Genomic DNA, 54959 nt, shown 5'->3' on the forward strand with positions numbered 1-54959 from the left:
CTAGTGGGGGCGGGGGTTGTTTTCGTTGTGGGTCGGGCCGGGGGTGTGGGACAAGCACCTCTCCGGGAGCGGGTACCGCCGGCACGCACCGCTGCGTGGCGCCGCCCACGTGGGGGGGGCCGGCGCCTCGTGGCTTGTCAGAACCGGCTGCGCCGCACGACGGGCCGGGCGGGCGGGGCCTGATCGGCGCCCCGCAGGGCGAGGGCCGCGATCCGGGTGCGCTCCAGCCAGTTCATGACCTGGCGCAGTGTGGCGGGGTCGAGATGGCGGGTGAGGTCGCGGACGGCCTGGTGGTCGTCGTCGGTCAGGGAGTGGAGGCCGGCGCGCTCCAGGGCGGTGTAGAGGGGCTGGGCGGCGGTGCCCGCGAGGCCGCGGTGGGCGGCATCAGTGTTCTGGCGGGCCTGGTAGGCGGCCTCGCGGGCGCAGGCGGCGATGTCCTGGCGGTGGCGTTCGGCGCGCAGCGCCTGCTGGAGAACGATGTCGTGGTCGGGGTCGTAGCGCTCGGCGCCGGCCTGGGCGGTGTGGTCGTGGACGCGCTGCCACTCGGCCAGGGCGTTGGCCGCGGTGGCGAAGGCGGTCTCGTCCTCGGCGTCGGCGTGCCGGTCGGCGGCGCGCTCGTCGTCCCGGGCCCTGTGCAGGGCCTGCTCGATGTTCTCCAGGGTCATCCCGGCCGCCCGGCGGCGGACCCGGCCGCGGACGTCGCCGAGCAGGCCGTGCTCCTGGTCGTCGTGCTCGTCCTCGTCCTCGCCCTCGTCGTGGGCGTGGGCGTGGTCGGGAGGGATGGGGTGCTGGGCGAGGGCGGCGTGCAGGGTCGCTCCGGCCTCCCATGCCTCGGCGTGTACGACGGGCTGCGGTTGGCCGTCCGGGCCGGCGCTAAGGACGATCCGGCCCTCGACCAGGGCCACCCAGCCGTCCAGGCCGTCGACATCGCGCTCGGTCCAGCCGCGGGCGAGGCCCGCGCCGTGGTGCAGGGTGCGGATGCCCTCGTCGCCGGACCACCGCAGCCAGATCGCGCCGCGCACCAGCGGCGAGTCCAGAACCGGGCGGCCCAGGTCCCGGTCCGCGGGCGCGGGCCGGCTCCGGGAGGCGGACAGCTCCAACCGCCCGGGTGCGGCGGGGTCGGGGCCGGTGGTGTTCGGGACCGGCTTCACGGAGTCCGGCATGGTGGTGGTGCCTCCCCTTCTCGGCTGTTCGTGCGGTTCAACGGCGGCCGCCACCGGGCGGTGACGGCCGGACGGGCGGTCAGGTTCTACGGCTCCCGGGGCGGGGCCGGAGGCGAGGTAACGGATGAGCCGGGTCGTGAGTCCTCGGCGCCGGCGCCGTTGGCGCCGAACAGGTCTTCCACCGTGTCCAGGTCGAGGCCGGTGGCGAGGTTGGTCAGATACTCGCGCTGCTCGATGGTGAGGCCGAGTTCGGGATCGTCGGCCAGCCGAACGAGCGCTGCGGCCACCAACCCGGGCGCAGCGGCGGCGAGAGCGTTGTGGAGTGCCTCCTGGCGGGCCTCGCGGGTGCAGGCGCCCTGGTAGTGAAGGGCGATCTCGAAGGCGTCGCCGGCCCGTTGGGCCAGGGCGTCGTAGGCGAGATGGTCGAGCGGGTCGGCGCGGCGGTCGCCGAGCATCGGCAGGAAGCGGGTCATCGGGGCTGTTCCCTTCCGGCGGGGCGGCCGTTGAGCCGGCCGCCTTGCACGATGTGTGTGCTACTGGTCGGTGGTGCAGTCGTGGTCGGCCTCGACGTAGTCGCCGTCCGCGAAGTCGGTGTCGAGCACCCAGCCGCACTCCCCGCACTCGGCACGGCCCTCCCAGCCGATCTCGCCCCCCTCGCCTTCATCACAGTCGTGGTCGGCTTCCACGATGGTGGCGTCCTCGAACCAGGCCTCGCCCGTGCTGCCGCAGTCGCCGCAGTACCAGTCCGCGCACCAGTTCACGGTCAGCGGTTTGTACGTGTGCTGGGCGGTCACTGTCCCTCCTTCGAACTGGATGGTTGATGCCGCTACCGGGTGGCCATCGGCGGCTGGCCGCCGGCGATGCGGCAGGCGTCGCGGTCGATGTGGAAGCGCGGCCCGGCATCACGGTCCTGACCCGGCTCCGGGATCGGGCCGACCCAGGTGATGCCCTCCCCGGTGATCCGGTCGCCGCAGTGGGCGCAGCGCCACCGCGCCGGCGTCAGCGCCCACGCCGCCTCGAGGTCCGCCAGCTCCTGGTCGGCGTCACCGTGGCCGTGGCCGTCCTGGTGGTCATCGTTCGTCATCAGGCCTTGTCCCGTCCTTGGAATTCTGGTGGCTTTCGCGGTCGAATGCTTCCGGGAAATTTGGGTGTAAACCCGTGCCCGGGTCTCCGGGAATGCGGTTCGGAATTTCGTCCTGCTCTGCCGCCGAGGCCGGATTCCCCAGATTCTCGCCCGTCATGGCCGTCTCTGGCCGGTCGCGTCCGGGCCGGTGGCCGCGCTGCTCCCGGTGCGGGGCGCGGCCACCGGCCCGTGATCGCCTTCCGTTAACTCACCTCACATGTAGGCGAGTTGGGCGGATCGGAGGCCGGCGGTCAGTTGAGGTCGAAGTCGTCGGGGTCGTACTCGAAGTCGTCTGCGGTGAAGCCGATGTAGGCGCCACCGTTGAAGTAGTCGGCGAGGGCTTCGCCGATCACCTCGCGCACCTCGTCCTCGTCCTCGGCGCGAGCCAGGGCGGCGGCCTGCTCACCGGTGAGGCTGAGGTGGACGTCGCGGGCCCGGATCGCGTCCGAGCCGCGGATCTCGAAGGTGCGGGTGCGCCCGACCCGGGCGGTGATGCCGGAGTACGTGCCGAGCGTCTGGAGCTGCTTGGCCTTGCGCTCGCGGCCGCGTTCGGTGGTCTGTACATCGAGCGCTTCGCGCTGCAGCCGCTCGGCGTCCGCCCCTTTGGGATGCCGGGTTCCGTCGATCCAGCGCAGCACGGTGCGCGGGGCGACACCGTAGGAGGCGGCCATCGCCTTGGTGCTGCCGCCGTACTTGCGCTCGCGCACGTGCCCGGCCTGGGTGGTGGACTGCACGGGAGCCTGGCGCGAGGGGAACAGCGCCGCCCGCACCTGCTCGAACACGCCCCGGAGCCTGCCGGCCATCAGTTGCCGCCTTCCTCGTCGGTCTCGGCGCCGTCGCCTTCGGCGGCGGCCTGGTCCTGGTCGATGGCGGTGCCGTCGGTGGTGTAGTCGTGGACCAGCCGGGAGGGGTGCTCACGGCGGCCCATCACCTCGAGGGCCGCTTCCAGCGGGATCGAGGCCTCGTGCTTGTGGCTGCCCGGCGCGATGCCCAGGCGCAGCGCGCCGGGGACCGGGGTGCCGTCGTCCTTGACCGGCAGGAACTCCAGCGGGGACGGCTGGTCGGCGGCGTACAGGTAGCTGTCCACGTTGACCGCGAACGGGGCCCGGCCGGTGAGCTGGAGGGTCTTGCGCAGGCGGCGGTGGGCGGCGATGCGGGCGGCGGCGATGATGTGGAAGCGGATCTCGGGGCGGTAGGACCAGGAGGTGGCGACCTTCTCCAGCCATGCCTGGTCGTCGAGGTGGCGCGCGGAGGCAGACCACTTGCCGATGCCGCCCTTGTAGATGTTCTTGTACAGGCCGGCCAGGACCAGGGCGTCGTTGCGGGCCGGGTCGGTGCCGGTGTCCTTGTGGACGGCGTAGGCGGCGAGGAACTCGGTCGGGCTCTGGCCGTCGGTCAGGCCGAGGTCGGCGTAGGCGCGCTTGTAGCCGGCCCGCACGTGCCCGGTCCACTCCTTGAGCAGCGGGACGGTGTGGGTGGACAGGTACGCCTGCGTGATGGTCGCAGGGTCGAAGCCGTAGGCGGTGGCCATGTAGGCGACGGTCGGGGTGGCGTACCAGCCGGGCCCGGTCGGCTGGCGGCCGTGGAAGGTGGCCGGGTGCGGCAGCAGCTCGTCGACCGCCGTGGTGGTGAAGTCGCACCACCACAGGCCGGCGGTTTTGCCGCCGTTCCAGTCCGGGTTGGTCACCAGCTCCAGCGGGCCGGCGGGCAGGCGCAGGGAGTCGGTGACCGAGAGGTAGGAGGCGCAGACGTCGACCGCGACCGCCCACGGGCGAACAGACTCCTCGGCGGTGAGCTCGCGGGCCCACCACTTGTAGTCCTCCTCCTCGCACACCGCCTCTCCGGCGGCGAGCAGCCGGCGGGTGAGCGGGTGGCGGGCACCGGCGGCCGGCGGCACACACAGGTCCCCCGAGGGCAGGGCCCCCTCGCGCAGGTGCGAGGACCACTCCCCCGTCGCCGGGTCCTTCACCCACTCCACGCGCGGACGCACCGCCTCCAGCAGGGCCATCCCGGTGGTGGCGGTGGTCGCGCCGGGGGCGACGCCGAGGTCGGTGGTGAAGGCCCGGAAGCGGCGGGCGAACGTCGCCCCGTCGACGGCGCCTTCGGACGCGGTGGCCAGCGGCAGGGCGAGGGCGCTGGTGGCCTGCTGCCGGGCGTCGCCCTGCCCGAGCCACGGAGCGACGACGACCCGCACCGACGTCTTCTGCCCGCCGGCCGAACCCGCGCGCCGGAAGGCGTGGAAGGTCGGCCCGACGTGCTCGGAGACCTCCATCCCGACCGTGGCGGCGGCCTTCGCCAGCTTCGCCTGGAGCGAGGCCAACGCCTTCTCCGTGCCGGGCAGGACGGCGGGCAGGCCGAGCTGCTTGAGCGCGCCGGTGGTCAGGCACACCGTGCCGTCGCCACCGCGACCCGAGGGGTGGGCCCGCTCGATGCGCAGCGGCAGGCCGGTGCCCAGCCACGCGAACCAGTCGCCCAGCTTCATCCCGGCCGGAGCCGGGAAGCCCGGGATGTCCAGCGCCCAGGTGCCGTCCTCGGCGACGTCCAGCGCGACCATCGGCCACCACTTCGCCGCCGCCGGAGCAGCGGAAGCGGCTGCACGCGCCGCAGCGGTGCGGGCCGGGGTACGGGAGCCGCCCGGACGCTGCTCTCCCCCGGCCCCCGGAGCCGGGGACACCGGCCGGGGCGGGGCGGCGGCCGGGACGGGAGCAGCAGCGGGCGCCGGAGCGGGGGCCGACTGCTCGGCCTGGACGGTCGGGGCAGCGGGCGCGGCGGCCTCCGGGACCGGCGCAGCGGCGGGGCGGCAGAAGCCGCCGAGATGCATTGGGCGGCCCTGGGCCCGGTAGACGGAGGGCTGGCCGCACTGCACGCACAGCTGCGCCTCGAACATCGCCAGCGAGCCGTCCGGGTTCTGGTCGAGCACCGGCGCCGGAGCGACGGAGGCCTGCGGCGCGGCCTGGGGGGCCGGGGCCGCGGCGGGCTGCTCTGGGGCTGGGAAGCGCGCGGCGAGGCCGTCCAGGAGGCGGGCGTAGGCCGGGGTGATGTCCGGGCCCGGGACGGCGGTGCCGTCCTCCCAGCCCCGCACCAGAGCCGAGTCCACCCGCAGCGCGACCGCGATCTGCGTGACCGTCAGCCCGGCCGCCAGGCGCAGCCGCTGCCGCTCCGCCGGGACCGGCAGGCCAGTGCGCACGCCCGAGAGGAGGGCGTCGACCGAGTCGAAGAGCTCGTCGGACATCAGTTGCTTCTCCTCAGCGTCCGTTGGGTCGGGTCGGGTCGAGCCGCGGATCGCCGAACAGGGCGTCGAAGACCGGCTCGGTGACGCAGGCGATCGGGCCCTGCTCGGGGCGCAGGGTGTAGCCGGCGGTACGCCCGAGGCCGGCGACCGCGATCGGGACCTGCGGGCGGTAGTAGAAGGTGAGCTCCCGGCCGGCAAACTCGACGGACTCTGCCTTCTCCGACGCAGGGTCGGCGGGCAGGGTGAACGAGGGCAGGGTGAACGAGGGCAGGCCGGCCACGTCCGGCTCGGCGGCCAGGTGCAGCTCGCCGTCGTCGGTGGTGCGGAACGCCACGGCCAGGTCCACGCCGCCGGCGCGGCGGTCGCGCGGCAGCCCGTGACCCTCCAGCACCCGGCCCAGCTGCGAGGGCGCCATGCCGGCGGCCATGCCGAGGGCGCGGCGGTTGGAGTAGCTGCCGGTGGCGTCCGCGCGGGACATCGCCAGCTCCTTGACCACGGTCAGGCGCTGGGTGACCCGGCTGATGCAGTCCACCAGAGCGGTCAGGTCATCGAAGGTGGAGGCCTGCGGCGGCTTCACCGGCTGCTCGTCGCGCAGGGCCGCGAGCAGCGCCCGGGCGAGGTCGTCGTGCACCTCGACCCGCTCGCCACCGATGCTGATCCTCACGAGACAACCCCCAAACAGTAGGACATAACCAAATGCTACACCCGTCCACTCTTGGAGTCAAAGAGGAAAAGGGCGCGCGGCATCTGCCGCGCGCCCCTTGTTGGTGCTGTCACTGGCCTCGCCGGTCGCGCCAGCGCGCGAACAGCTCCAGCCAGTGGTGTCGGGCCCGACTCGGCACCGCCCACCGCGCGTCCGGCAGATTACCGGCGAGGTCCTCCAGCGCGATCTGCACCGCCAGGTCAAGCCAGCCGGCCATGTAGCCGTGGCGCAGCAGAAGCTCCCTCAGCTCTTGGTCCGTTGCCGGCAACTGCTCTCGGTCACTCCAGTGCGCAGCGCGGAACTGCTCCGTCGTCAGGGGCCGGCTCAGCAGTACCGGCACCGCCAGGTCGGCGAAGTCGCGGTCCCTGGCCTCGTGGCGGCTCATGTCGATGGGGCCGCGCAGCTGCTGGTGGAGCTCCCGGGCCCCCTCGGTGGAGTCGGCCGCCACGACCAGGGTGCGGGGGGCGGGGCTGTTGACCCCGTCGTCGGGCTCGCGCGTCACCCAGACCCAGCGCGGCGAGGGCCCGGCCACCAGCCTGGCCCGGTGCCGCTCGGCCTCCAGGTCGTCGCACAGCGGCCCGATCTTCGTCCACGCCCTCGTCCGGATCGTCGGCTCCTCCGTTACCGGCGCCCAGTACACGTACGGCAGCACCAGTTGTTCCTGCACCGCGCGCAGCCGACTGGCGTACTCCTCGACCGTCAGCCCGAGGTAGGCGAAGTCCCCGGCGTACGGCTCCAGCTCCACGGTCCCGCTGCGCCACAGTGCCCGGTGCAGATCCCCCGCCAGGCTCTGGAACAGTCCCGCAGGCAGGCGCAGCGCCGCCTCCAGCGATCCGAGCCGGGAGTTGCACCGCCGGCACAGCGCGCCGCGCACCTCGTAGGAGACGTGATCGTGATCGACCTGCACCGACGGCCTGGTGCACAACTCACAGCGCGGCCGCTCCGCCAGGAACGCCGCCTTCGCCTCTGCCGACATCCGCCGGTAGTCCATGCCCACCTCCAGCAACGGGGACTTGCCCATCCGTCGCCACGGTCGCAGGCACGGCCGACAACCCGCCCACCGTTCGGCCGCCCGGTCAGCAGCGGGGGCTCACACCCTGACCATCCCCGGCTGCCGACGGCACTCGGAGTCCCACTGCTTCAGCGCGGCGCCCAGTTGCTCGGCTACCCCTGGGTCCACGCCCTTGCGCTGAGCTGTGTGCCGCAGGTACTCCTCCGCCCCTTGGAGCAGCCCGGAGCGTGGGTTCCTGATGACCATGGTCTTGTGCGTGCCGTTGCGGACGTGACTCCAGGAGTCGATGTCCTGACCGCTGATCCGGGCCGGAATGTGCCCCTCTAGGTAGCCGCCGCCGCGCTGCACGCAAACCCATGTGTTCGTGCGCAGCGCGCAGTTGTCGTCGGCGAGGTTGCCCCGCATCTTCGGGTACCGGCGCTGCCATTCCGCGTCCAGTTCGTAAATGTCCTGGCTCAGAGGGATGGGCTTGCCGCACAGGCAGCAGGCGATGCGGAAGGCGGGTGCACGCACCAAGGCTCCAGCTTGTCGACGGGGATGTCATCTGCCAGGAAGCCACGCCGGCCGCTGGCCAGCGCCAGCAACGCGCCGCCCCGCAAACAAGTCAGACAAGCAGGCATCAGAGCCGGTGGCTGCAGAGTCGGGCGGCCGGGCTGTGTACGGGCCCGGCCGCCCGAGGGCTTCACCGCGCGGCGCCCGGACCGTGGGGGTGTTCGTGCCGGGCGGTGTGGAGCAGGCGCAGCCGCGCGCCCTGGTGGGGGCGCTCGGCGGGTTCAACGAGCGCGGCGGGCTGTGGGCACGAGAGGGATGCGGCGGGGGGCGGTGCCCATGGATGCGGCCCGCATGTAGTCGCTGCGGGCGGTGGCCTGGCGGGCCTGCGCGGCGATGGCGGGCGTGTCCAGCGGGGCTGGCAGGGCGAGCTCGGCCCAGACGACCTTGCCGGTGCCGGTCGGGTCGCTCCCCCACCGTTCGGCCAGGGCCTCGACCATCAGCAGGCCGCGGCCGGTGACGGCCTGGTCGTCGCCGAGGCCGGCCACGATCCGGGGAAGGGCGGCGCCCTGGTCCTCGACCTCGAACCGCACCCGGTCACCGGCCGCGTCCAGGCGCAGCAGCGCGGTCAGCCGGGCCGGGCCCGCGTGACGGGCGGCGTTGGCGAGCAGTTCGGAGGCGACGGCGACCAGGTCGTCCAGCACGGTGCCGTCCAGGCCCCAGCCGGTGGCGACGGAGCGGACCACCTTGCGGGCGGGGCCGACGCAGGCGACGCGCTGGTGCGGGTCGGCGGCGGTCGCGGTGAGGGTCAGGCGGTACAGCGGCCCGTGCTGCGGCATCGGGGCTCCCGGGGTGGTGACGGCAGTTCGGGCGGGTGGGCCGCCGCCGGGTCGGGGGTGACCGGCGGCGGCCGGCGGCCCGGGGAGCAGGACCGTCCCAGCGGCTCCGCTCCCCGGGCGCAGTTACAGTTCACCGCCCGCGGCCGTGGCTGTGGGGCCACTCGACCGGACGTTTCACCGGCCATTTCGGCCCGGCGGCCCGCCCGGTGGTGCCAGGGTGTGAGGACTCGTCAGATCGAGGGGAGCGGACAGTGGGCGTCAGCGCGCTGGCCGGGTTGCGCAGGGCGGCCGGCTACACCCAGGAGACCTTCGTCGTCGCGTTCGCCGCGCTGGCCGCCCAGCTCGGCGTCCAGGCAGCGGTGAGCGTGCGTCAGCTGCGCCGCTGGGAGGCGCCCGACCCGCCGCTGCCGCACCCGGGCCAGCAGGAGGTGCTGGAGGCGCTGCTTGGTGTGCCGTTGGAGGAGCTCGGCTTCCAGATGCCCGTTGAGCGGCGCAGCACGCACCGGCCGGGCGGGCACCATGGTGGGGTGAAGCGCCGCAGGTTCGTGGTGGACATCGGCGCCGTGCTCGGCGCAGCGGCGCCGCCCGCTGCCCGGCCGGGCCGGCGAGGCCGGCGGACGAACCTCGCTGTGGCAGGTGATCGGCGTCGGCGCCCCCGGCGAGAAATGGTCCGAGCCCGAAACCACCCCGGTCCTCGGCACCAAACCCGCCCCGATGGAGGCGCCGGCCCGGGCGAGATCGCCGCAATCGAGATCTACTCCGGCCTGCCCACCGCGCCGGCGGTCGGCCACGGCGCCACGATCGACTTCCACGACGGATCCCGGACCTTCATCAACCACGTCCGCTGACCTCGTACACCGCCGCCGCGCAGCATCATGGCAGTGCGAGGCATGCCCGAGCCCACTACCACCGCCTCGGCCGGACTCTCCTTGCGAGTGGGACGCTGCTTCCCGTGCCGGCAGGTGCTCCGAGGCCGACCCTCGCTCCGGCTGGTCCGGCCCGTCTCGCGACTGGAAGGTGGGCCCGGGCAGCAGGTGCGACGTGCCGGTCGGGGCGTAGCTCAGGCCGGCACGTCGGCGGAGGGGAGGGGAGCGCGCCGGGTCCCGCGGTTGAGTTCGCTCGCCAGCTCGCGCATGTCCTCGACCAGTTGCCGGTAGCGGGGGTGGTCGCCCTCGCCGATGGCGCCTTCGAAGGTCGCACGCTTGATGCGCTTGCGGGCGGCCTTGAGGCTCACGAGTGCCTCGGCCAGTGCGTCGAGGTGCGGGGTGTCGACTACTTCGGCGTCCTGGATGTCGTCAGGTGCTGTGCTGGTGGGGCTTTCACCGGCAGGGGTCGGCGCCTGCGGTTCGCCACCTGCTTCGTTCGAATTCTCGAACGTTCCGGGACCAATTGGTCCGGTGAAGAGTTCCTTCGCCATCTGCTCCAGGGTGATGGCGGCCTCGTCCGGGTCCTCGGGCAGGCCGGCGAGGGCGACTCGGTCGCGCAGGTCGTCGACGTGCTTCGCGGTGTGGCGGACTCCGGCGGTCTGGGCGGCGCTGTGGGTGGCGCCGTAGATGGCCACCGCGCGGTCCTTGGGGAGGCTGGCGATTCCGCGAACCTGCGACTCGGCCGGTACGACGCCCACGCGTTCGGTGATGGCCAGCGCCACAGGAGCGCCGGTCACCCAGCGCCGGGCCTGGCGGGGAACGACGTCCGGCACCAGGTCCTGGACGTACGCCTCCAGGCTCGCGTGGGTCTTGCGGTGCCAGCGCCCCCGGGCTGCGGCGGCGATGCCCTGGCCGATGACCCACACTGCGGCCTTGCCGACGGCGTTGGCTGTCAGAATGACCTTCTCGGTCTGGTCGCGCTGCGCGATCTCATCCTCGGTCAGGTCGGACTGGTCTTCCTCGGCGACCTCCGACACCTGATCCAGGGCGGGCAGCGACGCGCTGAGCTTGCGCACCTCCTCCAGGACGTCGACCGGCCGGGCGACCTCCTTGCGGTCGAGGATGTCCTGGGTGCGGTCGCCGACGTCGTCGACCTGGTCCTCGTCGTTGAAGATGTCGTCGATGTCGTCCGCGTTGACCGCCATCAGCCGGCCTTCCTGGTGATGAGGATTCCGGCGGCCCGGTCGTAGTCGAGGATCGGGTTGACGCCGGGGGCGTAGAACCGTAGGGGCTTGCGGGCCAACGACGCTTCGCCGACGCGCACCGACTCGCGGACGGGCACGATGATGGCGTTCGGGAATGCCTTGGTCATTTGCGCGCCGATGGTGCGCGAAAGGGTGGTCTTCTCGAAGTCCGTGAAGAAGATGCCGCGGACGGAGAGCTCCTCGTTGAGCCGGACCTGCACGCGCTTGATGGTCGCAGCAAGCGAGTTCGCGCCGTGGAGTTCCAGGCCGCCGTCCTGGATGGCGATCAGGACGTCGTGGGCTGCGGCGAGGGCGGCGACGGTAAGGGTGCCGAGGTTGGGGCCCGAGTCGATGATGTCGATGTCGATGTCGGGGTCGGGCTTGCGCAGGTGGTGCTGGAGGCAGGTGTCGGCGCCCGGCGGGCGCTCGGTGTCGACAGTACCGAGGTCCGGGCCGGAGGGCACGAAGAACAGGCCCTTGTAGATCGTCGGGTAGGTGGCGTCCTTGAGCGTGCACCGGTCGAAGAAGACATCCGTCAGCGAGCGCCGCTCAGCGACGGGCAGGTCTGCCGGGTAGCAGATCTCCTTGAGCCAGACGGTCAGCGCCGCCTTCTGCGGGTCCGCATCGATCAGACGGACCCGGAAGCCCGCCGCGACATAGGCCAGCGCGAGCTCCAGCGAGGTGACGGTCTTGCCTACCCCGCCCTTCTGGTTTGCGACCACAATGACCCGTGCAGGGGCGAAGGCCGGCCGGAACGCGGCCGGGACCACGATCGAGGCCCGCCACGCCTGGAACGGAGTCTCGGTGTCCCACCCGGTGGTGATGTCCAGGAAGGCCAGGTCGTCCGAGAGACGGGGCACCGGCACCGTCTGCGCGAGTGTTGCTGTCATAGCCCTGAACGTTATCCCGCCTGCCGCAGCTGACCCCATCCGGGCACCGAAACCCACCGGAAGGGAACCCGGCAGCGGGCACAGCTCCTCCGATGTTCGATTTTCGGTCGAACGATCCGGGACCAATTGGTCCCGGATCGTTCGACCGCGGCCCGGAAACGCAAAGAGCCCGCCGCCTTCGGCATCGATGCCGAAGGCGGCGGGCTCTTCAATGACGGGGATCAGGCCGGAATGAGAGCTCCAGCACGGTCCAGGCCGATCGCTCGGGCGACGGCCGCGAGGGTGTCGTCCCAGTCGCCCGCGTGATGGACGGCGCGGTCGTCGATGTAGCAGGCCGCGCCGAGCTTGGTGCTGGTCACGAGCACCGGCCCGCGGGTGGTCCAGTACGCCCGGTCCGGGGACGGGTCGACGAACGCCGCGATGCCGGAGTACCAGGTGATCCAGTCGGCGACCTCGGGCAGCCAGGGCCTCGGCCTGGCGGTGTAGACGAACACCGCGCGGTGGCGCGCGAGGAGGCGCAGCGCGTCCATGGCGCCGGGCTGGGGCAGGCCGATTCGGCCTCCCTGCCATCCGTGGTCTTGGGCGAGGGTGCCGTCCAGGTCCAGGCCCACGGCCTGGCTGGCGGGGCTGTCGGGAGTGGGTGCGATGACGGGTCGGTGCATGTGGTCCTCCATCAGGTGAGCGAGCTACAGGAGGGGGAGCTGGTTCTCGTCCGGCTGCTCGGGGGTGTCGTCCTGGGGGAGCGCCTGGGCGCGGGCGTCGTCGTGGGCGTCGTCGGCGCTGTCGCAGACCAGCCGTCCGTCGGGGAGCTCGTGCCACTCGCGGCCGACGGCGTCGTTGGCGGCGTCCTCGGGGCTGGCGTGGTGGGGGATGTACTCGTCCTCGACCAGGTCGCCGCAGACGCTGCACTTGGCGGTCCAGCACAGGGACGGGACGGCGATGCCGGCGGTCGACCTGGCTGCGGCCGTGCGGGTCCAGACGTAGCCGTGGTGGAGGACCACGGCGTGGTTGACGGGCTGGAGCGCGGCACAGTCGGCGGCGATGGCGTTGTGTTCGGCGGCGGCCATCAGCGCGGTGGCGAGGTCGGGCTTCGGCACGAGGACGTTCGGGTCGGTGAGCCACAGCTCCCAGGGCCGGTCCGGGGTGCCGGGGCGCAGCCGGTCGTCGGCGTCGGCGGTGAACAGCCCGCGGCGGGTGGCCGGGACCAGGGCGGGGCGGTCGGTCGTCATCTCCGTGGTCTCCTTCGGCGGGTCGGTCCGGCCCGCTGGGGTGCGGACCGGATCGGTGGTTTGGCGGGTGGTCAGGCGTGGCGGGTGGCGGGGCGGCGCAGGAGTAGCTGGAGGGCAGCGGTGATGTTGGGGTGCTCGCCGGTGGCCGGCTGGCCGCAGTTGAAGCAGTCCCGTTCTCCGCCGGCCCAGTTGGCGGCCTCGGTCAGGCTGCCGCCGCTGCGGTCCAGGCCGTGGGCTCCGGTAGCCGCACGGTGTGCGGCGTCGGCGGCGACCTCCGCGGCGAGCTGCTCCCTGGACGGGACTGGGGCGGGCGCTGCGGCGGCGGGGGCGTAGCCGTAGGCGGGGACGCCGAGGCGGTTGCGCAGCGGGCGGCGGAGCTAGGTGGTGGCCTGGTCGGCGAGGCCGGCGGCGAGACCGGCGGCGGCCGCGGCGAGAGTGAAGCGGGTCTCGGCCGGGCGGCCGGTGAGGGTGCGGTAGGTGGTGAGGCCGGCGGCGGCGGCCGCGGCGGCGATGGCGATGTTGTCGGCGGTGTCGAGGGCGGTGCTCAGCAGGCGGGCGCGGGTCGTCTGCTCGGTCATCAGGTACCTCCGAGGGGAGCGGGGTTCGGCCGGGCGGCCGCGCCGCTCACCACGGCGCCCCGCTCGCCGGGCCTGGGTGGCCGGCGAGCGGGGCGCGGTGGTGGACAGCGTCAGTGCCCGGTCAGGCCGCGGTGCCGGCGGGGTCGGTGTTGGCCGACTCTCCGCGCAGCGCCGTGGCGAGGATGCTGGAGTGGTCGAACGCCAGCTGCTCCGGGAGCTCGGTCCAGCGCCACCAGCGGGCGGTGCGGGCGTCGTCCCCGGCGCTGACCGGGGTGTCGTTCGGGACGACGGCGAGGTAGGCGACGGTGACGTACCGGCCGCGTGGGTCGCGGCCGGGGGTGTCCCAGGCGCCGAGCTGGAGCAGTTCCGCGGCGGGCACGCGCACGCCGGTCTCCTCCTCCAGCTCCCGGGCGGCCGCCTGGCGGCTCGTCTCCCCGGTGTCCACGTGGCCGCCGGGCAGCGCCCAGGCGCCCTCGAAGGGCGGCCAGCCCCGCTCGATCAGCAAGACACGGCCGTCCGGCGTGGTGGCGACCACGTCGGCGGTGTAGCGGATGGACTCGACGGCTTCTTCGGCCATCTCAACTCTCCTGAGTGGGTGTGTGGTGGGTTCGGCCGGGCGGCCGCGCCGCTCACCACGACCCCCGGCGCCCCGGCCTGGGTGGCCGGGGCGCCGGGGCGGTGGGGGGCAGCGTCAGTGCCCGGTCAGACGGCAGCGATGATGAGGGCCGCGACGAAGAGCCACAGGACGTGGAAACTCTGGTCCAACGCGTAACTGCCTCGGCCCAGGTGTCGGCCGGTGATGCCGTCCTCGGGGGTGGAAGTGTCGACGACGTCCGCGCCCAGGCCGTAGAACTCGCTCTTCCCCGTCACCTTCGCCAGCCAGGCCAGGGTGGTCCGCCTGTCGGCCCACCAGTGGGTTCCGGCATCGACGGCCAGACCGAGCAGCAGGCCGGTCGCGGTGAGGTGGAGGTCGAGGACCAGGGCGGCCGGGAGGAGCAGCAGGGCTTTGGTCAGGGTGAGGGTGCTGACGTGCTTGGTGCAGGCCCAGCGGCCGGCCCGGCCGGACATCCCCTTGCGGGCCGACTGGCACGAACTCTGGACCCAGTGATCGCCGACCTGGTGGCCGGTGTAGAGGGTGATGAAGACGACTGCGAACGTGGCGGCGAGCAGGATGTTCCCTCTCTTGGGCAGGCAGGTGGCGCCCCGCCCGCCGGGCCGGGGGCGGCTCGGCGGGCGGGGCGCAGTGGTGGGCAGGGTCAGCGCCCGGACTCGTGGCACTCGCAGTTCGAGGCGGGTTCCCAGCCGTCCGGGGTGCGCCGGCCGATGGGTCCGGCGCCGGGGATGCCGCTGCCGCCGCAGGTGGTGCAGGAGGTGTCGGCTCCGGGGTCGAGGGCCCATTCGAGACCGCAGGAGCGGCAGCGGGCGCAGTCCGCGTAGTCGTCGCTGTTCTGGGCCGGTTCGCCGTACTCCTCGGCGCCGGGTGTCTGGCAGCGCGGGCAGGTGATCGTGTACTGCCGGGTACGGATGGCGTGGCCGAGGGGGTCGGCGATGACCCCGAGCAGGACCTGGTGGTTGATGGCCTCGTACTCGGCGACCCGGTGGGCAAGGGACAGGGCCTGTTCCCGGGTGTGCTTGTAGGCGGCGGCGCCGGAGAAGTCGTCCAGACCGGCCGCCAGCTCGCGGCGGCGCCGGTCGAGCCAGCCGCCGGGGGCAGTCAGGGTGCGGACCCGGCGCCGGGCCGACTCTCGGACGCTGACGCTCGGCTGCTCCTGGGGGACGGTGGGCTCGGTGTGCTGGTTCACGGGGTGCTGCTCCTGTTCGGATCGGTGTCCTGGGGTTGGTGCCGGGCCCGCCCCGGCGGTGCGGGGCGGGCCCGGGTGATGCTGGGTCAGCCGGACAGGCGCACGGGCATGACCAGGTGCTGGTAGGTGGCGTCGTTGCCGTCGCCGAGGCGGCCGGCCAGGTACGCGGGCTTGTGCGGGTGGCGGACGTGCAGCTCGGCCTCGCTCGTTCCGAGCGCTTTGAGGCCGTCGGCGAGGAACTGCGGGTTGAAGGCGAGGACCAGGCCGTCGCAGGTGCCGTCGTTGTCCGCGCCGGCGGTGTGGACGGGGATGCGGTCGCTGGCCTGCGCGTCGTCGCCGGAGCCGGCCTCGATGCGCAGCTGCTCGCCGCCGGGCTCGACGACCAGGCGCACGGGGGTGTTGCGGGTGGCGACCAGGGCGACGCGCTGGAGCGCTGCGACCGCCTCGGAGACCGGGACGGCGATGGTCATCGGCCACTCGCCGTCGAAGAAGCCGCCCATCTTCGGGAACTCGTAGCCGTCCAGCAGGCGGGTCATGTAGGTGCGCCCGCCCGGGATGGACAGCCCGAGCAGGCCCTCGGACCAGTGGAGGGTGAGGGTGTGCTCGCCCTCCAGGGCCTTCGCGGCCTCGGCGAGGCTCTTGGCGGGCACCAGCGCCGCCGTCTCGGACTCGCTGTCCTTCTTCTTGCCGCGCTTCGCGGGCGCCGGGAGGGTGCCGGTCGGGCGGACGGTCAGTTCCTTGTGGGCCATGCGGTAGCGGTCGGTGGCGTCCAGGTGGAGCAGCTCGCCCTCCAGGCGCACCTTGATGCCGGTCAGCGCGGGCAGGGCGGTGTCGGTGCTGGCGGCGACGGCGACCTGGGCGACGGCCTCGGCGAGGACGTCGGCCTGCACGGTGGCGACGGCGTCCGGCAGGGCGATCGCCGCGGGGTACTCGTCGACGGGGAGCACCGGGAGGGTGAAGCGGGCCGCGCCACAGCCGACGACCAGGCGGGCTCCCTTGTCGACGAGTTCCAGGTCCACGTCGGCGGCCTTGGGCAGGCGGGAGCAGATGTCGTTCAGGAGCCGGCCGGGGACCAGCGCGGTGCCGTCGTCGGCGATCTCGGCGGAGACGGTGGCCGAGGTGTAGACCTCGCCGTCGGCGGCCGACAGGCGCAGGCCCCCGTCACTGGTGGCCAGGAGCATGCCGAGCATGACCGGGACGGGCGCGCGGGAGGGGAGGGCCTTGGCGGTGTAGGAGACGGCGTCGGCGAGGGCGGAGACGGGCAGGCGCAGCTTCACGGTGGTGCCTTTCGGGGGCGGGGGTGGTGTGAGGTCGGATCGGGCCGTGGGGCACGGCGGTCAGGCGTCGGCGTCCTCGAGGTCGTCGGGGCCGAAGGGGTCGCAGGAGGGGTAGCCGGTGTCCAGCACCAGGCAGGTGCCGTAGTCGTCGGCGCTGTCCACGACGAGCTCGTCGGTGCCGTTCCAGCCGGGCACCAGGGCCATCACCGGGGCGTGGTCGGGCAGGTCGGCCAGCACCTGGGCGAGGTCGCCGACGGTGAGCACCCCCGGCTGCGCCCGGCGGTCGGCGGGGGCCGGGGTGCCCGGCACGGTGGTGTCGGCGGGGGCGGGCAGGTCGAGGTCGAGCAGCAGGGCGGCGGGGTCGGGCTCGGCCGGGGTGCTCCGCAGGACCAGGGCGCCGTCCCAGGTGGTGGAGCGCAGCGGTGCGACGTCGCGGCAGTCGAAGTCCGGGACGTAGAAGAGGACGGGCAGTTGCTCGGGCACCTCGGCGATGCGGGCGGCGAGGTCGCCGACGCTGAGCCGGGCGGCGCTGTAGGGGGTGCCGGTGATCCGCCAGGGCGCGTAGCGGTCGATCTGCGGGCGGCACTTGGCGGCGGCCTTGAGGGTCTCGGTGATGGCGGTGACCGCGGCGGCGCCCATCTCCTCGGGGCTGGCCGGGTCGGCGTTGACGGTGACGGTGATGCTCACGGCGTCCTCCAGTCGGATCGCGGTGTCGGCCGGTCGGCCGGCCCCGTCCCCGGAAAGCGGCCCGCCCGCCCGGCCGGTGTTCGGCGGGGCGGGCGGTGTGCGGGCCGGGGGCGAGACCGGGCGGCCGGTCAGCCGTTGTTGTTGGTGATGCCGCCGCGTCCCCAGGCGGTCTGCTTGCCGATGGTGGTGGTGTGGTGCTGGGGCCGGTGGACAAGGGCCAGGACGGTGCCGGTCGCGCTGGCGCCGTCGCCGGTGGCCGTCGCGCTCCCGCTCGTCCCGGTGCCGGCCGCGGTCTTGGTGACGGAGCGGAACTTGCCGAGGAGCGCGCACAGGCCGACGAACACGGCGGCGATGGTGATCGCGGCCCACATGAGGATCGTGCCGATCTCGTGCGCGTAGGGGCCGACCTCGCCGATCCCGGCGCCGACCATCCAGGTCAGGCCGCCGACCGCGAGCGCCCCGGCGCAGCCGAGCAGGACGCCCTGGCGCACCGCGAGCGGCAGGCCGGGGTCGACGACCGGGACCGGTGCCGGTGTGACGGGGGCCGGCTGCGGCTGCGCGGCGGCGGCCGCGGCGAACGGGTTGTAGACGGGGACGGCGGCGACCTGGCCGTCGATCAGCGCGGGGATGTACTCGGTGTCGGCGGCGGCGTCGGGGTGCAGCGGGACGGCGAGGATCTGGCCGTTGAGGACGGCCGGGTTGTAGCCGGTGGCCAGGAGGGTGATCTGCGGCTCGGCCGCGTCCTGGGTGGTGGTCGGGGTGTTCCGGGTGACGTCCACGGCGGGCTGCTCCTTCGGGGGGTGTGCGGGCGGGGAAGCGGGGCGGTGCGCGGCGCCGGGCGCCTTCTGGGGCCGCCGGACCGGCCCGGTGGCGGGCTGGTCCGGCGGCCCCGGGAGAGGTCGGGAGACGGGCTGCAGGGGCTGTGCTCAGGCCTCGTCGTAGTGGCGGCGGTCGGGGAGGATCTCGGTGCGCCCGGGCCGGTCGAAGTGCTGGCGCAGGCCGACGGGCCAGTTGTCCAGGTGGGTGGTGGAGGCCGTGAGGACGATGTCGACGCCGGCATTGCGGCCGATGACGGCCACACGCGTCAGCAGGTGGCCGAACAGGGCGCTCTTGCCCAGCAGCTCGGGGTGTGCTCGTGGCCGCTGGCGTAGCGCTTGTCCACCTCGGCGAGCAGGTCGGTGAGCAGCTGCTCGGCGCCGTCGAGGTGGGTGTGCCGGTCGGCGCCGTCCAGCTCGTCGTAGGGGGTGATGGCCCAGGCGGTGGTGGTCGGGTCGTCGGTGTGGGCGGCGATGAGCTGCTGGAGGCGGTGGGTCTTGCCGGAGCCGGTGCGGCCGATGATCAGGAGCTTGGAGTCGGACACGGTGTTCCTCTTTCCTCTGGCGGTCGCGCCCGGGTGCGGGTGCGTGGATCGGCGGGAATGACTGCCGTGGTGCCTGGTGGTGCGTCAGGCTGGTGCGGACGAACGGGAGGGTGCTGTGGGCTGGTTCTGGGGGCCGCGGGTGACCGAGTTCGACGCGGTGATCGACTCGGAGGGGACGATCTGGGACGCGTTCACCGATGACGACGGCGTGCTGTGGCTCGACGCGGACGAGTCGGTGGTGGTGACGGTGACCGGCGTGGTCATCGGCAACCGGATCTATGACGCCTGGGTGCTGGACGACGGGACGCTGTGGATCCCGGACTGACCGTCAGGGGCGTACCGAGCTGGCGGCGTGGGCGCCGCCGTTGAGGAGCGAGTGGATCGCGGGAGCCATGCCGGTGGAGGCGAGCATGAAGCCGAACAGGACGGCGACGACGGCCGTCAGCAGGGTGGTGCGGCCGTTGCGGTACAGGAAGAACAGGGCGACGCCGGACAGGACGACGCCGGAGACGGACAGGATCACGGGGGTTCTCCTCGCGGGATGTGCAGCGGGGCCCGCCGGTATTCGGCGGGCCCCGCTGGCGTTGTGGGTGGTGGGTGGTCAGTTCTTCGCGGGCTGGGGGAGGATCTGCCACCAGCCGTGCCGGACGTTGGCAGCCAGACTGTTGTCCTTGAGCTTGGTGAGCTCGTTGGCGACGGTGCTGGTGGGCAGGCCGCGGGCGGCGATGGCCGTACGGATGTCCCTGGCCTGCATCGGCTGGCCGGCCGCGGTGAGGATGTCGAGCAGGTGGTCGCGCATGGTGGCGGGCTCCGGCTCACTCTGCTCGGCGAAGACCGCGTCCAGCGGGTCGAGCGGGTCGCCGTCCTCCGCGGCCGGGGAGAACGGGGCGGGGGTGGTGGCCGGCGGGGGCGTGTAGACCGTGCCCCCGCCCTCGCCGTCGCTGTCGGCCTCGCCGCGCAGCAGCCGCTCGGCCTTGGCGAGGGCCTTGGTGTACTCGGCTTGGAAGATCTGGTCCTCTTCCGGGGTGAGGACCGGGATCGGGGCGCTCTCGTACAGCTCGATCAGGCCGGGGAAGGTCTTGCCCTCCTTGACCGCCTTGAAGGTGCGGGCCTTGTAGAGCTGGCCGCCCTGGATGAGCCAGGCGACGCCGGCGGTGACCGGGCCGCGGTTGGCCTCCTCGCCCTTGAACGCGGCGTCGATGGCGTCGGCGGCGCGGAAGTAGCGCGGGATCGGCTCGATCCGCATGCCGGGCGGCAGGACGCCGTCGGCGGCCATGTGCTGCGTGGTGCTGGAGTTGGTGCGGCCCAGCGAGACGGTGCCGTTCTTGGCGTTGGCGCGGATCTTGTCCTTGTCGCCGAGGTCCTCCAAGTGGATGGACTGCGCGGCGAAGCGGATGCCCTTGCCCATCTTGCGGCCCGTGGACTGGAAGGCGGAGATGTTGCCGACGACCCAGGTCTTGAAGTCCTTGGGCACGTCGGCGTCGGCGGACAGGATCAGGTTGAGCTCGTCCAGGGTGAGGTTGACCAGCGGCCAGGGCTTGCCGATCTCGAACGCGCCCCAGCCGTTCTCCGAGCTGACCTTCTGCCGGTACTTGGCGACCGCGTACGCGGCGGCCAGCGTCGCGCCGACCGCCGCGATCCCGGCGCCGAAGTGGTAGACGCGGCCGTTGGCCTCCGGCAGCGACATGCCGTCCTGCGCGTCCGCGACGATCGACACGACACCGGAGATCCGCTCGGCGGCGATGATCGTGTTGAGGGTCACCGACTTGCCGGCGCCCGGCGCGCCGACGAAAAGATCGGTGACCGCGCCCAGTGCCGGGTCGTACAGCGGCAGGCGGGCCGGGCGGCCGTCGTGGCGCAGCCCGAGCTGGATCCGCCCGTCCTCGTCCATCGTCAGGTCCTCGACGGTGGCGCAGCGGATGTCGATCAGCGGGTGCTCCTCGTAGAAGGAGACGACGCCATCGCCCAGGCCGTCGGTCTCCACGACGACCAGGTCGTGGTCCTTGATGCCCATGGCGCGGGCGATCGGGCGCTGGGTCAGCTCGACCAGGCGGCCCTCGGCGGCCTCGACGCGCACGACGATCCGGTTGGGCTCGCGCCGGTGGTCGACCAGGTGCATGCCGGGGGCCGCGCCGCCGTCGGCGGCGACCTTCTCCGCCCACAGCCGCTCGAACGTCCACGGCTCCTGCTCGGGGTTCAGGGTGGGGCGGGCGGTGAGCAGCATCCGGCCCGGCCCGGAGCCGGTGATCGGGGTGAGGGTGACGGTGCCGGCCGGGAAGTCGAAGGTGCCGGCGAGGCGGGCCTCGTCCAGCTTCGGGACGACCTTGCCCTGCTGCGCGACGATGACGGCCCTAAAGTCCGGCCGGTCCGGCGAGAACTGCTCGGCGGCGGTCAGCCGGGTGCTGGGGGCCAGGGCGGCGGTGTCCCACATGCGGGCGAGCAGGCCGGGGTAGCCGGGCTCGTACACCCGCACCGGCGGCCCGGCCGGGGCCGGGACGGTGGGCTGCGGGGCAGGGGCGGGCGGCAGGGCTTCGGGGACGAGGTGGGCGGCGCGGGTGACGGGTGCCCAGAGCGCCATGAGCGCGCCCCAGGCTGCGGGCCCGGCCAGCTCCCACCACGCCGAGCCGGACTGGACGACAGCGCCGGTGTAGAGGCTGGCGTAGCCGAGCAGTGGCAGGGCGCGCTGGCAGGAGCGCAGGAGGCCGAACTCGTCGCTGTGGGTGGCTTTGCGGTAGAGCCACCAGCAGGTGGCGCTGAGGGCTCCGTAGGCGCCGAGGTGGGACCAGGGGCCGTCGTTGAGCTGGGGGCCGATGGCAGTGGCGACGGCGGCGGTGGCGTGGGCGAGGCGCTCGGTGGTGGCACGGCGGCGGATGACGCGGGCGGGCACCGTGCGCGCCGTCGTGAGGGTGGTTGGGGTCGTCTGCGGGGCGGTGGCGGTGGCCACGGGGCCGGCCTCCTTCGTGGTGGTCGCGGAGCGGCCGTGGCCGCGCCCGAGGGGTTCGGGCGCGGCCACGGCCGGCGGTGGGGATGGGGTGCTGCGGTCAGCGGCGGAAGAATCCGGGCTTGGGCTGGCGGTAGGCGCTGGACTGGTTGGTCTCGTAGAGGCCGCGGTACTGGGCGTCATGGGCGTCGCGGAACTCCCTCGACGCCTGTTCGACCTGGTCGGCGGTGCGGGCCAGTTCGCCGGAGGCCGCGGCCACCTGGCGGTAGGCCCGGCCGACCTCCTGGATCATCGCGGTGTGGGTCGGGTCGATCTCGGCCTGGCCGGCCAGTTCCGCGACCCTCATCGAGGTCGTGGAGTTGCGCTCCATGTGCCGCTGGAGTTTGGCCATCTCGTGCCTGAGTGCCAGGGCGGCGGAGGCCAGGCGCACGGTGCGCGCGGCCAGCTGGACGAAGTTCGCTCCGCCGCCGCCTTCGGTGCCGGAGAGGTGCGGGGTGATGTCGCTCATCGGCTGGTGTCCTTTCAGCCCTCGTTGTGGATGCGGGCGCTGGGCACCGCGAGGCCGGCGTCGATGGTGGCCTTCAGGTAGGGGTCGTAGGCGTCGCGGATGGAGTTCTCGGCGGTGTCGGCCGACTCGGCGGCGGCCAGCGACTCGGCCTGCATCTCCTCCGCCTTGCGGGCCAGGACGTCCATCTGCTCGGCCAGCTTCGTCATCGCGCGCTGCGTGATGTCGCCGATGACGTTGTGCTGCACGGCCAGCTCGGTCGCCAACTGCTCCAGCGCGCGGCGGATCTGGCGGGCCTTGCCCGCCAGGACCACGCACTGGTCGTGCGCGGCGAATCCCTCGCTGGTGAGGATCCCGAGGACGTTGAGGACCTCGTTGAACGTGATTTCGGTGGAGTGCCGGGCGTCCATGCCCGGCACCTGGGAACCGCGGGACTGCGGCAGTGACACGTTGGTTCGTCCCTTCGTTGTTGCTCCCGCCGGGGCGGCGGGCCGCGGGGGAGCGGGCTGCGGGGTAGCGGGGGCGCCCGGCATCGGGGTCGGGCGCCTCGTGCCGGGGCGGGCGGTGTGCGGGGTCGGCGCCGGGCCGAGCGCGGCCGGCCCCCGGGCGGGCAGGCCCTGTGCCGGGGCGGAGGCGGCGCGGCGGCGGGAGCGGGCGGCGTCGCCGGGCCGGTCGACGCGCTCGACGATGACCTCCTCCGCGGAGGCCGCCATCCCGGCCGACTCCCACACCGTGCGCCGCGTCCCGCCGGAGCGGGTGCCCGTGCCGGTGGCCGTGCCGGCGGTGGACCCGCCGCCGTAGCGTTTCCGGGCCCGCTCCCGTTCCTTCTCCCAGCGGCCGCCGGCCGACCCGGCGGCATTCGCCGAACCGGCCCCGGTTCCCGGGCCCTTGCGGCCCTTGCCCTTCCTCTTCTTCATGCGGACACCCGCCCGCCACGCCGGGCGGTGGTTCGCCCGGCGCCGCCTCAGCCGCTCCTCGGCGGTTTCGGCGATCGACCCCCAGAACGTCCCGTTGCTCTCCTGCGGGTTCGCCTGGCGGTAGGCCCTGCGGCCCGCCCGCAGGCAGCGGCGGCAGGTGCACCCGTCCTCCTGGTAGCCCTTGAGGGTGCCGTGCAGTGCCCCGGGCACCCGCCGGTTCTTCCCTTTGCGCAGCACGCCTTGGGGACCGGGTGTGCCGGCGGGCCCCTTCACCGGGCCGTCCGGGCCGTTCTTCCGGCCGTTCTTCCGGCCCTTCTTCCGGCCCTTCTTGGTGCCCGGTCCACCGCCCTGCGAGGGGCGGCGGACCGCTCCCGGTCCCCACCGGCCGGGCTGCGGCGCCCCGGAACCGCCGGAGCCCTTCGTACCGCCGGAACCGCCGCCGGACGGGCCCGGGCCCTTCGTGCCGCCCGGGCCGGAACCGCCGGAGCCCTTCGTACCGCCCGAACCGCCGGACGGGCCCGGGCCCTTCGTGCCGCCGGAGCCGGAGTTGCCGCCACCGCCGGAACCACCGGAGCCGCCGGAGCCCTTCGTGCCGCCCGAGCCGGAACCACCGGAGCCCTTCGTACCGCCGCCCGAGCCACCGGAGCCCTTCGTGCCGCCGGAGCCGGAACCACCGGAGCCGCCGGAGCCGGAGTTGCCGCTCCCCTTCGACTGGCCGCCGAAACCACCGGGACCCTTGGGGCCACCGCCCGAACCACCCGACGAGTCCGAGCCCTTCGTGCCGCCGGAGCCGGAACCACCGGAGCCGCCGGAGCCCTTCGTGCCGCCCGAGCCGGAACCACCGGAGCCCTTCGTACCGCCGCCCGAGCCACCGGAGCCCTTCGTGCCGCCGGAGCCGGAACCACCGGAGCCGCCGGAGCCGGAGTTGCCGCTCCCCTTCGACTGGCCGCCGAAACCACCGGGACCCTTGGGGCCACCGCCCGAACCACCCGACGAGTCCGAGCCCTTCGTGCCGCCGGAGCCGGAACCACCGGAGCCGCCGGAGCCGGAGTTGCCGCTCCCCTTCGACTGGCCGCCGAAACCACCCAACGAGCCCGAGCCCTTCGTACCGCCGGAACCACCGCCGGAGGAGCCGGAGCCGCCGGAGCGGTTGAGCGTCTGGCGGCCCCACTCGTGCGAGGGCTGGACACCCCTCCCGTCCCGCCCGTTGCCCGACTCGGCCCCGGCGGCACGAGCGGCGTCGCGCACGGCCTGGCGCTGCTCGCGGTTGGCCCGCCAGGCGGTGACGGCGGAGTGGATACCGCGCAGCGCCGCGACGGCGGAAGCCAGGACGGCGGCCGCGGACAGGGCGCCCAGTCCCGGCGCCGCCCCGGTCTCCGGGGCCGGGGCGGCCTCGGAGCGGAACGCCGCCGGCACGTGCCCGGGAACCGGGGCGACGGGGACCGAATCGGTCACCACCGGCATCGGCGGCTCGGGGGTGGACAGGCCCGCCAGCACCTCCCACGGGGACCGTCGGCGAGGCGGTCCGGACGGCTCCACGGGGTCGGACCCGGGGTCGGGATCCGGCCCGGCGGGGGGCCGGTTAGGGGGCGGGGGCGGGGCCGGAGCGAACCCGGTGCGGGGGAAGTGGATCACGTTGTCGTCGTCGTTGTCGGCCACGGCACACCTCCTTTCAGGGTTGACAGACAGTCACGGATTTGGGAGCCTCGCGCGCGCACGTCGTGCGCGCGTGTCGGGCCCCCGGGAGCGGCTTTCCGGCCGGGGTGAAGATGAAGATGAACATCACCCGGAGTGACGGCTGAAGAAGTCGTGCAGGGTGTGCTGCAGCTGCGTCCAGACCTCCGGGCGGCCCTCCCGCTCGGCTCGATGGGCGACCGAGCGGCAGGCGTCGAACCACACCGACGCGCGGTCCGCCGACGTCTGCGCGTCGGCCTGTTTGCCGTTCCAGTGCTTGGCCTGGTTCTGCGCCCGGCGGGATGTCACGGCCATCACTGGGCCTCCTTCTTGAGGAAGAACTCGGCGATCGACGGGGCCGGCTTCGGCTCGGCCGCGGGCGCGGCCGCGAACGGCGCCGGCTGCGGCGGCAGGTACACCGGAGCGTCCACCCCGGCCCCCTGCCCGGTCGGCCCGCCGGCCTCCCCGGCGGCCTGGCCGCCGAGCTGCGCGGCCGACTTGTGCAGCGACTTCGCCGCCCAGCCGGCGGTCTGACCGGCCGCCACCTGCTTCCGCTGGGCCCGCTGCGCCTTCCGCTCCAGCTTGCGGCTCTCGGCTCCCTGACGGCGGGCCGGGAGTTCCAGGACCTGGTTGACGTAGGTGGCGTACAGGGCCTCGGCGGCAGCCGCGGCCTGCGCCGACGCCCGCTCCATCGTCTTGATGTGGCGGGCGACCTTGCGGGCCCGCAGCCGCGCGGACAGCGGCTTGTCGCCCGGGATCTGGGTCTGCTCCAGGCGGCTTCGCACGATCGCCGCCATCTGCCCGTAGTGCAGGGCGTCGTCGCGGTGCGCGTCGCGCTGTTCCGCGGTGAAGGCCCGCATTCCGGGCTCGGTGAACAGCTTGTTGATGTCCATGGTTTGGCTCCCCCTTCGAGAGCATGCGGCCAGGCGGCAGCAGCCCCCTGACCTGGTGTGATGTGGTGGTCTCGCGGACCCGGGCTCCGGCCGGACGGCCGGGTCGCTACGGTGATGCTCGGCGCTTCGGCGCCTTCGGCGGTCACCAGGGCGATAGCTGCGCCCTGGTGGCCACCGGAGAGACCGACTGCTTTGGTTGCTCTCTGTCACTGCTTCGGTGATGCTGGGCCGCCGCCACGCGCCCTGTCGGAGCGTCGGCGGGCGGGCCGGTCTCAGCCGGTCTTGCGGTAGCGGCCCCGCGCGGTCTCAAGGCGCCGCGCGGCCGTCGCCCGGCTCTTGCCAATGACCTCCTCGGCGTCATCCAGTGAGACCTTGTCCGCGCCGCCCCGGCGGTGCATGAGACTGAGCAGCGCGGTGATCTCGCCCTCGATCTCGGCGTCCTGGGCGGAGGCGCGCTTCCTGGTCTCACCGCCGCGCTTGGCGAGCGCGTTGCCCGATCCGGCCTCACCGTCGGTCTCACGCTCTGACCTGCCGGTCTCACACTCGCCACCGCCGGTCTCAACCAGTCGCATCGGGCGGCCGGTCTCACGGCCGCCGGTCTCACCGGGGCCGGACTCGATCTCACGCGGGTCTCGCGCACCGTGCGGGTCGGTGCCCGTCTCAGGTGACAGTGCTGCGAGGTCGTCGCTGAGACTGCCGTACACGGAGTCGTCGGTCTCACCGTCGTCCTCGGTGGTTTCGGTCTCACCGGGGTCGGTCCCGCCCTCGCCGTGCTCGGTCTCACCGTCGGAGGTGATGCGGTGCAGGCGCCACATCACCCACGGCGCGATGGCCGCGACCGTCACAATGAGCCACCACAGCGGCTTGCCCTTGTCGGGGCCATCGGTGTGCACGCCGACCAGGCCGGCTGCCGCCAGGTGGTAGACGGCGTTCGCGCCGACCATCAGGAGGATCGCGCCGAGCACGTCCTTGTGCCGGCGGAACGACTGGACGACGTAGACGTCGATCGACAGGGGCAGCGCCCAGGCGACCTCCGCGGGCCAGCCCGACATCCGGGCGAGCGCGAACTCGCCGCTGGCGGTGAGGACGATCGTCGCGGCGAGCGCGACGCGCGGCCCCCAGGTATCGACGAACACCTGGCGGACCCGGGTCTTGGCGACCAGGGCCTCGGCCTGCTCGGCCTCCTCACGGATCGCCGCCAGCCGGGCCTGCGCGTCGACCTGCTGCCGGGCACCGGAACCGAGTACCTCGCGCACCCGGTCCTCGGCGTCGCCGACCAACTGCCGGGCCTGCCCCTCGGCATCGGCCAGCCGTTCGGCCGCGGCGTCCTCCGCCTTGCGAATCAGCCCGGACGCCGTCGCCTCCGCCCGCGCCCTCACCTCGGCGACCGCCTCCTCCGCCTGCCCCTGGACGGCACACAACGTCTCAGCCGCCTCCTGCTCGCGCTGCTCAGCCTCCGCCCCGGCGGCCGCCAGCAGCCCGTCCGCCTGTTCCCTCGCCCGGTCCAGCAGCTGCGCCGCCTCCTCCTCGGCGGCGTCGACCGCCGCCCGGGCCTGGCCGCGCATCTGCTTCGCGTCGGCCTCGGCCTCCTCGCGCGCCTTGGCCGCCAACTCGCGCCGGGCCTCGGCGTCCTGCTCGGCCGCGGCCACCAAGTCGGCCGCCTGCTTCTTGGCCTCGGCGACCAGGTACTCGGCGTGCTCGGCGACCTGCTCGGCCTCCGCCCGCGCCTGCTCCTTGACCCGCTCGGCGTCGGCGATGATCTGCCGCGCCCGGTCCCGGGCCGCGCCGACGATCCGCTCGCCCTCGGCCTCCGCCTCGGACTGGAGCTTCTCAGCGGCCTGGCGGCGGCGGGCGACGGTCTGCTCGGCCGCGGCGAGGTCGCCGTCGGCGATGGTGCGGGCCCGGGCCACCGTGTCCTCGGCCGCCGCGATCTGCTGCTCGGTCAGCGACTGGAGCCTGGCGACGTGCTGCTCGGCGGCGGTGCGCTGCTTGACGGCGTCGGCGAGCTCGTCGCGGGCGGCGGTCAGCCGGTCCTCCAGCTCGGCGGACCTGGCCCGCGCCTGCTGCTCGGCGGCGGCCAGGACGGTGCCGGCCTCGGTCCGGACGTCCTCGGCGTGCTGCTCGGCGTCGGCCACCTTCTGGCGGGCCTCGGCGAGCAGCTGGTCGGCGTCGGCCTGCGCGGCGGTGCGCAGCTGCTCGGCGTCGGTGCGGGCCAAGGCCAGCAGGGCGGCGGCCTGGTCGGTGGCCGGGTCGCGGGGAGCGGGCACGGTGGTGTCGGCCGGGGCGGTCTTCGTCGGCGGCGGAGTGGTGGTGGGTTTGGCCGCGGTGGTGCGGCGGGCGGGGGTACGGGTGCGGGCGGCCACGAGGGCTCCTCCTTATATAGGGGCGCGGGGGCTGGTGCGTCGGGCACCGTCGAACGGCGCCGCGCCCGCGCCTGGTGGTGCTGGGCGCGGGACGGCGGCGAACGACAGCAACCGATGTGCTCGGGTCGCGGCGTCAGGCCGGCTGGCCCACGCGCGGGGCGCGGTAGTCGATGTAGTGGGCGCCGAGCAGCTCCAGCAGGGCGGGCAGGCTAGCCACCGGGCTCAGGTCCCGGCTGCTGCTGTGGCTGTCGAGCAGGCAGATCCGCTCGGGCTCGGCGAAGTAGTGGGACCGGCTGGTGCGGAGCTTGGTGCGGCCGGGGTGGTAGTGCAGCCACCGGCCGTCGCCGAGGTAGTGGACGGCGCTGCCGTCCGGGTAGCCGGTCCAGCGCTCGGCCAGCGCCAGGCCCAGCGTGTTCTCCTGGTCGAGGTGCTTCTCGGCGTAGTCGGCCGCGTGCATCTCGGCCTCGTCGCGCACGCCGGTGTCGACGTGCCGCAGGACGGCGGCCAGGTCGCCGTCGACCGGCGGCTGCGGCGGCTCCCAGCCGGCGGCCTGGGCGGCGAGGATGGTGACGGCCGCCTCCAGCTCGCACTCGGTGTCGAGCAGACGGCGCCGGGTCTCGGTCCAGGTGGCGGTGCGGATCAGACGGAACACAGGGTCTCCTCGTGATCGTGGAACCGGTGCGTCGGGCACCGTCGAACACCGCCGCCCCGCACCCGGTGGAGCCCGGGTACGGGGCGGCGGCGAACGACAGCAACCGAGGCGGTCAGATCCGGTTGGGCTGGAGGTCGAAGAAGAGGGTCGAGGCGCCGGCCAGCTGCGGGCTCTGGCGGACCATCTCGCCGATCAGCCACGTGTAGAGGTCGTGACGGGTCATCCCGGTCGGCGAGCAGGTGCCGGAGGACGTGGAGACCATGTAGCCGCCGCCGTGCGGCAGCGGCTTCTGAAGGGTCATGACGTAGTGGTGGGTGCCCTGCGACTGCGTAGCGGCGGTGGGGGGCTGGGCGGAGGCGGTGATCTGGGACATCGGGCTGCTCCTGTGGTCGGAGGGGGTCGTGCGGGGGGTGTCAGCGCTCGCGGCCGGGGCGGTCGCCGAATGTGTGGTGGATCTCGACGGGCTGCTCACCGGCCTGCACGTAGGTGCCGCCAGCACCGTTGAAGGTGATGCGGTCTCCGAAGGTCTGGTCGCCGGCGGTGTAGTTGCCGACGGTGCTGGCCTGGACCAGGACGCCGCCTCCTGTGCGGAGGCCGGGGCGGTCCCGGCGCTCCCCATCACCCCCGGCCGTCCGGTGCCGCACCAGGGGTGCAGGCCGGACGGCCGGGGGATCAGGGCAACCACGGGGCTGCTTACGCCGGGTTCAGCCGTCGGCGCGGGCGCGGTTGCGGGCGGCGCGGCGCTTCATCGCGCGACGCTCGTACTCGCTCATACCGCCCCAGACGCCGGCGTCCTGGCCGGTCTCCAGGGCCCACTCCAGGCACAGCTCGATGACCGGGCAGCGCCGACACACGGCCTTGGCCTCCTCGATCTGCAGCAGAGCAGGACCGGTGTTCCCGATCGGGAAGAACAGCTCCGGGTCCTCTTCGCGGCACACCGCGCGGTGACGCCAGTCCATGCGCTTCTCCTTCTTCTCGTGTGGTGGTGTGCTCAGGCGGCCTGGGGGGAGCGGGCGGTGCGCGCGAGCTCGTGGAGCGCGGCGACGGTGCCGGGGTGGGCGGCCTCGTCCAGAACGTGGCGCTGCTCCAGGAGCGCGCCGCCCTCGGCCGGGCGGGCCAGGGTGTGCTCGGCCCAGAACTGGAGGGCCTGCTCGCCGGGCTCGGCGACGACCTCGCCCTCCCAGGCGGTGCAGTGCGTGCGGATCCTGGTCTCGCCGAGGGTGCGCACGGTGATCTGCCAGGTCGGCCACTCGGCGCGCGGGCCCGGGTCGACGGCCAGGACCTCGTAGACGGGGTCGAAGGGGCTGGTGCGGTAGAGCCCGCCGACGCGGCGCGGGCCGATCTGGCGGGCGACCCACCGCCGGTAGCCGGCGGCGTCGTAGTACGCGCGGCGGGCGGGAGTAGCGGTACGAGCGCGGTGCTTCATGAATGGCCTCCGGCCGGGAAGTTCGCGGGGCGCCGCTGCGCCCCAGGGCCGGGGTCCGGTCCGGGGGCGCAACGGGCGAGGGGTGCGGTGTCACTTCTGCTTCTGGGCCTGGGCGCGCTGGTGCATCTCGCGTGCGCGGCGCAGGAGTTCGTCCATCTGCTGGCGGGTCCAGGCGTCGTCTTCGGCGCTCACCGGCGGCCCTTCGGCGGGGCCGGGGGAGCGGGCGGGGTGGGGGCGGGGGTGCCGGCGCCGTTGGCGTACGCGCGGCAGACGGCGAGGTCGGTGGTGGTCACTGGGCGCCTCCCTGGCTGGCGGTCTGCTGCTGGCGCAGCTGCTCGGCGAGCTGTCGTTCGGCGATGGCCTGCGCTTCCAGGCGGGCCAGCTGGTCCTGGATCTGGCGCTGCAGCTCGGCTGCGGCCTGGGCGTCCACGGTCAGCCGGCCAGGGGGAGCGTGCCGAGGAGGCCGGCGAACGCGTGGCTGGAGACCGCCGGGCGGAGGGGGCGGGCGGGGGCGGGCACGACGGGGGTGGTCTCGGCGAGCGCGTCGAGGTCGACGGGGGTGGCGGTGCGGCGGGCGGGGTGGGCGATGCCGGCCGTGTGCTCGCGGGCCCGGACGGCGCGGACCTTGCGGACCGCGCTGTCGAGCAGGGCGATCAGGCCGTCCAGGCCGTGGCGGCCGGTGGGGTAGTGGCCGGCGGCGACGGCCAGCCACACTTCCTGGGTGATGTCCTCGTCCAGGTCGATCGCGGCCGGGCTGATCGCGGCGAGACGCTCGGTCGCGGCGGCGAGGAGCCGGCCGGAGTAGCGGGTGTAGAGGTCCTCGAGGTCGGGGGCGGTGGGTGCCATGATGGTGGTCACGGTCGGGGTTCCTCTCGTCTACTGCGGTGGGTTGGGACGGCCGAACAAGGCCCCGGGGCTGGACCCCCGGGGCCTTCTTGCTGCTCTGTGCTGCGTACGAGCAGCCACGGCCGCCGCCCACCCCGTCGTGCTCGGGGTGGGCGGCGGCCGTGGTTGTTCGTGCTGATGCCGGGTCAGGCGGCGGTGGGGTGCAGCGTCATCCTCGGGGCCTCGATGCCGCGGATCGGACCGATCGAGTCCACCAGCGGTGCGGCGCGCTCGGCGTCGGTCTCCTCGACGACCTTCGCCACCTCCTTCCACAGCACCGTGCGCTGCCGGGCCTGCGCGTTGCGCTCGCTGGCCGTGGGTTCGTCGGCCGCCGGCCGGGCGGTGGCCATCAGGTGCACCGGGCCGGCCGGTGCGGGCAGCGGCTTGTAGTGCTGGGTGGCCGCTCGGCGCGTCTCGGCCGACAGGGCGTCGAGTTCCTGGCGGCGCAGGCGGGCGAGCCACCGATCCGGCGTCAGGTCGACCTCGACCTTGCGGTGGCCGCCGGGACAGTTGCCGGTCGTGCCGCGCTCGTGGGTGATCACCTTGAGGTCGGTCGTCCCGACGACGCGGCGCCAGGTGTCGCAGTCCGGGCAGACGATCGACGCTCGCGCCATGTCGATGTTGGCCGGGTTGAGCTGGCTGAGCTTGAGGGGCTTGAGGCCATAGGTGCGGCGGGAGCGGGTGCGGGTCGACATCGGGATCCTCCCGGGACGGTCGAGGGGGAGAGGGGGAGAGGCTGCTGCTCTCTCCGCCCGCCAGGCCCGGCCGATGGCCGGTGTCCTGGCGGACAGGCAGCGCAGCACGCTGCTCAAAGGTCGTTCGGTGTTGCTATGAGGTACAGCCGTCCGGCACTTGGGGGAGCTAGAGCATCACCCCTGGACCCGCCACCGCCCGAAGACGGCTGACAACCGCTGTTTTACGACTTAGAGGGCAGAAACTAGTCGATCTAGATTGACTAGTCATTGCCCGCTGCAATGAAGCATGCACGGCCTGCGACGCCCCGTCAAGCGCATCGGCTATATTGACTAGTCATTGCGAGAGAGGTAGACATCTGTCATGGCAGTCAGCAGTAGGGCAAGGGCCCTCTACCAGCGCATCGCGGACAAAATCCGCTCCCAGATCGCCGACGGAACCCTCGGGCCCGGCACGCGGCTGCCTACAGAAGCGGAGATCGCAGCCGAGTGGAACACCACCCGCTCGACGGCCGTGCAGGGGCTGCGGGTCCTGGTGAACGAGGGCCTCATCATCTCCGACCGTCCCCGCGGCTACTTCGTCCGCAGCCGCCGACCGATGGTCTACCGGCCCCAGGCAGAGTTCATGAAGAGGCCCCTGTCCCCGGAGATGGACTCCTTCCTCAACCAGATGGCGCAGGAGGGCCGCGAGGCCGGTCAGCACATCGAGGTGAGCGTGGTGGTCCCGTCCTCGGAGGTTCGGAGCCGGCTGCAGCTTGATGAAGGCGAGTTGGTGGCGGTTCGCCGACGCGTCCGCTCCATCGACGGTGTCCCGTACCACACCAACGACAGCCACTTCCCTCTGCACCTGGTGCAGGGCAGCGAGATCATGAACCCCGACGACATCCCCCGCGGCGCGAACGTCGTGCTGGCGGAGCTGGGGTACGAGCAGGTCCGGGCGCTGGACGAGATCCAGGTGCGGATGCCGACCCCGGACGAGTCCGACCGACTCCAGCTCGGCCCCGGCACGCCCGTGGGTGTTCACCTCTGCACCGGCTACACCGAGGAAGGCCAGCCCATCCGCGTCGTCGTCAACGTTCTCCCGGGCGACCGGCACGTCATCACCTACGAACGGAGCAAGCCGAAGTTGAGCAGCGCTCCGATCATCCGGATGGCCACCGAGAACGATCTGGAGACGGTGGTGAACTTGTGGGGCCACGCGGCCGCCTGGCTGGCCGAACGTGGCACGGAGCAGTGGCAGTACCCCCCACGGGCCGAGCGCATTGCGGAGAACATCGCCGCAGGCGAGTGCTGGGTCGTGGAGGACGAGGGCGCACCGGTGGCGACCGTCACCGTGGATGACCACGCCGACCCCGACTTCTGGAGCCCGGAGGAAGTCGCCAGTTCCGCTCTGTACGTGCACCGCATGGTCGTTCGCCGTGACGTCAGCGGCCTGGAGCTCGGCTCGGCGCTGCTCGACTGGGCCAGCACCCGAGCCGCCGAGCAGGGCAAGCAGTGGCTCCGACTTGACGCGTGGCGCGACAACACCGACCTCCAGGCCTACTACAGCAACCGCGGATTCACCCACGTCCGCACCGTCGACGTGGCAGGCCGGGGCAGTGGCGCCTTGTTCCAGCGGCCTGCTGGCCACACCCGCAACGTCGGGCCGAAACTGACGGCGAAGCCCGCTCATTGATCCCCCCTTACTAGCGCGGCTGATGATGAGGTCCATCACAGCGGCCGGGGACCTGACGGAGAATCACGCAGAGCTACAGCTTTTCTCAACGTGATTCAACATCTGGCTACACACGGGTTTTGACGGGCCGCCCATAGGGTCCGAGACATGGCGATGACAGAGGTGGTGGGGGACGTGGGAAAGAAACTGGAGCACCCGGGCTGGCAGCCGTACAAGCTGCGTGAGCAGCGGGAAGCACACGGGCTGACCCAAGAGCAGGCTGGTGAGCAGCTGCGCAAGGTTGCGGAGCAGGCCAAACTCAAGGGCGTGCCGGCCGGGAATCCGCAGACCATCAGCCAGCACGAGCTGGGCGAGGTCTATCCCGGTCCTCACTATCGGCGCGCGTATGCGCTGCTCTACCGCGCGACGGATGTCCAGTTGGGCTTTCGTGACCCGCTGCCGGGTGAGGAGGAGGCGACGTTCTCGCTGACCCCGATGGATCACAAGCACAACGGGGGCCATGTCCTCGCGGTTGAGCGGGCGCTGATGCATCTGGCTCCCGGCGCGGCCGGCGTCGACGCGATCGGCTTCCAGCAGCGGGTGATGGATGCCTGGAAGCGCCGCCACACCGGGGGTGACACGAACGCACCGACGCTCGTACTGGTCGGTGGATACGCCGGAACCGGGAAGACGGAGCTCGCGCGGTTCCTGTCCGAGCTGACCGGGTGGCCGCTGCTGGACAAGGACCCGATGTCGCGGGCGTTGGTCGAGGCGCTCTTGGTGGAGCTGGGCTCGGAGCCCAACGACCGGCAGTCGGACCTGTACCGGTCGCGGGTCCGGCCGCTGGAGTACGAGTGCCTGTTGAAGGCCGCGTACGCCAACATCGACTGCGGGATCAGCACGGTGCTGACCGCGCCGTTCATCGCGGAGATGGTCGATGAGGCGTGGATGCGACGGCTGGAGAATCGGTGCGCGGCGCGCGGGGTGAAGGTCGCTCCCGTGTGGGTGCAGTGCGACACCGACTCGATGAGGGAGTACATCGGGCAGAGGTCGGCCGCGCGAGACACCTGGAAACTGCAGAACTGGGCGGACTACGTGGCCAGCCTGGACATGAAGCTGCGCCCGGTCGTACCGCACCTGGTCGTGGACAACCGGTACGGCACTGCGGTCTCCCTCGCGGACCGGGCGCGCCTGGCGCTGGGGATGGTGGGCTGATGAGCGACCAGACCAGGCGAGCTGGCGTGCTCCTGTACGGGCCGCCCGCCTCCGGTAAGGACACCGTCACCGCGGCGCTGGCGCAGCACGACCAGCGCTACCGGCAGTTCGAGCGGCTGAAGGTGGGCGCAGGCAAGGCGGCCAGCTACCGGATGGGCACCACAGAGCAGTTGGCGAAGCTGGAGGCGACGGGCGACGTCGTCTACGCGAACTCGCGGTACGGCAACACCTACGTCGTCGACCAACCGGGACTGGACGCGGCCTTCGAGGCCGGAGTACCAGTGGTGCATCTTGGGCAGGTCGACGGGGTCCGCGCGCTGCTGGACGGCTACCAGGCCGAGTGGCTGAGTGTCCTGCTGTGGTGCCCCCGGGAGGTGACCGCCGACCGGTCGGCAGGGCGCGGCGACGGGGACACCCCGGCGCGTCTGGCGGCCTGGGAGGCGACCCAGGCAGACCTCGACGCCAACCCTGGGTTCCGCTTCGACCTCGTGATCCGGACCGACACCGTCCCCTCCGGGCAGGCCGCCGAACAGATCGTCCAGGCGCTTGCATCGCGTGGCCGGCGTCTGTTGATGGTCGACTTCGACGACACCCTGATCGACCGACTCTCGGCAGTGTCGGCCTGGGTATCTGGTTACTGCTCCGGTCATGGCCTGGCGCCAGAGGTCAAGGAGCGGATGCTCGACGCTATGTGTATCCGAACCGACCTGAGTACGTTCGAGAGCCTGCGCTCGGAGCTCGGCCTGCTGGAGTCAGCCGCCGAGCTCTGGGCGCGGTACGAGCCGGAGCTCGCCGCGTCGGTGAAGCCGTTCCCCGGTGTGGTGGAAGCGCTGACCGCCGTACGGGACGCTGGCCACCAGGTCGTCGTCGTCACCAACGGCGGCGCCCAGATTCAGCACGCCAAGCTGAGGGCCTCCGGTATCTCCGACGTGGTCGACGCCGTGTGCATCTCCGAAGAGATCGGCGTCCGGAAACCGGGGCACGGGATCTTCGAAGCCGCGGCCGCCAGCGTCGGTCGGAACCTCTCCCAGGGGGGGTGGATGATCGGCGACAACGCCGACCTCGACATCGTCGGCGGCCGGAACGCCGGACTACGCACCATCTGGATCTCGCACGGCCGGGACTGGCCGGGCGGCGCGGAGCCGGACTTCATCGCGCGGACCGCTATTGAGGCCTTCGCTCACGTTGTGGGAGGTGCGCGGTGACGACGACTCAACCTGTCCTCGCAGTGCTGCATCCGGGCAGCATGGGCGCGGCCGTCGCAGCCTGCGCGGCGTCGGCCGGAGTCCAGGTCTTGTGGTGCCCGGCCGGGCGCAGCGCCGCAACCGTGCAGCGTGCCGCGCGGGCCGGGCTGGAGCCAGTGGCCGAACCTCACGAGCTGCTCCAGCGCGCCGAGGTCGTGCTGAGCCTGTGCCCGCCGGCCGTTGCCGAGGACGTCGCCCACGATGTTGCCGAGCACGGCTTCACCGGGGTCTACGTCGAAGGCAACGCAATCAGCCCGGAACGGGCCGAACGGATCGCCGGCCTTGTGGGGCACAGTGCTCGCGCGGTCGTCGACGGCGCGGTGATTGGGTCGCCGCCGGTCGGTGGCAAGACCACCCGGCTGTTCCTGTCCGGCCCGGCTGACGCGACCAGTCTGGTCGCCAGGATCTTCGCTGACACCTCGGTGTTGACGCCTGTCCTGGGCGAGGAGATCGGTCAAGCCAGCGGGCTCAAGGTGGCGTACAGCACGTACCAGAAGGCGAGCCGGGTGTTGGCCGCGCTCGCGTACGCCCTGGGCCAGCACCACGGCGTCGGCCAGGCGCTGCTGGATGTCGCCGGCGCGCGGCAGGGCAGCTACCTGGTCGAGACCGACTACATCTCCAAGACCGCGTCGAGGGCGTGGAGATGGGCACCCGAGCTGGAGGAGGCCGCCGACACGCTGCGCGCTGCGGGCCTCCCGGACGAGGTGATGCGCGCGGTCGCTGGCACGCTCCGGTATTGGACGGATGCGAAAGACAACGGCGGTATCTCGGTGGAGGACGCCCTGGAGACGCTGAGGGGGTCCGTCCGATGAAGGGTTTGTCGGGCCGTCGGATCGTTGGGGTGTCAGGTCGACACGGTGTGTCCGCCGCTACTCTCCGAGTTGTCCACAGGGGTAGGCTTGCCCCGTCAGTGATCCAAAATGAACTTTGCCGCCCGGACCTTGAGCAAGTCCGGACGGCATCAGAGTGGATCGGCGCCCTCTGCCGGGGGCCCGTCCCGGTCGACCACGCGGAAGGTGGTGACGTGATGCAGGGTACCCGTACCCGCCACCAAGCACACACGCGGCACCCCGCCGTAGAGGCGACCGGTTCGAGGTCGCTCCGGCGGGGTGCCGTCGTCGTATGCGGACACACCTCTCCCCCGAAGGGGTTGGTGTGGTGACTTAGACCAACGGGGCGCCGGCCTTTGGCGAGGCCAGCAACCCCAGGGCCGCTTCCAGTGGGACCAACCACTGGACTGCGGTCTTACGTGATCCGTCCGATTTGACGATCGGACGAGGGCCCGGAACGGGCTCCGGCTTGGCGGCCGGGGCCCGGGAAGGACGCAGTGCGGTTCTAGGCGAACCAGCCCCCCGAGGGGGTGCCTTGCAGTACCGGCTCCTGGGAGGGAGCCGTCTTGCCGTACCCCCGCGAGGGGGCCCGTTGCCGACCCGCAACCGCGGGCCGGTCCTGTTGCCTTCGCAGCAGCTAACTAGAAAGGCTCTGCCATTTTGCAGCAGCTCACAGCCCCGTTCCAGTCCCGCCGTGCCCCCGTGGCGGCGGGTGGTGTCCCCGGTTTGAGCTCGGACGATGCGATCCGGGAGGGGGGTGATCTCTCCTCCCCCGTTCCTGCCTTGGGTTCTGTCTGGGGACCGGTTGGCGGACCGGTTGTCGAATCCGCCGCGCACGCTGTCGACAATGTGATGCACATCACTCGTTCGGGTGAGGCTTTGGGTGTCACACGGTCGGGTCCGGGCCGTGCGGTTCCGGCCGTGCCGGTCGTTCCTGGCCAGCGGTCCGGCGGATCAGCGGAGACCGCAGTCCCCTCGCGCACCGGGGAAGCCGACGTGGAGACCGCGTTCGGCACTCGCTTCCCGGTCGCCTGGCTCGCCCGGTTCACCGGGGACCAGATCCGGGCTGTGACCGTGGTGGGCGACTACTGCCGCAGCAAGGCCGGGTACTGCTGGGCGTCGAACGCGACGATCGCCGGCGGGCTGGGCCTGCACGAGAAGACGGTCGCGGCGCTGCTGCGCGAGGTTGAGGGCGTCCTGGTGGAGTGCGAGCACCGGCCGGGTGGGACGATCGCCCGCAGGGTCGAGCAGGCCAGCCGGGACGTGCGCGCGGTGTGGATCTCGGCGTTCGCCCGGAACCTGCTGGCCGGCACCAGGTTCAAGGTCTACTGCGCGCTGGCCTACCGGGAGCACCTGAAGACAACGACCTCGGCGAAGCAGTTGGCCGTGCTGTGCGGGCTGCGAGCCGAGACCGCCCGCGTGGTTGCGGCGCAGCTGGTGGTGGAGGGCTGGGTCAGCCGGGAGGGAGAGCGCGGCGGGGCGTACCGGTACGCCGTGCACGCGGCGCCGTTGGTCGGCGTGGTGACGCAGGAAGCGCTGTTCGCGCAGCCCCAGCAGGCCCGTCCGCAGGCGGAGCCGACCGATGTCGAGGTGGTCACGGAGGTGTTCGGCTGCCCGGGTCAGCTCGACCTGTTCTCCCTGGTGGAGTCGGTGGAGACCCCCCTCGTTTCGGTTCCACCCTCCCCCCTCGATCTGACTCCGCCCTCCCCCCTCGTTTCGGCTCCACAATCAAGCTCTCTTGATCAAGCTCTTGTGAACAAGCCCCTGTGCGCCGTTGGTGGTTGCGGTTCCGGCGTAGCCGAAGCGTCCGTACCGCGCGACACCCGCGCGTGCGAGGGCCGCTCCGAGCCGGCGGATTCGTTGTCCGCCGTCGCCGAGCAGGCCGCCGTCGTGGCCCGTGTGGTCGCGGCTTCGCCGGAACCGCAGAAGACCCCCAGCGCGACCACGACCAACCCCACGAACGGGACTCCCGCTCTGCCGCCGATGACGGTCAGCGCCGAGGTCCACCAGGTGCTGCGCTTGGTGCCGGACCTGGTGGACCGGATGAACCGCTGGCAGCAGCGGGAGGCGGCCCGGGCGATCGGCCAGGCGATCCGCGAGGTCGGCGGCGACGTCGAGCGCGTCGCCCAGCGACTGGAGCGCCGGTACGTCCTGGAGCGCGACGAGATCCGCGACCCGTACGCCTGGCTCGCCGTCCCCGGACGCAACCGCGGCCTCGTCCGGCGCGGCTGCCACCTGCCCACCTGCGAGTCCGGCACGGACGTGGAGCGCGGCGGCGAGTGCCAGACCTGCGCCTACCACGTCGAAGGCGCCCAGCACCGGCACGCGATCCGCCGCCAGGCCGAGCGGGAACAGGCCAGGACCCACACCGCGCCGGTGCCGACGCCGACGGACACCCTCGACCTCGTCGACCAGGCCGAGGAACAGCTCCCGGTCTACTGCGACCGGCACGTGCGGACCGTGCTGCCGTGCGGCCTGTGCACGCCGCTGCTGGACCAGCCCGCCCTGCCCAAGGTCCCCCGGGCGATCGGCGGCGCCGAACTGCCCCCCGTCACCGTCCCGGCCTGGATGACCGAGGACCACTCCGAGGGCATCAGCCTGCGCGAGCAACTGGCCGCCCGCCGCCGTGAGCGCGAACTCGTCGGGAGCCGCTGATGACCACGTCCACCGGGGCCGACCTCGCCCGCACGGCTCTGCGCGCCGCCCGCCAGGCCGCCCGCACCAGCGGCAACGCCCCCGCCCAGCGCACCACCCGGCAGACCACGGCCGCACTGCGGCGAGGCCCGCGCGAACCCGAGCCGATCGCCGACGTGTTCCTCGCCCTGGTCGCCGCCCACGGCTGGACCCTCGGCACCGCCGGCGGAGGCCTGCGCGACCGCTGGCCCTCGATCGTCGGCGCCGAGGCGGCCGCCCACTGGCACCTCGCCGGCTACGACCCGACCACCCGCCGCCTACGCGTGGTCGCCGACTCCCCGGCCTGGGCCGCCCAACTGCGCCTGCACCTGCGCCGCATCCTCACCGACCTCGACCAGCTGCGCCCCGGCACCGTCCGGGCCATCGACGTCCGCGTCGGCCCCGCCCCCGCGGTGCAGCACGACCAGGACCCCGACGACCGGGTCACCCGCCGCGACGACCGGCCCGCCGCGCAGCCCGCCCGGCCCCCGCTCGCCGACCACACCGCCTACCAGGACCTGCGCCGCCGAATGCGCGAGGACGCCGCCGCCCGCCAGGCCGCACTCGATGAGGCCGCCGCCAACCGGGAGGCGATCCTGCGCGAGCACTACAACCGGCTGCGGGAACCCGAGGACGCCCACCGGCCCACGATCGAGGACGCCCCGGCCGCCGACACCGACGAGCACGCCCGCCAGCAGCGCGAACGCCACCGAGCCGCCCTCGCCGTCGCCCGCGCCACCTTGGCCGGGGCGATCCCGCTGCGCACCGCCCGCCCGGCCCCGCCGCAGGCCGGAGCGGCGTGAGCCGCAACCAGCCTCGCTCGTTCGGGGAAAGCCGGGACAACCGCGCGCCGGTGCGACAAGGTGGCCGCGACAACCCGTTCGCCGGACCCGGCCCGGGCCGCACCAGATCAGCAGCGAGGTGGACGCGCGTGAGCGAGCACGACCCGGACGGCGCCGGCCCGGCCTTCGAGGTGCCCCACGACCTGCGTGCCGAGCAGCTGCTCCTCGGCACGACGATGCGCTCCAAGGACGCGGTCGCCGATGTCGTCGAGATCCTGCGCCCGGCCAGCTTCTACCGAGTAGCCCACGAGCTCATCTACAACGCGGTGCTGGAGCTCTACGCGGCCGGGGAGTCCACCGACCCGATCAAGGTTGCCGGGAAGCTGACCGAACAGGGCCTGCTGGCGAGGGCCGGCGGCCGGGGCTACCTGCACAAGCTCGTCGACATGGTCCGCAGCACCGCCGAAGCCGAAGCCCTGGCCCTCCTGGTCGAGGACAAGGCGCTGCGCCGCCGGCTGATCGAGGCAGCAACGCGCATCGACCGTCTCGCCTACGCCGACGCCCCCACCACTGACTTGGTCAACGCGATCCAGGCCGAGGTGTACGCCATCACCACCGGCCACAGCCCGAGCTGGGTTGAGGCGCGCCCGATGGCCGACGTCATGGAGGGCGTCCTCGACGAGGTCGAGGGCATCGGCTCGTACATCGGTGCTCCGGCCGGCCTGCCCACCGGCCTCGCGGACCTGGACGCGCTGACCAACGGCCTGCACCCCGGGCAGCTGATCGTCCTGGGCAGCCGTCCCGCCCTCGGCAAGAGCACCCTCGCGCTTACCATCCTGCGGGCCTGCTCCCTCCGCAACGGCCTACCCGCCGTGATCTACAGCCTCGGGATGGGCCGCAACGAGATCGCCATGCGCCTGCTCTCGGCGGAAAGCCGCGTCCTGCTGCACCACATGCGCTCGGGCAACATGACCGACCGGGACTGGACCCGCGCCGCCACCCGCATGCCCGAGGTCTCCTGTGCCCCGCTGTTCATCGACGACGCGCCGAACCTCACCCTCGCCGAGATCCGCTCCAAGAGTCGGCGCCTGAAGGCCCAGGTCGGCATCAAGCTCATCGTCGTCGACTACGTCCAGCTCCTCGACCAGGGCCGGCACAAGTACGGCAGCCGGTACGAGGACATCAACGAGGTCAGCCGCCGCCTCAAACTCCTCGCCAAGGAACTGCAGCTCCCTGTCATCGCGCTCTCCCAGCTCAACCGGGCGCCCGAGCAGCGCACCGACAAACGCCCCCACATCTACGACCTGCGCGACTCCGGCACCCTGGAGGACGACGCGGACCTGGTCCTCCTCCTCCACCGCGACGACGCCTACGCGCCCGACAACCGGCCCGGCGAAGCCGACCTCATCGTCGCCAAGCACCGCAACGGCCCCACCGCCACCATCACCATCGCCTTCCACCCCACGATCTCGGCCTTCACCGACCCGGGCGACCGCAGCTTCGTCCCCCACCAGGCCGACGAAGAAGACGCCCGGCCCGCGAAGGAGACGAGTGCCGACACAGCCCCGTAGCCGCACCCGCTACCGTCAACCATGCGGCCCACCGCCAACGGCGGACGCCACCACGAAGGAGGCCCAGGTGACCACCCAGCCCGACCACCAGAGCCCGGCACCGGCCCGGCCGGCCACCCTGCACGAGCTGCGCACCGCGCTCTCCCGCTACGGCCTGCCCGGAGACCGCGAGGCCTTCGAGCAGGCCCTGGCCACGGCCCTCGACTCCTCCCCGATCGGCGACCTCGCCGCCGTCGCCGAGGTGATCGCCACCTACCGCCACCGCCTCATCCTTCGCACCGACCCCGACGCCATGGCCTCCCTCGCCGCACCCATCGGCGGCCAGAAGTGGCACGCCGCCGCCGACGTCTTCGCCCGGGCCCGCGCCGCCGGCGGCGACCGGTGACCGACCAGCCCGAGCGGCCGGCCCCGCTGCACGTCTTCCTCTCCGACGCCGCCGAACACGCCCTCGCCGCGCTACGCCCCGACGAGCTCGACGCGGTCGAGAAGCTCGTCGAACGCCTGGCGATCCACCCCCGGCTCGGCATCCCGGTGCCCGGCGGCACCGACCCGGAGGTCGACGACTACACCGCCCGCACCGACCCGGCCGCCGACTCCGGAGACCGGATCAGCGTCGTCTACCGCTACCACGAGGCCATGGCCTCGGTGTTCGTCACCTGGATCATTGCCGGACCCTGACCCGCCGACAGCCCGCCCGAGAACAAGGCCGGCCCCTCACGCTCGAATCGCGAGGGGCCGGCCTTCAGCGTACGCACACCTTCCAGCCACAACCGGCGATCAGCTCCCCCGCGACCCTCAAGCCCGCCATCCTGGAGGCCAGCCTGGGAGGGGACAGATGGACTTCGAGTACGACTGCTGGTCTTGCGACGAGACGAACTCGGTGTACGGCGAACCGCTGGGCTTCTTCAGCGTCCACAGCTACAGGTTGCCCTCGGAGTGGACCTGCTACTGGTGCGACGCGATCAACATCACCCCTGACGACTGACCTCCCCCTCCACCTGTAGGTGGTATGGGCCCCGGATACGGGATTGGCCCACCCGCTGGCATCCGACCCGGGCCAGCAGATCCAAGTCAGGAGTGGGCCAGGGCGTTTGCGCGTAGGTGGTCGAGCAGGGCTTGCACCTCAGTCCTGTCGTCGCCGTCCGTGGTGAAGCTGAGGAGGGCCTGCTGGAGGACGGCACGGGCGAGGTCGCCAGCCGCTGCACGTCTTCCTCTCCGACGCCGCCGAAGCCGCCCTCGCCCAGCTGCGCCCCGGCGAACTGGACGCGGTCGAGAAGCTGGTCGAGCGCCTCGCGCTCCACCCCCGGCTCGGCATCCCGGTGCCCGGCGGCACTGATCCTGAGGTCGACGATTACACCGCCCGCACCGACCCGGCCTCCGATAGCGGAGACCGCATCAGCCTCGTCTACCGCCTGCACGAGGGGATGCGGAGCGTGTTCGTGACCTGGATCATCGCCGGGCCCTGATCCACCCATCCTGCGGTCCCGCATGTACGCATGAGCGCAGCCGAGCATCGTGAGCGGGCGGTTACGCTGAACGCTGCCGCCGCGACCGGGGAGGGACCCGAATAATGGAGAGCATGAGCGAGATGGACGACCTGCGAGCGCGCTTGGCGGCGCTGGAGGCAGAGGTCGACCGGCTGCGGGAGGAATCGGCGGCGACCCGCACGATGGCGGCGATGGCCGACCGGGACAGCGCTGAGGTGCGTTCCTCGCTGCGTGGTCACACCCAGGTGCTGAACGCGATCCGCGAGGACCAGGTCGCGCAGCGGCAGACCGTGGCCCAGCTCGCCGCAGCCGTCGGCGCACTGGTCGCCGGCCAGGTCGAGCACACGCGGATCCTCGAAGCACACAGCAGCACCCTGGAGCAGCTGGTCGCCGGGCAGACGGCGATCCTGGAAGAGCTGCGGCGGCCGAAGAGCTGACGTACGACGCCTTGGTGCGGGCCCGGTGCCGATTTCGGCCGGGCCCGTTCGCATGTCCAAGGGGTGCTTTCAGGGGTCGCCGGTGGCCGGCCTGCCCGGGAAAGGCTGATCACGCCTGGGGTGTGTCGGGCTGGTGGGCCGGGTGCTCGGTGGCGGTGAGGTGGACGGTGGGGGCGTAGTCGGGTCGCGGTGGGATGGGGAACGTCGGCACGGTGGGTGCTTCGACCGCGGCGGTGGGCGCCTGGGCCGTGGGCTGGGGCTCGGGGGCTTCAGCGGGTGCGGTGTCGGCGGGCTCGATCGGCTTGGCGGCCGCAGGTGCTGGTGTTGCCCGGCGTGCGGGCGGGGCGGTCCGGGGCCGTGCGGGCCTGGGGTGCCGGCGGGCCGGCACCGGGCGGATGGCGGTGGGCGGCAGCGGCTTGGGGCAGGAGATGCCGTGGGGCGCTCCGGTTGCCGGGTCGGTGTCCCAGAAGGCCAGTTGCCAGTGGGCCTCGACCCACAGCCGGGCCTCGTTGGCCTCGGGCCACAGGTTCCAGGCGCCGATCGCCAGGACGTGGCGGCCGGGGCGCAGCTGTTCGAGCAGCTCGGGGTGCGCGGTGCGCAGGCGGACGCTGAAGGCGTCGCCGCCGTCGTGGGGGCGCTGCCCGGTGGCCAGGGTGGCGTAGGCGTGGCTGCCGCCCGTCTCGGAGGTGCGTTTGACGGTTCCGTAGAACGCCACCGGGTGCGCTGGTCCGGGGCGGTGGGTGAGTACCTGGTGGAGGTCGGCGGCGGTGTCGGGGTGGTAGCAGAAGCGCTTCCACAAGATCGGCTTGGTGCTGTCCCCGTAGACCACGCGGAACAGCTTGACCGCCTCCGGGTCGAAGTCGTGCAGCTGCAGGAAGTGCACGATCTTCGCGGCCGAGTTCAGGGCGGGTGGGATCGAGGGCCGGGTGGTGGTGAAGGTGAGCGAGCGGGTGCCCGCGGCGGCTTCGCCGTCGGTCGGCTGCGGCGGCTTGGCCTTGGAGGCGCCGGGGTCGCCGGGCATCACCAGGCGCAGCCGGCCGTCCTCCTCGGCCTGGGCCAGGCCGTGGGAGCCGCGGGCAATGGCTGTCACCACTTCGGCCGGGTTGTAGGCGCACCCTGCTTCGTGCCGCTGGCCGCCGGCGAGGCGGAAGTGCGCACCGACCTTGGTGGGGTTGGGCCCGTCCTTGCCCTTGAAGTACGCGCCCACGCCCTCGACCTTGCTCGGGCAGTACCGGCAGCGGAGCGGCTTGGCGTCCTCGGGCAGCGAGGCGATCTTCGAGGCGCGCACCGGCGCGCCCTGGCTGGTGCGCGCTTCGAGCATCTTGTAGCCGATGGCCATTGCTGTGCTTCCCCTCCGGATCGTGCGTGGTCCGATCATGCCAAGCCGGGGGCGGCGGGGAGGCCGAGTTGGGCGGTTCGGTAGTGGTTCAGCGTGCGGATCGGGCCTGGCGGGCGGTGACCAGGTGGCGCCACCGGGCGCGGACCGTGTCCTCGGTGTCCAGCCACCGCGTTGTGGACGGCGCGGTCAGCGGGAGGCCGGCCATGAAGTGGGCGATGTCCAGGTAGTAGGCGAAGTCGCCGCTCGCGGTGGCTTCGCGCAGGCGCGCGATGGCGGCGCCCAGGTCGTCCGGCTCGTCGCGGACGGCGTGGTGAAAGGCGAGGGCGGTCTCCAGCAGGGGGATGAGCCAGGGCAGGCCGGCGACGTCGATCTGGGTACGCAGGACGGCGACGCGGTCGTTGATCCCGCCGTCGTCGGTACCGGCGTCGCAGACCAGGCCGGCCACGTGGGCGAGCAGGACGGTGGCGCGCTGGTCGAGCGGCTCCAGGTACTGGCGAGCGAGGTCGAGGTCCTCGTCGGCCCGGACGGGGTCGGTGAACGCCGTGACCAGGGCCAGGCGGGTCTGCGCGATGGCCCGCTCGCCGGGGGCGTTGTGCTGCTCGGCCTCGGCCCGCCCGTCCCGGAGGGCCTGGGCGGCAGAGGTGAAGTCTCCCTGCGGCCACAGGATGTCGCCCCGGACCCGGTGGCGACGGCTCTTCCACGTGAGCGTGGAGGCGGCGGCCAGCGCGGCGGGAAAATCACCCGCGATGCGGGCGAGGTTGGCGATGCCGCGCTGCGCCTGTGCGGCCAGACGGCCGCCCTGGGCGGCGACGTGGCGCATCCCTTCGAGGGAGTCGGCGGTGCGGCCGAGGTCCTTGAATGCCTTGGCCCGGTAGTACCGGGCAAGCTCGGCCAGTTCCTCGGAGAGCAGGCCGCCGTCCAGGACTGCGGTCAGGCGGCGGGCGGTGTGGGCGCGGTGTTCGTGCTGGCGCCGGCTGATCGCGGTCAGCAGCTCGGCCAGCGCGTCGGCGGGCGTGTCCGCGACCTGGCCAACACCCGGAGCTGGCGCTGGGGTGGGTGGGGCGATGGGCTCCCACACGGAGTCATCGGTGTAGGCGAAGGCGGCGTCGGTGAGCCAGCCGAGATCGGCGAGGTCGTGGTCGCGAGCCAGACGCAGGCCCTGGCGCAGGCAGGCGACCAAGAAGTCGCGGCCGCCGGCCGCCGCCGGGGCGCCGGTCTCCTGCCACTGCCGGCCGAGCGCTGCCAGGGCGCGTTCGGCGGCGTGGTGCCAGTCAGCGGGGGTCCAGCGGTCCGGTGTGTGGGTGTCGTCCGTTTGCAGCGCGGTGCGGATGGCGCCGTGCAGGTGGTAGGGCCAGATCGCGTACGGGTCCTCACTGATCATCGGGCGTTCGACGAGGCGCCGGGCCGCGCTCTGGTGGGTGAGGCCGGCGGCCTGGGTGGCCAGGTCGACGTCGAAGGCGTCCAGCAGGCTCGCGCTGCGAAGGACGTGGCGTTCGTCGTCGGTCAGGTCGGACAAGACGCGGGCGATCAGGGCGGGGAAGGTGTGGTCGAAGTCGGCCGGGACGGGGGTGCGGCCGGTGCGGCGGATCTCCAGGAATCGGCCGACGGCCAGGTCCAGGTGCAGCGGCAGGCCGTGCGAGCGCTCGGCGATGACGGTCCGGATGTCGGGGCCGATGAGCGGTTGGCCGTCGTGGGTGAGCCGCCGGGCCAGGTAGTGGTCGCAGTCGGTGGGGGAGAAGTCGCCGAGCAGGTGCTGCCGGGCCCCGCCCGCCGTATGGGCCGGCTGCCGTCCTTGGGGCGCGAGGTGCGGCCAGGCGGTCGGGCCGGTCCGGTCGAGCTGGCCTTCCAGGGCGTCGTCGCCCCAGGCCAGACGGTTGCGGCCGGCGATGACGAAGAAGCAGTTCGGCAGCAGCCACACCAGGCGCTGCAGCAGCCGCTCGAGGTCGCGGTGCCGATCCGCGGTGTCCTCGAACGTGTCCAGCAGGACCACCGGCACCACCGCCTTCGCGGCGGGCAGCCGGCTGATCTCCCACGCCAGCAGGTGCGGGTAGAAGGAGAGCGCCTCCAGGTCGGGGTCGGCCTCCAGCAGGGCCGCGGTGCGGGCAGCACCGGCCAGGGCCCGGGCCCGCTCGCGGTGCTCGCGCAGCGCCTTCACGAGCGCGGTGGTGACCTTCCCGGCCACCGACCCCACCACGCCGGGCAGTTGCAGGGCGCCGGCGACTTCGCCGACCGCCGCCTGCAGCTGGCCGGGCAGCAGCTTGCCCACCTGGCCCATCAGCCCGGTGCGCTTGATGTACTCCTCCAGCGGCTCACCGGGGTGCTGGGCGTCCCAGTAGCGGCGCAGCGCCAGGTCGAAGCCGAGCATGGGCCGCCCGACGGCGCCGGCCAGGGCCAGGCGGATCGTCAGCACGACCCGTTCGAAGTCGGATCCGGTCGACGCTGCGCGGGCCAGGTCGATGCGTACCGGCAGCAGCCGCTCGCCCGCACCGATGCCCGCGCCCCACTGCTGGGGCCGCCGGTCCGCCGCGGTGAGCGAGGCCTCGATCTTGCGCAGCAACGTGCTCTTCCCCACGCCGCCGACCCCGTAGAACACGAGCACGTTGGTGCGGGGAGCCTCCAGGTCCTCCGCGTCGAAGCCGGGGGCGGCGATGTGCCGCAGGTGCTCCTCGATGGCGGTGGCGACCAGAGACCACTGCTGCTGCCGGTTGGTGAACGCCTCCGCGCTCTCCACCTCTGACGGGTCGTTGGAGCTGAACAGCGTACGAAGGTCGGTCACGAGAATCCCCCCAGGACATGTCATCTGAGGCCAATTTAGGTGATGGACCAGGTCAGGGGGCAGGATCGGGCGGAAAAGAGGGGCCGGTTCCCGGCCACTGGCCGGCCCGCCCGGGCCGGTCGGCGGCGACGTCCCGCCCCGCGACCGTTCGAAGCCGTGAGGTGGTTCGCCGTGCACACTCCTTCGTCCCCAACGCCCCCATCCCCCCAGGGCAGCGGCGCTTCCATCGAGAACGCCCAGTTGTCCATCGCCGCCGTCCTCTCCTGGTACAGCCGTCAGCTGATGACCGCCCGGCGCGCCGGGGACCAGCAGCGCCAGGAGGAGCTGGCCGAGCAGATGCAGGCGGTCGGCCAGGACCGGGAGCGTCTCGGTAACGCCGGGCCCGGGGAGATCGCCCGGATCGCCGAGCTGTACACCGAGCGGCTGAAGGCCCTGGGAGCCGACGAGAACAACTAGGCAGGCCGCCCGCTCATCGGCCCTGGCCCGCACCGAGCGGGCGCCCTTCCCGGGCCGGGACGGGCAGCGCGGCCACGGCCGCGGGCCTCTTCAGCCGGCGCGGCTGCGAGAGGTGCGGCATGAGTGGCAGAGCCAGCGCGCCGATGGCGACCAGGTCGTCGCGGTACTGCGGCATCGCCGCGTGCAGGTCCCGCTGGACGGCCCAGAACGCGGCCGCCTCCTGCTCGGTGTAGGAACGCGCCTGCTCCGCGAGCAGGGCCAGAGCCGCCGCTTGCCGCCGTGGCCGCTCCCCGCTGGTGGGCCGGCTGCGGTACAGGGCCGTGAAGTCGCGCCGGATCACGGTGACCTGGTCCACTGCCGCCGACTCCTCGGCGGCCGCGACGACGTCGGGCAGAACCCGGTAGTGCGCGTCGTGGCCGGCTGCGGTGGTGAACCGGGCGGGCACACCGCGCTCGCCGGCCCGGGCATAGCGATGGGCGGTGCCCTGGCGGGAGTCGGCCGCGCGCACGGCCAGGACCAGCAGCTCCACCCGGTACCCGGCCCGCCGGAACTTCTGTGCCTCCGCGGCGAACCGCGCGGGGTCGGCCGGGGTGGTCTCGATGACGAGGTTGCCGCTCCGCTCGCGCACGTAGGCCTCCGCCCTCGCCTGCCACGCCCGGTAGTCGGCGCGGATCGGCTCCGAGGCCCGGCGCGGATCGGTGCGCAGCAACTGCCCGTAGTCCGGATGCATGACCTTGAAGTCGTCGCCCGACAGGTGCACCGGCCGGTCCAGACTGCGGTGGACCAGATAGGCGGCCCTCGTCTTGCCCGCGCCGGGCTGGCCGACGACGTAGACCACGACCGGCCTCTCCTGGCCGACGACCGTGCTCAGCATGACCGGCACGACCATCGCGTCGAAGACGAAGGCATGCTCATCCGCGGACAGGCGGTGGTAGTCGACGCCGGGAGGCAACCGCAGTGGCTGGGCAGTGCGGCGCACCGGCTCGGCCAGCGCCGCGGCCCGCTCGGCGTCCCGGCCGGCCGCCAGCGCCCAGTCCGCCGGGATCTTCGGGTCGTTGACGCGGCGTTCGCTCGCGGCCAGCTGGCGCCGGAAGCGGCCGGTCTCCACGGCGTCCCACGGGCGGGTCCGCTCGGCGACCACGGCTTGGGCTGCGCGCGCCGGGCTCACCCAGTGCCCGGCCGGGCCGAGCTCGTTGGCGTAGACGGTCTCCAGCACCGTGGTGGTGCTGCGCCGCACCACGAAGACCCGGTCGGCCAGGCGCCCGGCCTCCACCGCGGCGAGCGCGGCGGGCAGGGCCGCGGCGCAGGCGTCATGGTTGTCCCAGCCGACGTATCGGGCCCGGCCTTCGAGGGCCAGGCGTAGGTAGCGGTCCAGGACGCCGAGTTGGCTGAGCGCCTCGGGCACGGCCAGGGCCACGATCTCGATCCGGTAGCCGGCCCGCCGGTAGGCGGCGATCTCCGCCAGGAACTCCTCGGGGCGGCCCAGCGCCGCCTCCACCACCGCGTCGAAGCGGCCGGCCCGCAGTCGTTCCTCCACCTGGGCCTGCCAGCCGTAGGTGTCCGTGCGCACCCGCACCCCGGCGGTGCGCACGTCCTCGACGAGGAACCCGGGGTAGGAGGGGTGGACGGCCTTGTAGGCGTCGCGGTCCACCCGCACCGCACCGCCCCGCCGGGCGAGGACGGCGTGCACCAGGTCCACGACGAGCGTCTTGCCGCTGCCGGCCTGCCCGGCCACGAACACCACCACCGGCCGCTCCTGCGGCTGCGCCCCCGCGAACGCCTGCGGCAGAACCAGCTGCCGCAGCACCGCCCCGCTTTTGGCATCGGACAGCATGTCCGACGCCTCCTCCCCCTTGCTCACCGCACCTCCAAGCGTTCCGTGACCAACTGCCCTTGCCCCACGACTGCGATTCGTCAGGAGCCGCTCTTCTGCTCCCGCTCCAGGCGGCTGCGCAGCGTCTGGAGGGGCTCGCCGGTCTCGCTGATGATGTACTGGCCCCAGCCGTTGATCTCGCTGCCGACCTGGGCCTTGAGCGCGGGGGAGGGCAAGGAGAAGACCTGGCCGTCCTCGATCTGGATCCAGCCGTCCGCGGTGACCGTCGCCTCGTAGGTGGTGCCCGAGCGCTTCTTGGTGTGATGCAGCCGGGCCCCCGGCGCGAGCCAGCCGCGCTCGACGAACGGCATCAGCGCTCCGGTCCCACGCCGCTCGGCGACCCCGCCGCTGGCGACGGACTCGGCCTCACCGAGCAGCAGGCGGCGCAGGACGTCGTTCGGCGTGTCCACCAGGGGCTCGCTGTGCTGCTGAAGGAAGGCGAAGACCTCATCGTCGATCTCGATGGTGCGAGTGCTGCGGCTCATGCAGGGCCCCCAAGCTCATCTTTCACTTTGACAACCCCAAGCTCTCCCAGATTCCCAGATAAAGTCAAGTCGCACGCCACCGGCGGAGCCCCGACTCGAGCAACCACCTGGTGCGCTGCTGAAGGCCCGGCCGTGACCCCGTGCCACACATCGATGCCTGCCTCGGCAATGCCAGCCCGGCCGCACATCGCCTGGGGTACGGTTCCGTGACGGATCCGCAGGTGAAGGGGGACATGCGATGCCGGTACTCCGGACGGGAAGCAGGCGCGAGGTCCTCGCCGACGCGGCGGTTCTCCTAGACAAGGAGCTGACACCACAGGCCCGCCTCGCGTACGCGGTCCTCCTCGCCCAGGCCACCGCCGACTCCGAGCACACCTGGGACGAGCTGGCCGCCCTGCTCGGCGTCACCAACGAACATCTGGAGGACCTGGCCGAAGAGCTCGCCGCCGCCGGCGCGGTCGACTTCCTCGTCCACGGCACGAGCAACCGCCGCACCGTAACGCCACACCACTTCCGCCAAGACCGGCGACGCCAGACCTGCACCCACTGCGCAACGTGCGGGGCCTGCGCCTGCTACACCCGTCCCGAAGGCGAGTGCGACCGCTGCCGACACCGCGCACACGAACTGCGCACCGCCGAGGAGGACATCGCCCGCTGGCGCACCGAACTTGACGCCGGCGCCGTCTACGCCATCCCCACCAGCGGCACGCGCCTGCACCGCTGGGACTGCCCCACCCTCCAGGGCCCCGAAGCCCGCCTCGCCACCCTCCAGGAACAGCTGGCCATCGACCCCGATGCAGCCAGCTGGGAGCGGCTGCCAAAACTGCTGACCACCGAGCAGCTGCGCGCCCGCGGCTCCGGACGCCGACGCTGCGCCACCTGCGGTCCGGACCCAGTCGTCTGATCCATCAGCCCGCCGCACCCATCGGCGCGCGGGTGTACATGTGACGTGACCCTGGGATCACGTCACATGTACGTGAAGGCAGGTTGCACTGCCCACTGGGGGATGGACTCATGGTCCATTTCCGTGATTGTGGTGTCCCCCAAGATGGACCATGAGTCCATCCCCGCCCCTTCGCTCTTCCCCACCCCCGCAACGCCCGCCGCCTGCCCTGCCGACCAGGCCGGGAACGGGCGGCAACTGCGAACCGATGCGGACCGCGGCCATGCGGGTGGCTAGGCGCGGCGTGCTCCGCCCCCGCACCCGTGGCCAGCGCCCGGCGGCGCTGGACCCGCCATCCTGCCGCCTGCCCTGCGCCGCCGGATCCGACGGCAGGGCCGGCCACGGCCCTGCCGTCGGCCCGTCGCCGCACCGGTCACGCCGAAGACGGCGTGACACTGGGCAGTTGCCATCGAGCAGGCAGCCGGTGCCCATGCTCGGCGGAGCCACCTGCCGAAGCGGCCTGCATTGAGTACCGCGCCTGCCCGCCACCGAGCGATTGCCGAGGTCACCACCCACCTGGAGACGACTTTGCTGCAGACCTTCACGACCTGGGAGCGCTGGCCAGGACCGCCTGGTCGCCGCACCCGGCGCCGGGCCCAGTGCTAGCAGCGGCAGGGCACGGGGACCAGCCACCCGAACTCGTAGGCATGGAAAGGGCCGTCAAGGCCCGGGTCCGGCGGCAGCCGGACTTTCATGACTGGCGCAGTGACCCCGGCCGGTCCCGGCCAGCAGGGCCAAACCGAGCCCGGCCCGGGCGGCGGCAGCGGCACGGGCAGCCAGCCCGCCGGAGGCAATTCCAGCAGCAAACCCGCAGGTCAGACCCACTGCGGTAGCTGCTGTGACGCAAGGTGCCGCCGGGCCTTCGGGTACGGGAGCGCCGGTTCTCCCGCGCGGCGGGAGTATGAGAGAGCCCCGCCCACGAGAACCGGTCAAAAACGTGCTCTGACCTGCGAAAACGACCACTTTGTGTCAGGCATTGTTTGGCCCTGGCCAGCAGGGCCAAACGCTCTCGACTTTGGCCCTGCTGGCCAGGCCAAACCGGCGGGCGTTATCCACAGGCTCCCGGACCTAGCGTCGGACGCGGCCGGGCGACTCGCCGAGTCGGTTTGGCCCTAGCGGTAGGGCCAAAGCACTATCACCCGTGATAGTGTCCCGGTGACATTGGATCAAGGAACCTGGAGAGCGCCGATGGCTGACAAGCCCAAGCTGGGCTACGGCGAACAGCTGGTGACCCGGCTCGACAGCCGGGGAAACGTCGTCTACTCGGTGCAGAAGATCTCGGGCCGCACCTTCGCGGAGTCCGACACCACCAAGGGCTACACCACCGACGCCCCGCTGATGATGCTCACCCTCGCCCAGATGGACATCCCGCAGACCTGGATGCGGACCTGGTGCACCCTGGTCGGCTTCCAGCAGATGAGCGGCAAGGCCCCGCGCCGGGCGCCGCTGGGCATGGTGAAGACCACCCACCGCGACATCAGCGCGGCCTCCGGCGTCTCGCGGACCTACGTCGGCGAATCGCTGCTGTTCTTCAACGAGATCGGCTGGCTGCGGACCGCGCGCCGCTCGGTCTACCAGCTGAACCCGTTCCTCACCTTCGCCGGGTCCAGCGCCGACCAGGAGGCGGCGCAGGACGTCTGGGTCGCGGAGGTGCCCGAGTTCCTGATGCCCGGCCCGGAGTACGCCACGGCCTGGCGCAAGGAGCGCCGCGAGGAGCAGCGGTCGGTGGCCAAGGCCGCGAACGTCGTGCTGCTCGGCTCGAAGGCGGAGAAGAACGAGATGCCGGCGGCGGCCCCGAAGGTTCGGGCCGTCCGGAGCGCCTGAGAGACGGCGAGGCCCGCTCCGTTGCACCGGAGCGGGCCTAACCTGACATTGGATGCTCAACGTATCAGCTAGCCGGTGGGCGCCCGCGCCCCTGACCGAGGACTCCAGATGACGACCACCCGGTACGTCCCGCCGATCCCCACCACCGAGATGGTGGCCATCAGCCGCGAGGCGCTGGCCGTCCTCAGCCTGGTCGAGCTGACCGCGAACAGCCACCGCCTGCTCACCACGCTGCTGGCCTACCAGGATCCGGAGACCGGGTGTGCCGGCCTCTCCCAGGTCGAGATGGGCACCCTGCTCGGGTTGAGCGCGCCGAGCGTCAACCGGGCCGTGAAGCAACTGGCGGACAAGGGCCTGGCCTGGCTCCTGGAGCCAGGTGTCTACCAGATCCACCCGTTGCTGACCGACGGGAAGATGCGGGCCGGCCTGGCATCGGTGCCCAAGATTGACTCCCTCGACCCCGAGCGGTTCGGCGAGCGGATGCGGCAGCGCTACGAAGGCCAGCTCGCCAACCTCGGCATCAGCGCGTAGCGGACGAAGACCGTCGACGGCCCGGGCAACCGCCCGGGCCGTCGACGTTGGCCCTGCCAGTAGGGCCAAAGCACTACCACCCGTGATAGCGGTCTGGCCCTACCAGCAGGGCCGAACCGCACGTCGGCCCAGGTGAGCGGTCGGGTTCGGCTTTGGCCCTACTGGCCAGGGCCAAAGCACTAGCACCGGTGATAGCGGTCTGGCCCTGCTGGCAGGGCCAGACCGCTAGGCGTACGCGGCACCCCGGCAAGTCACCGGCCTGTCGCCAGCTTCGCCCAAGCCGGACAGGCAGGAAGCGGTAGCAGAGGCTTAACCGCTCTGTTCTGGAGATCTGAAACAGTGGCCGGCCTCGGGTCGGCCCCGGTGGCCAGGGCCAGACCGCTACCACCGGTGATAGCGGTCTGGCCTACCCGGCCCCGTCCGGGCTGCGAGACTGGTGATCATGACCGACCGCCGCCCTCTCGCGATGCCCGCCTTCTCCGCGACCGCCACGGACGCACTCCTGCCCGCCCAGTCCGGTGTGCGTCGGCTGCCGGTCGAGCAGGGCGCCGACTTCCGCCAGCCGCCCGGTGAGACCGTGAACGCGCCTGCCCCGGCCCGCCGCCTCTCGCCCGGAGGCCTGACCTTCTCCGACCCGGACCGGCAGATCTGATTGGAGGGCCCAAAAGTAGAAGTCCCCGCGTGTGGCCTGCGGTTCTACCAGCCGTCCATCGCCCGGACGTCCCCGGAGATGGCGTAGCGGCGGCAGGCGAGGATCTCGGCGGTGGTGATGCCGATGTCGTTCGCGAGGCGGGCGAGGCCGCTGTCCTCGGCCTGGCGGTCGGAGACGTAGGCCGGTACGACCTCGAGGGCGAGCGCGCCGATGCCGAGCTGGGCGGCGCGCTGCTGGGTGATCGCGTCGCGGCCGACAGAAACGTGGCGGCGCCATGTCTCGGTGGTGATGCCGTCCGGGGCGGGGCCGGTCTCCAGCTCGGCGGCCGGGACGTCGGGGCGGGCCCGGACCTCGGCGACCGCGGCGGCGACGATCCCGCCGACCGTCCGGGCCGGGAGCGCGGCGCCGCCGGCGTCCTGGGGGGCGTCGGTGAGGCGTTCGGCGATCAGGTCGGTGAGCTCGCTGACCCGGCCCTTGAGGTCGACGACCGCGCGCACGGGCAGGACCAGGTCGGTGCTGTCCAACGCGTGGGACACCCCGAGCTCGCGCTGGACGGTGTCCTCGATCGCCTCGGCAACGGCCGCCAGGTCAAGCAGCCGGTACGCGGTCGAGCGGCCGATCCCGAACTCCGCGAGCGCGTACGCCGCCCAAGACGGGTGCTTGAGGACGGTCCACACCCGGGCCTGGTGGGCGGCGCGTACCCGGTGGGCGAGGATCAGGACGGCGGCACGGGCGTCCCCGATCG

Annotated in this window: 61 protein-coding genes (1 of these 61 cut by a window edge); 18 read left to right on the forward strand and 43 right to left on the reverse strand. The window is 72.8% G+C overall.

The window, feature by feature from the left end:
• Nucleotides 1-137 precede the first annotated feature (137 nt).
• The 10 genes from ACIO5D_RS33685 to ACIO5D_RS33730 form a co-directional block, all read right to left on the reverse strand.
• Nucleotides 138-1163 (reverse strand): hypothetical protein, encoded by a 1026-nt coding sequence (locus tag ACIO5D_RS33685; protein ID WP_400799766.1) that lies wholly within the window; start codon nucleotides 1161-1163, stop codon nucleotides 138-140.
• 86 nt (nucleotides 1164-1249) lie between these two features.
• Nucleotides 1250-1636 (reverse strand): hypothetical protein, encoded by a 387-nt coding sequence (locus ACIO5D_RS33690; RefSeq protein WP_400799769.1) that lies wholly within the window; start codon nucleotides 1634-1636, stop codon nucleotides 1250-1252.
• 60 nt (nucleotides 1637-1696) lie between these two features.
• Complete coding sequence (locus tag ACIO5D_RS33695; RefSeq protein ID WP_400799772.1) at nucleotides 1697-1957, reverse strand: hypothetical protein; 261 nt, start codon at nucleotides 1955-1957, stop codon at nucleotides 1697-1699.
• A gap of 32 nt (nucleotides 1958-1989) precedes the next feature.
• Complete coding sequence (locus tag ACIO5D_RS33700) at nucleotides 1990-2247, reverse strand: hypothetical protein (protein ID WP_400799774.1); 258 nt, start codon at nucleotides 2245-2247, stop codon at nucleotides 1990-1992.
• 290 nt (nucleotides 2248-2537) lie between these two features.
• Nucleotides 2538-3089 (reverse strand): hypothetical protein, encoded by a 552-nt coding sequence (locus ACIO5D_RS33705; protein ID WP_400799777.1) that lies wholly within the window; start codon nucleotides 3087-3089, stop codon nucleotides 2538-2540.
• Nucleotides 3089-5518, reverse strand: a complete 2430-nt coding sequence (locus ACIO5D_RS33710; RefSeq protein WP_400799780.1) for a multiprotein-bridging factor 1 family protein — start codon at nucleotides 5516-5518, stop codon at nucleotides 3089-3091. Before ACIO5D_RS33710 ends, ACIO5D_RS33705 begins: the two co-directional genes overlap by 1 nt.
• A gap of 13 nt (nucleotides 5519-5531) precedes the next feature.
• Nucleotides 5532-6182, reverse strand: coding sequence for a hypothetical protein (locus ACIO5D_RS33715; protein WP_400799784.1), 651 nt, complete (start codon nucleotides 6180-6182; stop codon nucleotides 5532-5534).
• Nucleotides 6183-6291: 109 nt separating this feature from the next.
• Complete coding sequence (locus tag ACIO5D_RS33720) at nucleotides 6292-7242, reverse strand: endonuclease domain-containing protein (RefSeq protein WP_400799787.1); 951 nt, start codon at nucleotides 7240-7242, stop codon at nucleotides 6292-6294.
• 69 nt (nucleotides 7243-7311) lie between these two features.
• Nucleotides 7312-7749, reverse strand: a complete 438-nt coding sequence (locus ACIO5D_RS33725; protein WP_400799790.1) for a hypothetical protein — start codon at nucleotides 7747-7749, stop codon at nucleotides 7312-7314.
• Nucleotides 7750-8006: 257 nt separating this feature from the next.
• A complete protein-coding gene (locus ACIO5D_RS33730) occupies nucleotides 8007-8561 on the reverse strand; it encodes an ATP-binding protein (RefSeq protein WP_400799793.1) in 555 nt (184 codons plus the stop codon).
• A gap of 251 nt (nucleotides 8562-8812) precedes the next feature.
• On the opposite strand from ACIO5D_RS33730, the gene ACIO5D_RS33735 reads away from it, so the two are divergent.
• Complete coding sequence (locus ACIO5D_RS33735; RefSeq protein WP_400799795.1) at nucleotides 8813-9409, forward strand: hypothetical protein; 597 nt, start codon at nucleotides 8813-8815, stop codon at nucleotides 9407-9409.
• A gap of 212 nt (nucleotides 9410-9621) precedes the next feature.
• Here the strand turns inward: ACIO5D_RS33735 and ACIO5D_RS33740 are convergent, their stop codons facing one another.
• From ACIO5D_RS33740 to ACIO5D_RS33800, 13 genes are all read right to left on the reverse strand, one after another.
• Nucleotides 9622-10632, reverse strand: coding sequence for a hypothetical protein (locus tag ACIO5D_RS33740; RefSeq protein WP_400799798.1), 1011 nt, complete (start codon nucleotides 10630-10632; stop codon nucleotides 9622-9624).
• Entirely contained in the window at nucleotides 10632-11561 is a 930-nt protein-coding gene (locus ACIO5D_RS33745; RefSeq protein ID WP_400799800.1) for a ParA family protein, read from the reverse strand. The genes ACIO5D_RS33740 and ACIO5D_RS33745 overlap by 1 nt, the downstream gene beginning before the upstream one ends.
• A 221-nt stretch (nucleotides 11562-11782) precedes the next feature.
• Entirely contained in the window at nucleotides 11783-12223 is a 441-nt protein-coding gene (locus ACIO5D_RS33750; RefSeq protein WP_400799803.1) for a hypothetical protein, read from the reverse strand.
• 24 nt (nucleotides 12224-12247) lie between these two features.
• On the reverse strand, nucleotides 12248-12790 hold the full coding sequence (locus ACIO5D_RS33755) for a hypothetical protein (RefSeq protein WP_400799806.1): 543 nt from the start codon (nucleotides 12788-12790) through the stop codon (nucleotides 12248-12250).
• Nucleotides 12791-13167: 377 nt separating this feature from the next.
• Nucleotides 13168-13368 carry a hypothetical protein gene (locus ACIO5D_RS33760; RefSeq protein WP_400799809.1) on the reverse strand — a complete coding sequence of 67 codons (201 nt, stop codon included), beginning with the start codon at nucleotides 13366-13368 and terminating at the stop codon, nucleotides 13168-13170.
• 121 nt (nucleotides 13369-13489) lie between these two features.
• Nucleotides 13490-13945 (reverse strand): NUDIX domain-containing protein, encoded by a 456-nt coding sequence (locus ACIO5D_RS33765; protein WP_400799812.1) that lies wholly within the window; start codon nucleotides 13943-13945, stop codon nucleotides 13490-13492.
• A 125-nt stretch (nucleotides 13946-14070) separates the two neighbouring features.
• Nucleotides 14071-14646 (reverse strand): transcriptional regulator, encoded by a 576-nt coding sequence (locus ACIO5D_RS33770; protein WP_400799814.1) that lies wholly within the window; start codon nucleotides 14644-14646, stop codon nucleotides 14071-14073.
• Nucleotides 14625-15170 carry a hypothetical protein gene (locus ACIO5D_RS33775; RefSeq protein ID WP_400799817.1) on the reverse strand — a complete coding sequence of 182 codons (546 nt, stop codon included), beginning with the start codon at nucleotides 15168-15170 and terminating at the stop codon, nucleotides 14625-14627. Before ACIO5D_RS33775 ends, ACIO5D_RS33770 begins: the two co-directional genes overlap by 22 nt.
• 86 nt (nucleotides 15171-15256) lie before the next feature.
• Nucleotides 15257-16447: a DNA polymerase III subunit beta gene (dnaN, locus tag ACIO5D_RS33780; protein ID WP_400799819.1), complete on the reverse strand. Its 1191-nt coding sequence runs from the start codon at nucleotides 16445-16447 to the stop codon at nucleotides 15257-15259.
• Nucleotides 16448-16507: 60 nt separating this feature from the next.
• A complete protein-coding gene (locus tag ACIO5D_RS33785) occupies nucleotides 16508-17134 on the reverse strand; it encodes a hypothetical protein (RefSeq protein WP_400799822.1) in 627 nt (208 codons plus the stop codon).
• A gap of 128 nt (nucleotides 17135-17262) precedes the next feature.
• Nucleotides 17263-17913: a hypothetical protein gene (locus ACIO5D_RS33790; protein ID WP_400799825.1), complete on the reverse strand. Its 651-nt coding sequence runs from the start codon at nucleotides 17911-17913 to the stop codon at nucleotides 17263-17265.
• Nucleotides 17914-18060: 147 nt separating this feature from the next.
• The gene (locus tag ACIO5D_RS33795; protein ID WP_400799827.1) at nucleotides 18061-18213 is read right to left on the reverse strand and encodes a hypothetical protein; all 153 of its coding nucleotides are present in this window, start codon (nucleotides 18211-18213) and stop codon (nucleotides 18061-18063) included.
• A gap of 5 nt (nucleotides 18214-18218) precedes the next feature.
• Nucleotides 18219-18494 carry a hypothetical protein gene (locus ACIO5D_RS33800; protein ID WP_400799829.1) on the reverse strand — a complete coding sequence of 92 codons (276 nt, stop codon included), beginning with the start codon at nucleotides 18492-18494 and terminating at the stop codon, nucleotides 18219-18221.
• A 139-nt stretch (nucleotides 18495-18633) separates the two neighbouring features.
• Between ACIO5D_RS33800 and ACIO5D_RS33805 the strand changes: the two genes are divergently transcribed.
• Nucleotides 18634-18819: a hypothetical protein gene (locus tag ACIO5D_RS33805; RefSeq protein WP_400799832.1), complete on the forward strand. Its 186-nt coding sequence runs from the start codon at nucleotides 18634-18636 to the stop codon at nucleotides 18817-18819.
• A 3-nt stretch (nucleotides 18820-18822) separates the two neighbouring features.
• Here ACIO5D_RS33805 and ACIO5D_RS33810 read toward each other — a convergent pair whose 3' ends face one another.
• The 15 genes from ACIO5D_RS33810 to ACIO5D_RS33880 all read right to left on the reverse strand — a co-directional run bounded on the left by ACIO5D_RS33810 (nucleotide 18823) and on the right by ACIO5D_RS33880 (nucleotide 31445).
• A complete protein-coding gene (locus ACIO5D_RS33810) occupies nucleotides 18823-19017 on the reverse strand; it encodes a hypothetical protein (RefSeq protein ID WP_400799835.1) in 195 nt (64 codons plus the stop codon).
• Nucleotides 19018-19095: 78 nt separating this feature from the next.
• Entirely contained in the window at nucleotides 19096-21438 is a 2343-nt protein-coding gene (locus ACIO5D_RS33815; protein WP_400799837.1) for a hypothetical protein, read from the reverse strand.
• Nucleotides 21439-21535: 97 nt separating this feature from the next.
• Nucleotides 21536-21943 carry a conjugal transfer protein TraB gene (locus ACIO5D_RS33820; protein ID WP_400799840.1) on the reverse strand — a complete coding sequence of 136 codons (408 nt, stop codon included), beginning with the start codon at nucleotides 21941-21943 and terminating at the stop codon, nucleotides 21536-21538.
• A 14-nt stretch (nucleotides 21944-21957) separates the two neighbouring features.
• Nucleotides 21958-24516: a hypothetical protein gene (locus ACIO5D_RS33825; RefSeq protein WP_400799842.1), complete on the reverse strand. Its 2559-nt coding sequence runs from the start codon at nucleotides 24514-24516 to the stop codon at nucleotides 21958-21960.
• Between the two features lie 123 nt (nucleotides 24517-24639).
• A complete protein-coding gene (locus ACIO5D_RS33830) occupies nucleotides 24640-24846 on the reverse strand; it encodes a hypothetical protein (RefSeq protein ID WP_400799845.1) in 207 nt (68 codons plus the stop codon).
• Nucleotides 24846-25424, reverse strand: a complete 579-nt coding sequence (locus ACIO5D_RS33835; protein WP_400799848.1) for a hypothetical protein — start codon at nucleotides 25422-25424, stop codon at nucleotides 24846-24848. The genes ACIO5D_RS33830 and ACIO5D_RS33835 overlap by 1 nt, the downstream gene beginning before the upstream one ends.
• 272 nt (nucleotides 25425-25696) lie before the next feature.
• Nucleotides 25697-27787, reverse strand: a complete 2091-nt coding sequence (locus tag ACIO5D_RS33840; RefSeq protein WP_400799850.1) for a hypothetical protein — start codon at nucleotides 27785-27787, stop codon at nucleotides 25697-25699.
• 133 nt (nucleotides 27788-27920) lie between these two features.
• On the reverse strand, nucleotides 27921-28439 hold the full coding sequence (locus ACIO5D_RS33845; RefSeq protein WP_400799852.1) for a hypothetical protein: 519 nt from the start codon (nucleotides 28437-28439) through the stop codon (nucleotides 27921-27923).
• A 112-nt stretch (nucleotides 28440-28551) separates the two neighbouring features.
• On the reverse strand, nucleotides 28552-28812 hold the full coding sequence (locus ACIO5D_RS33850; RefSeq protein WP_400799855.1) for a hypothetical protein: 261 nt from the start codon (nucleotides 28810-28812) through the stop codon (nucleotides 28552-28554).
• Between the two features lie 40 nt (nucleotides 28813-28852).
• Nucleotides 28853-29083, reverse strand: a complete 231-nt coding sequence (locus ACIO5D_RS33855; protein WP_400799857.1) for a hypothetical protein — start codon at nucleotides 29081-29083, stop codon at nucleotides 28853-28855.
• A gap of 60 nt (nucleotides 29084-29143) precedes the next feature.
• A complete protein-coding gene (locus ACIO5D_RS33860) occupies nucleotides 29144-29398 on the reverse strand; it encodes a WhiB family transcriptional regulator (RefSeq protein ID WP_400799860.1) in 255 nt (84 codons plus the stop codon).
• A 32-nt stretch (nucleotides 29399-29430) separates the two neighbouring features.
• Nucleotides 29431-29865 carry a hypothetical protein gene (locus ACIO5D_RS33865; RefSeq protein WP_400799863.1) on the reverse strand — a complete coding sequence of 145 codons (435 nt, stop codon included), beginning with the start codon at nucleotides 29863-29865 and terminating at the stop codon, nucleotides 29431-29433.
• Nucleotides 29866-30154: 289 nt separating this feature from the next.
• A complete protein-coding gene (locus ACIO5D_RS33870; protein WP_400799866.1) occupies nucleotides 30155-30295 on the reverse strand; it encodes a hypothetical protein in 141 nt (46 codons plus the stop codon).
• A 2-nt stretch (nucleotides 30296-30297) separates the two neighbouring features.
• Nucleotides 30298-30723, reverse strand: a complete 426-nt coding sequence (locus ACIO5D_RS33875; RefSeq protein WP_400799869.1) for a hypothetical protein — start codon at nucleotides 30721-30723, stop codon at nucleotides 30298-30300.
• A gap of 173 nt (nucleotides 30724-30896) precedes the next feature.
• The gene (locus tag ACIO5D_RS33880; protein WP_400799871.1) at nucleotides 30897-31445 is read right to left on the reverse strand and encodes a hypothetical protein; all 549 of its coding nucleotides are present in this window, start codon (nucleotides 31443-31445) and stop codon (nucleotides 30897-30899) included.
• A 361-nt stretch (nucleotides 31446-31806) separates the two neighbouring features.
• Between ACIO5D_RS33880 and ACIO5D_RS33885 the strand changes: the two genes are divergently transcribed.
• The 11 genes from ACIO5D_RS33885 (at nucleotide 31807) to ACIO5D_RS33935 (ending at nucleotide 43335) form a co-directional block, all read left to right on the forward strand.
• Nucleotides 31807-33117 carry a GNAT family N-acetyltransferase gene (locus ACIO5D_RS33885; RefSeq protein WP_400799874.1) on the forward strand — a complete coding sequence of 437 codons (1311 nt, stop codon included), beginning with the start codon at nucleotides 31807-31809 and terminating at the stop codon, nucleotides 33115-33117.
• A gap of 147 nt (nucleotides 33118-33264) precedes the next feature.
• Nucleotides 33265-34311: an AAA family ATPase gene (locus ACIO5D_RS33890; protein ID WP_400799876.1), complete on the forward strand. Its 1047-nt coding sequence runs from the start codon at nucleotides 33265-33267 to the stop codon at nucleotides 34309-34311.
• Nucleotides 34311-35516: an HAD-IA family hydrolase gene (locus ACIO5D_RS33895; protein ID WP_400799879.1), complete on the forward strand. Its 1206-nt coding sequence runs from the start codon at nucleotides 34311-34313 to the stop codon at nucleotides 35514-35516. Before ACIO5D_RS33890 ends, ACIO5D_RS33895 begins: the two co-directional genes overlap by 1 nt.
• Nucleotides 35513-36367 carry a DUF1932 domain-containing protein gene (locus tag ACIO5D_RS33900; RefSeq protein ID WP_400799882.1) on the forward strand — a complete coding sequence of 285 codons (855 nt, stop codon included), beginning with the start codon at nucleotides 35513-35515 and terminating at the stop codon, nucleotides 36365-36367. Before ACIO5D_RS33895 ends, ACIO5D_RS33900 begins: the two co-directional genes overlap by 4 nt.
• 1014 nt (nucleotides 36368-37381) lie before the next feature.
• Nucleotides 37382-39040 carry a hypothetical protein gene (locus ACIO5D_RS33905; RefSeq protein WP_400799886.1) on the forward strand — a complete coding sequence of 553 codons (1659 nt, stop codon included), beginning with the start codon at nucleotides 37382-37384 and terminating at the stop codon, nucleotides 39038-39040.
• A complete protein-coding gene (locus ACIO5D_RS33910) occupies nucleotides 39040-39861 on the forward strand; it encodes a DciA family protein (protein ID WP_400799889.1) in 822 nt (273 codons plus the stop codon). Before ACIO5D_RS33905 ends, ACIO5D_RS33910 begins: the two co-directional genes overlap by 1 nt.
• 128 nt (nucleotides 39862-39989) lie before the next feature.
• Nucleotides 39990-41411, forward strand: a complete 1422-nt coding sequence (gene dnaB, locus ACIO5D_RS33915) for a replicative DNA helicase (RefSeq protein WP_400799892.1) — start codon at nucleotides 39990-39992, stop codon at nucleotides 41409-41411.
• A 67-nt stretch (nucleotides 41412-41478) separates the two neighbouring features.
• Nucleotides 41479-41796 carry a DUF6247 family protein gene (locus tag ACIO5D_RS33920; protein ID WP_400799895.1) on the forward strand — a complete coding sequence of 106 codons (318 nt, stop codon included), beginning with the start codon at nucleotides 41479-41481 and terminating at the stop codon, nucleotides 41794-41796.
• A complete protein-coding gene (locus tag ACIO5D_RS33925) occupies nucleotides 41793-42089 on the forward strand; it encodes a hypothetical protein (protein WP_400799898.1) in 297 nt (98 codons plus the stop codon). Before ACIO5D_RS33920 ends, ACIO5D_RS33925 begins: the two co-directional genes overlap by 4 nt.
• Before the next feature lie 157 nt (nucleotides 42090-42246).
• On the forward strand, nucleotides 42247-42396 hold the full coding sequence (locus tag ACIO5D_RS33930) for a hypothetical protein (protein WP_400799900.1): 150 nt from the start codon (nucleotides 42247-42249) through the stop codon (nucleotides 42394-42396).
• A gap of 594 nt (nucleotides 42397-42990) precedes the next feature.
• Nucleotides 42991-43335 carry a hypothetical protein gene (locus tag ACIO5D_RS33935; RefSeq protein WP_400799902.1) on the forward strand — a complete coding sequence of 115 codons (345 nt, stop codon included), beginning with the start codon at nucleotides 42991-42993 and terminating at the stop codon, nucleotides 43333-43335.
• A gap of 109 nt (nucleotides 43336-43444) precedes the next feature.
• Here ACIO5D_RS33935 and ACIO5D_RS33940 read toward each other — a convergent pair whose 3' ends face one another.
• Entirely contained in the window at nucleotides 43445-44674 is a 1230-nt protein-coding gene (locus tag ACIO5D_RS33940; RefSeq protein WP_400799904.1) for a hypothetical protein, read from the reverse strand.
• Nucleotides 44675-44762: 88 nt separating this feature from the next.
• Nucleotides 44763-47450: an ATP/GTP-binding protein gene (locus ACIO5D_RS33945; protein ID WP_400799907.1), complete on the reverse strand. Its 2688-nt coding sequence runs from the start codon at nucleotides 47448-47450 to the stop codon at nucleotides 44763-44765.
• A gap of 240 nt (nucleotides 47451-47690) precedes the next feature.
• Between ACIO5D_RS33945 and ACIO5D_RS33950 the strand changes: the two genes are divergently transcribed.
• Entirely contained in the window at nucleotides 47691-47906 is a 216-nt protein-coding gene (locus ACIO5D_RS33950; protein ID WP_400799910.1) for a hypothetical protein, read from the forward strand.
• A gap of 13 nt (nucleotides 47907-47919) precedes the next feature.
• On the opposite strand, the gene ACIO5D_RS33955 is transcribed toward ACIO5D_RS33950, so the two are convergent.
• Both ACIO5D_RS33955 and ACIO5D_RS33960 read right to left on the reverse strand, forming a co-directional pair.
• Nucleotides 47920-49740: a zeta toxin family protein gene (locus tag ACIO5D_RS33955; protein ID WP_400799913.1), complete on the reverse strand. Its 1821-nt coding sequence runs from the start codon at nucleotides 49738-49740 to the stop codon at nucleotides 47920-47922.
• Between the two features lie 80 nt (nucleotides 49741-49820).
• Nucleotides 49821-50264, reverse strand: coding sequence for a hypothetical protein (locus ACIO5D_RS33960; protein ID WP_400799916.1), 444 nt, complete (start codon nucleotides 50262-50264; stop codon nucleotides 49821-49823).
• Nucleotides 50265-50502: 238 nt separating this feature from the next.
• Here ACIO5D_RS33960 and ACIO5D_RS33965 point away from each other — a divergent pair, with 238 nt between their 5' ends.
• The 4 genes from ACIO5D_RS33965 to ACIO5D_RS33980 all read left to right on the forward strand — a co-directional run bounded on the left by ACIO5D_RS33965 (nucleotide 50503) and on the right by ACIO5D_RS33980 (nucleotide 54214).
• Nucleotides 50503-51168, forward strand: a complete 666-nt coding sequence (locus ACIO5D_RS33965; RefSeq protein ID WP_400799919.1) for a hypothetical protein — start codon at nucleotides 50503-50505, stop codon at nucleotides 51166-51168.
• Between the two features lie 1227 nt (nucleotides 51169-52395).
• The gene (locus ACIO5D_RS33970) at nucleotides 52396-53031 is read left to right on the forward strand and encodes a hypothetical protein (protein WP_400799922.1); all 636 of its coding nucleotides are present in this window, start codon (nucleotides 52396-52398) and stop codon (nucleotides 53029-53031) included.
• 108 nt (nucleotides 53032-53139) lie between these two features.
• Nucleotides 53140-53562 carry a winged helix-turn-helix transcriptional regulator gene (locus ACIO5D_RS33975; protein WP_400799925.1) on the forward strand — a complete coding sequence of 141 codons (423 nt, stop codon included), beginning with the start codon at nucleotides 53140-53142 and terminating at the stop codon, nucleotides 53560-53562.
• A 442-nt stretch (nucleotides 53563-54004) separates the two neighbouring features.
• Complete coding sequence (locus ACIO5D_RS33980) at nucleotides 54005-54214, forward strand: hypothetical protein (RefSeq protein ID WP_400799928.1); 210 nt, start codon at nucleotides 54005-54007, stop codon at nucleotides 54212-54214.
• A gap of 44 nt (nucleotides 54215-54258) precedes the next feature.
• On the opposite strand, the gene ACIO5D_RS33985 is transcribed toward ACIO5D_RS33980, so the two are convergent.
• On the reverse strand, nucleotides 54259-54959 hold the 3' portion of the coding sequence (locus ACIO5D_RS33985) for a hypothetical protein (protein ID WP_400799930.1). 79 nt of this gene lie beyond the right edge of the window; only the last 701 of its 780 coding nucleotides appear in the window; the start codon falls outside the window, past its right edge; its stop codon occupies nucleotides 54259-54261.

Origin of the sequence: Kitasatospora sp. NPDC087315, from assembly GCF_044744345.1 — a bacterium.
Classification (GTDB): Bacteria; Actinomycetota; Actinomycetes; order Streptomycetales; family Streptomycetaceae; genus Kitasatospora.

Bases quoted from the DNA above. Each gene is read 5' to 3' on its own strand.
- ACIO5D_RS33965 (WP_400799919.1), top strand. From the start codon at position 50,503: ATGCCGGTACTCCGGACGGGAAGCAGGCGCGAGGTCCTCGCCGACGCG.
- ACIO5D_RS33690 (WP_400799769.1), bottom strand. From the start codon at position 1,636: ATGACCCGCTTCCTGCCGATGCTCGGCGACCGCCGCGCCGACCCGCTC.
- ACIO5D_RS33820 (WP_400799840.1), bottom strand. From the start codon at position 21,943: ATGAGCGACATCACCCCGCACCTCTCCGGCACCGAAGGCGGCGGCGGA.
- ACIO5D_RS33745 (WP_400799800.1), bottom strand. From the start codon at position 11,561: ATGACAGCAACACTCGCGCAGACGGTGCCGGTGCCCCGTCTCTCGGAC.
- ACIO5D_RS33730 (WP_400799793.1), bottom strand. From the start codon at position 8,561: ATGCCGCAGCACGGGCCGCTGTACCGCCTGACCCTCACCGCGACCGCC.
- ACIO5D_RS33865 (WP_400799863.1), bottom strand. From the start codon at position 29,865: ATGAAGCACCGCGCTCGTACCGCTACTCCCGCCCGCCGCGCGTACTAC.
- ACIO5D_RS33685 (WP_400799766.1), bottom strand. From the start codon at position 1,163: ATGCCGGACTCCGTGAAGCCGGTCCCGAACACCACCGGCCCCGACCCC.
- ACIO5D_RS33720 (WP_400799787.1), bottom strand. From the start codon at position 7,242: ATGGGCAAGTCCCCGTTGCTGGAGGTGGGCATGGACTACCGGCGGATG.
- ACIO5D_RS33860 (WP_400799860.1), bottom strand. From the start codon at position 29,398: ATGGACTGGCGTCACCGCGCGGTGTGCCGCGAAGAGGACCCGGAGCTG.
- ACIO5D_RS33890 (WP_400799876.1), top strand. From the start codon at position 33,265: ATGGCGATGACAGAGGTGGTGGGGGACGTGGGAAAGAAACTGGAGCAC.
- ACIO5D_RS33700 (WP_400799774.1), bottom strand. From the start codon at position 2,247: ATGACGAACGATGACCACCAGGACGGCCACGGCCACGGTGACGCCGAC.
- ACIO5D_RS33760 (WP_400799809.1), bottom strand. From the start codon at position 13,368: ATGACCGAGCAGACGACCCGCGCCCGCCTGCTGAGCACCGCCCTCGAC.
- ACIO5D_RS33895 (WP_400799879.1), top strand. From the start codon at position 34,311: ATGAGCGACCAGACCAGGCGAGCTGGCGTGCTCCTGTACGGGCCGCCC.
- ACIO5D_RS33955 (WP_400799913.1), bottom strand. From the start codon at position 49,740: ATGCTGTCCGATGCCAAAAGCGGGGCGGTGCTGCGGCAGCTGGTTCTG.
- ACIO5D_RS33740 (WP_400799798.1), bottom strand. From the start codon at position 10,632: ATGGCGGTCAACGCGGACGACATCGACGACATCTTCAACGACGAGGAC.
- ACIO5D_RS33765 (WP_400799812.1), bottom strand. From the start codon at position 13,945: ATGGCCGAAGAAGCCGTCGAGTCCATCCGCTACACCGCCGACGTGGTC.
- ACIO5D_RS33835 (WP_400799848.1), bottom strand. From the start codon at position 25,424: ATGGACATCAACAAGCTGTTCACCGAGCCCGGAATGCGGGCCTTCACC.
- ACIO5D_RS33850 (WP_400799855.1), bottom strand. From the start codon at position 28,812: ATGTCCCAGATCACCGCCTCCGCCCAGCCCCCCACCGCCGCTACGCAG.
- ACIO5D_RS33975 (WP_400799925.1), top strand. From the start codon at position 53,140: ATGACGACCACCCGGTACGTCCCGCCGATCCCCACCACCGAGATGGTG.
- ACIO5D_RS33710 (WP_400799780.1), bottom strand. From the start codon at position 5,518: ATGTCCGACGAGCTCTTCGACTCGGTCGACGCCCTCCTCTCGGGCGTG.
- ACIO5D_RS33960 (WP_400799916.1), bottom strand. From the start codon at position 50,264: ATGAGCCGCAGCACTCGCACCATCGAGATCGACGATGAGGTCTTCGCC.
- ACIO5D_RS33970 (WP_400799922.1), top strand. From the start codon at position 52,396: ATGGCTGACAAGCCCAAGCTGGGCTACGGCGAACAGCTGGTGACCCGG.
- ACIO5D_RS33910 (WP_400799889.1), top strand. From the start codon at position 39,040: ATGACCACGTCCACCGGGGCCGACCTCGCCCGCACGGCTCTGCGCGCC.
- ACIO5D_RS33750 (WP_400799803.1), bottom strand. From the start codon at position 12,223: ATGCACCGACCCGTCATCGCACCCACTCCCGACAGCCCCGCCAGCCAG.
- ACIO5D_RS33885 (WP_400799874.1), top strand. From the start codon at position 31,807: ATGGCAGTCAGCAGTAGGGCAAGGGCCCTCTACCAGCGCATCGCGGAC.
- ACIO5D_RS33980 (WP_400799928.1), top strand. From the start codon at position 54,005: ATGACCGACCGCCGCCCTCTCGCGATGCCCGCCTTCTCCGCGACCGCC.
- ACIO5D_RS33940 (WP_400799904.1), bottom strand. From the start codon at position 44,674: ATGGCCATCGGCTACAAGATGCTCGAAGCGCGCACCAGCCAGGGCGCG.
- ACIO5D_RS33880 (WP_400799871.1), bottom strand. From the start codon at position 31,445: ATGTCGACCCGCACCCGCTCCCGCCGCACCTATGGCCTCAAGCCCCTC.
- ACIO5D_RS33755 (WP_400799806.1), bottom strand. From the start codon at position 12,790: ATGACGACCGACCGCCCCGCCCTGGTCCCGGCCACCCGCCGCGGGCTG.
- ACIO5D_RS33830 (WP_400799845.1), bottom strand. From the start codon at position 24,846: ATGGCCGTGACATCCCGCCGGGCGCAGAACCAGGCCAAGCACTGGAAC.
- ACIO5D_RS33930 (WP_400799900.1), top strand. From the start codon at position 42,247: ATGGACTTCGAGTACGACTGCTGGTCTTGCGACGAGACGAACTCGGTG.
- ACIO5D_RS33935 (WP_400799902.1), top strand. From the start codon at position 42,991: ATGAGCGAGATGGACGACCTGCGAGCGCGCTTGGCGGCGCTGGAGGCA.
- ACIO5D_RS33705 (WP_400799777.1), bottom strand. From the start codon at position 3,089: ATGGCCGGCAGGCTCCGGGGCGTGTTCGAGCAGGTGCGGGCGGCGCTG.